Source organism: Tepidicaulis sp. (assembly GCF_965222285.1).
Taxonomy (GTDB): Bacteria; Pseudomonadota; Alphaproteobacteria; order Parvibaculales; family Parvibaculaceae; genus Tepidicaulis.
The window spans coordinates 3010344-3065154 of sequence record NZ_OZ244942.1; the positions used below are offsets into that span (position 1 = coordinate 3010344).

Annotated in this window: 56 protein-coding genes and 1 tRNA gene (2 of these 57 only partly in view); 34 read left to right on the forward strand and 23 right to left on the reverse strand. The window is 60.8% G+C overall.

Annotation, left to right across the window (positions count from 1 at the left end; genetic code table 11):
* A protein-coding gene (locus tag ACOQOT_RS14310; protein ID WP_420559864.1) for an SDR family oxidoreductase crosses the window boundary here: on the forward strand, positions 1–22 show its final stretch. The gene continues 746 nt to the left of window position 1, outside the view; only the last 22 of its 768 coding nucleotides appear in the window; the start codon falls outside the window, past its left edge; the stop codon is at positions 20–22.
* A 75-nt stretch (positions 23–97) separates the two neighbouring features.
* Here the strand turns inward: ACOQOT_RS14310 and ACOQOT_RS14315 are convergent, their stop codons facing one another.
* Together ACOQOT_RS14315 and ACOQOT_RS14320 are read right to left on the reverse strand one after the other, a co-directional pair.
* Positions 98–1003, reverse strand: a complete 906-nt coding sequence (locus ACOQOT_RS14315; protein WP_420559865.1) for an alpha/beta hydrolase — start codon at positions 1001–1003, stop codon at positions 98–100.
* Between the two features lie 5 nt (positions 1004–1008).
* On the reverse strand, positions 1009–1917 hold the full coding sequence (locus ACOQOT_RS14320; protein WP_420559866.1) for an alpha/beta fold hydrolase: 909 nt from the start codon (positions 1915–1917) through the stop codon (positions 1009–1011).
* A 147-nt stretch (positions 1918–2064) separates the two neighbouring features.
* Here ACOQOT_RS14320 and ACOQOT_RS14325 point away from each other — a divergent pair, with 147 nt between their 5' ends.
* From ACOQOT_RS14325 to ACOQOT_RS14340, 4 genes are all read left to right on the forward strand, one after another.
* Complete coding sequence (locus tag ACOQOT_RS14325) at positions 2065–2715, forward strand: 2-hydroxychromene-2-carboxylate isomerase (protein WP_420559867.1); 651 nt, start codon at positions 2065–2067, stop codon at positions 2713–2715.
* Positions 2716–2808: 93 nt separating this feature from the next.
* Positions 2809–4455, forward strand: a complete 1647-nt coding sequence (locus tag ACOQOT_RS14330) for an FAD-dependent oxidoreductase (RefSeq protein ID WP_420559868.1) — start codon at positions 2809–2811, stop codon at positions 4453–4455.
* Positions 4452–5405 carry a diacylglycerol/lipid kinase family protein gene (locus ACOQOT_RS14335; protein WP_420559869.1) on the forward strand — a complete coding sequence of 318 codons (954 nt, stop codon included), beginning with the start codon at positions 4452–4454 and terminating at the stop codon, positions 5403–5405. The genes ACOQOT_RS14330 and ACOQOT_RS14335 overlap by 4 nt, the downstream gene beginning before the upstream one ends.
* A gap of 32 nt (positions 5406–5437) precedes the next feature.
* Positions 5438–7105 (forward strand): FAD-binding oxidoreductase, encoded by a 1668-nt coding sequence (locus tag ACOQOT_RS14340; RefSeq protein WP_420559870.1) that lies wholly within the window; start codon positions 5438–5440, stop codon positions 7103–7105.
* Between the two features lie 8 nt (positions 7106–7113).
* Here ACOQOT_RS14340 and ACOQOT_RS14345 read toward each other — a convergent pair whose 3' ends face one another.
* From ACOQOT_RS14345 to ACOQOT_RS14355, 3 genes are all read right to left on the reverse strand, one after another.
* Positions 7114–8703, reverse strand: a complete 1590-nt coding sequence (locus ACOQOT_RS14345) for an AMP-binding protein (protein WP_420559871.1) — start codon at positions 8701–8703, stop codon at positions 7114–7116.
* A gap of 49 nt (positions 8704–8752) precedes the next feature.
* On the reverse strand, positions 8753–9688 hold the full coding sequence (locus tag ACOQOT_RS14350; protein ID WP_420559872.1) for an alpha/beta hydrolase: 936 nt from the start codon (positions 9686–9688) through the stop codon (positions 8753–8755).
* A 115-nt stretch (positions 9689–9803) separates the two neighbouring features.
* Positions 9804–10010, reverse strand: a complete 207-nt coding sequence (locus ACOQOT_RS14355; protein WP_420559873.1) for a hypothetical protein — start codon at positions 10008–10010, stop codon at positions 9804–9806.
* Positions 10011–10277: 267 nt separating this feature from the next.
* Between ACOQOT_RS14355 and ACOQOT_RS14360 the strand changes: the two genes are divergently transcribed.
* Together ACOQOT_RS14360 and ACOQOT_RS14365 are read left to right on the forward strand one after the other, a co-directional pair.
* Positions 10278–12422 (forward strand): methyl-accepting chemotaxis protein, encoded by a 2145-nt coding sequence (locus ACOQOT_RS14360; protein ID WP_420559874.1) that lies wholly within the window; start codon positions 10278–10280, stop codon positions 12420–12422.
* A 204-nt stretch (positions 12423–12626) separates the two neighbouring features.
* On the forward strand, positions 12627–14846 hold the full coding sequence (locus ACOQOT_RS14365; protein WP_420559875.1) for a methyl-accepting chemotaxis protein: 2220 nt from the start codon (positions 12627–12629) through the stop codon (positions 14844–14846).
* A gap of 39 nt (positions 14847–14885) precedes the next feature.
* On the opposite strand, the gene ACOQOT_RS14370 is transcribed toward ACOQOT_RS14365, so the two are convergent.
* From ACOQOT_RS14370 to ACOQOT_RS14380, 3 genes are all read right to left on the reverse strand, one after another.
* Positions 14886–15428: a DUF924 family protein gene (locus ACOQOT_RS14370; protein ID WP_420559876.1), complete on the reverse strand. Its 543-nt coding sequence runs from the start codon at positions 15426–15428 to the stop codon at positions 14886–14888.
* An 11-nt stretch (positions 15429–15439) separates the two neighbouring features.
* Positions 15440–17305 carry an AMP-binding protein gene (locus tag ACOQOT_RS14375; RefSeq protein ID WP_420559877.1) on the reverse strand — a complete coding sequence of 622 codons (1866 nt, stop codon included), beginning with the start codon at positions 17303–17305 and terminating at the stop codon, positions 15440–15442.
* A 129-nt stretch (positions 17306–17434) separates the two neighbouring features.
* Positions 17435–19006: a fatty acid--CoA ligase gene (locus ACOQOT_RS14380; RefSeq protein WP_420559878.1), complete on the reverse strand. Its 1572-nt coding sequence runs from the start codon at positions 19004–19006 to the stop codon at positions 17435–17437.
* 202 nt (positions 19007–19208) lie between these two features.
* On the opposite strand from ACOQOT_RS14380, the gene ACOQOT_RS14385 reads away from it, so the two are divergent.
* The 4 genes from ACOQOT_RS14385 to ACOQOT_RS14400 all read left to right on the forward strand — a co-directional run bounded on the left by ACOQOT_RS14385 (position 19209) and on the right by ACOQOT_RS14400 (position 22628).
* Positions 19209–19787: a carboxymuconolactone decarboxylase family protein gene (locus ACOQOT_RS14385; protein ID WP_420559879.1), complete on the forward strand. Its 579-nt coding sequence runs from the start codon at positions 19209–19211 to the stop codon at positions 19785–19787.
* A gap of 32 nt (positions 19788–19819) precedes the next feature.
* Positions 19820–20791, forward strand: coding sequence for an MBL fold metallo-hydrolase (locus ACOQOT_RS14390; protein WP_420559880.1), 972 nt, complete (start codon positions 19820–19822; stop codon positions 20789–20791).
* Between the two features lie 92 nt (positions 20792–20883).
* Entirely contained in the window at positions 20884–21696 is an 813-nt protein-coding gene (locus ACOQOT_RS14395; protein WP_420559881.1) for a glutathione S-transferase family protein, read from the forward strand.
* Complete coding sequence (locus tag ACOQOT_RS14400) at positions 21696–22628, forward strand: glutathione S-transferase family protein (RefSeq protein ID WP_420559882.1); 933 nt, start codon at positions 21696–21698, stop codon at positions 22626–22628. The genes ACOQOT_RS14395 and ACOQOT_RS14400 overlap by 1 nt, the downstream gene beginning before the upstream one ends.
* Before the next feature lie 22 nt (positions 22629–22650).
* On the opposite strand, the gene ACOQOT_RS14405 is transcribed toward ACOQOT_RS14400, so the two are convergent.
* Together ACOQOT_RS14405 and ACOQOT_RS14410 are read right to left on the reverse strand one after the other, a co-directional pair.
* Positions 22651–23301, reverse strand: coding sequence for a hypothetical protein (locus tag ACOQOT_RS14405; RefSeq protein WP_420559883.1), 651 nt, complete (start codon positions 23299–23301; stop codon positions 22651–22653).
* Positions 23302–23422: 121 nt separating this feature from the next.
* Complete coding sequence (locus ACOQOT_RS14410; RefSeq protein WP_420559884.1) at positions 23423–24223, reverse strand: glucose 1-dehydrogenase; 801 nt, start codon at positions 24221–24223, stop codon at positions 23423–23425.
* A gap of 153 nt (positions 24224–24376) precedes the next feature.
* On the opposite strand from ACOQOT_RS14410, the gene ACOQOT_RS14415 reads away from it, so the two are divergent.
* Both ACOQOT_RS14415 and ACOQOT_RS14420 read left to right on the forward strand, forming a co-directional pair.
* On the forward strand, positions 24377–24997 hold the full coding sequence (locus ACOQOT_RS14415; RefSeq protein WP_420559885.1) for a TetR/AcrR family transcriptional regulator: 621 nt from the start codon (positions 24377–24379) through the stop codon (positions 24995–24997).
* A gap of 60 nt (positions 24998–25057) precedes the next feature.
* Positions 25058–26275 carry an LLM class flavin-dependent oxidoreductase gene (locus tag ACOQOT_RS14420; RefSeq protein WP_420559886.1) on the forward strand — a complete coding sequence of 406 codons (1218 nt, stop codon included), beginning with the start codon at positions 25058–25060 and terminating at the stop codon, positions 26273–26275.
* A gap of 78 nt (positions 26276–26353) precedes the next feature.
* Here ACOQOT_RS14420 and ACOQOT_RS14425 read toward each other — a convergent pair whose 3' ends face one another.
* Positions 26354–28150: a long-chain-acyl-CoA synthetase gene (locus ACOQOT_RS14425; protein WP_420559887.1), complete on the reverse strand. Its 1797-nt coding sequence runs from the start codon at positions 28148–28150 to the stop codon at positions 26354–26356.
* Positions 28151–28326: 176 nt separating this feature from the next.
* Between ACOQOT_RS14425 and ACOQOT_RS14430 the strand changes: the two genes are divergently transcribed.
* Positions 28327–28632 (forward strand): sulfurtransferase TusA family protein, encoded by a 306-nt coding sequence (locus ACOQOT_RS14430; protein WP_420559888.1) that lies wholly within the window; start codon positions 28327–28329, stop codon positions 28630–28632.
* Here ACOQOT_RS14430 and ACOQOT_RS14435 read toward each other — a convergent pair.
* Positions 28622–28963, reverse strand: a complete 342-nt coding sequence (locus ACOQOT_RS14435) for an arsenate reductase (RefSeq protein WP_420559889.1) — start codon at positions 28961–28963, stop codon at positions 28622–28624. The genes ACOQOT_RS14430 and ACOQOT_RS14435 overlap by 11 nt on opposite strands.
* Positions 28964–29137: 174 nt before the next feature.
* On the opposite strand from ACOQOT_RS14435, the gene ACOQOT_RS14440 reads away from it, so the two are divergent.
* A complete protein-coding gene (locus ACOQOT_RS14440) occupies positions 29138–29860 on the forward strand; it encodes a TetR/AcrR family transcriptional regulator (RefSeq protein WP_420559890.1) in 723 nt (240 codons plus the stop codon).
* A 67-nt stretch (positions 29861–29927) separates the two neighbouring features.
* Here the strand turns inward: ACOQOT_RS14440 and ACOQOT_RS14445 are convergent.
* Positions 29928–30014 (reverse strand) — tRNA-Leu (locus ACOQOT_RS14445).
* 162 nt (positions 30015–30176) lie between these two features.
* Between ACOQOT_RS14445 and ACOQOT_RS14450 the strand changes: the two genes are divergently transcribed.
* From ACOQOT_RS14450 to ACOQOT_RS14465, 4 genes are all read left to right on the forward strand, one after another.
* Positions 30177–30758: a YqaA family protein gene (locus tag ACOQOT_RS14450; RefSeq protein ID WP_420559891.1), complete on the forward strand. Its 582-nt coding sequence runs from the start codon at positions 30177–30179 to the stop codon at positions 30756–30758.
* 18 nt (positions 30759–30776) lie between these two features.
* On the forward strand, positions 30777–31304 hold the full coding sequence (locus tag ACOQOT_RS14455) for a disulfide bond formation protein B (RefSeq protein WP_420559892.1): 528 nt from the start codon (positions 30777–30779) through the stop codon (positions 31302–31304).
* On the forward strand, positions 31301–31894 hold the full coding sequence (locus ACOQOT_RS14460) for a demethoxyubiquinone hydroxylase family protein (protein ID WP_420559893.1): 594 nt from the start codon (positions 31301–31303) through the stop codon (positions 31892–31894). The genes ACOQOT_RS14455 and ACOQOT_RS14460 overlap by 4 nt, the downstream gene beginning before the upstream one ends.
* 111 nt (positions 31895–32005) lie before the next feature.
* Positions 32006–32590, forward strand: coding sequence for a PAS domain-containing protein (locus ACOQOT_RS14465; RefSeq protein ID WP_420559894.1), 585 nt, complete (start codon positions 32006–32008; stop codon positions 32588–32590).
* On the opposite strand, the gene ACOQOT_RS14470 is transcribed toward ACOQOT_RS14465, so the two are convergent.
* Complete coding sequence (locus tag ACOQOT_RS14470; RefSeq protein WP_420559895.1) at positions 32563–33126, reverse strand: HNH endonuclease; 564 nt, start codon at positions 33124–33126, stop codon at positions 32563–32565. The two genes, ACOQOT_RS14465 and ACOQOT_RS14470, sit on opposite strands and share 28 nt — an antisense overlap.
* A 107-nt stretch (positions 33127–33233) precedes the next feature.
* Between ACOQOT_RS14470 and gluQRS the strand changes: the two genes are divergently transcribed.
* Entirely contained in the window at positions 33234–34151 is a 918-nt protein-coding gene (gene gluQRS / locus ACOQOT_RS14475) for a tRNA glutamyl-Q(34) synthetase GluQRS (protein ID WP_420559896.1), read from the forward strand.
* Here the strand turns inward: gluQRS and ACOQOT_RS14480 are convergent.
* The 5 genes from ACOQOT_RS14480 to ACOQOT_RS14500 all read right to left on the reverse strand — a co-directional run bounded on the left by ACOQOT_RS14480 (position 34148) and on the right by ACOQOT_RS14500 (position 38637).
* The gene (locus ACOQOT_RS14480; RefSeq protein WP_420559897.1) at positions 34148–35089 is read right to left on the reverse strand and encodes an AEC family transporter; all 942 of its coding nucleotides are present in this window, start codon (positions 35087–35089) and stop codon (positions 34148–34150) included. The two genes, gluQRS and ACOQOT_RS14480, sit on opposite strands and share 4 nt — an antisense overlap.
* A gap of 88 nt (positions 35090–35177) precedes the next feature.
* Complete coding sequence (locus tag ACOQOT_RS14485; protein ID WP_420559898.1) at positions 35178–35876, reverse strand: hypothetical protein; 699 nt, start codon at positions 35874–35876, stop codon at positions 35178–35180.
* A gap of 4 nt (positions 35877–35880) precedes the next feature.
* Entirely contained in the window at positions 35881–36990 is a 1110-nt protein-coding gene (locus ACOQOT_RS14490; RefSeq protein WP_420559899.1) for a hypothetical protein, read from the reverse strand.
* A 10-nt stretch (positions 36991–37000) separates the two neighbouring features.
* Positions 37001–37309, reverse strand: a complete 309-nt coding sequence (locus ACOQOT_RS14495; protein WP_420559900.1) for a hypothetical protein — start codon at positions 37307–37309, stop codon at positions 37001–37003.
* A gap of 389 nt (positions 37310–37698) precedes the next feature.
* Entirely contained in the window at positions 37699–38637 is a 939-nt protein-coding gene (locus tag ACOQOT_RS14500) for an MBL fold metallo-hydrolase (RefSeq protein ID WP_420559901.1), read from the reverse strand.
* 175 nt (positions 38638–38812) lie between these two features.
* On the opposite strand from ACOQOT_RS14500, the gene ACOQOT_RS14505 reads away from it, so the two are divergent.
* Complete coding sequence (locus ACOQOT_RS14505; protein ID WP_420559902.1) at positions 38813–40294, forward strand: hypothetical protein; 1482 nt, start codon at positions 38813–38815, stop codon at positions 40292–40294.
* 17 nt (positions 40295–40311) lie between these two features.
* Here the strand turns inward: ACOQOT_RS14505 and ACOQOT_RS14510 are convergent, their stop codons facing one another.
* A complete protein-coding gene (locus ACOQOT_RS14510) occupies positions 40312–42300 on the reverse strand; it encodes a methylmalonyl-CoA mutase family protein (protein ID WP_420559903.1) in 1989 nt (662 codons plus the stop codon).
* 114 nt (positions 42301–42414) lie between these two features.
* Positions 42415–42900, reverse strand: a complete 486-nt coding sequence (locus ACOQOT_RS14515) for an anti-virulence regulator CigR family protein (RefSeq protein ID WP_420559904.1) — start codon at positions 42898–42900, stop codon at positions 42415–42417.
* 194 nt (positions 42901–43094) lie between these two features.
* On the opposite strand from ACOQOT_RS14515, the gene ACOQOT_RS14520 reads away from it, so the two are divergent.
* Positions 43095–44231: an endonuclease/exonuclease/phosphatase family protein gene (locus ACOQOT_RS14520; protein WP_420559905.1), complete on the forward strand. Its 1137-nt coding sequence runs from the start codon at positions 43095–43097 to the stop codon at positions 44229–44231.
* A gap of 34 nt (positions 44232–44265) precedes the next feature.
* On the opposite strand, the gene ACOQOT_RS14525 is transcribed toward ACOQOT_RS14520, so the two are convergent.
* Positions 44266–44688 (reverse strand): hypothetical protein, encoded by a 423-nt coding sequence (locus tag ACOQOT_RS14525; protein WP_420559906.1) that lies wholly within the window; start codon positions 44686–44688, stop codon positions 44266–44268.
* A gap of 213 nt (positions 44689–44901) precedes the next feature.
* On the opposite strand from ACOQOT_RS14525, the gene ACOQOT_RS14530 reads away from it, so the two are divergent.
* The 10 genes from ACOQOT_RS14530 to ACOQOT_RS14575 all read left to right on the forward strand — a co-directional run bounded on the left by ACOQOT_RS14530 (position 44902) and on the right by ACOQOT_RS14575 (position 52191).
* Entirely contained in the window at positions 44902–46566 is a 1665-nt protein-coding gene (locus tag ACOQOT_RS14530) for an acyl-CoA dehydrogenase family protein (RefSeq protein WP_420559907.1), read from the forward strand.
* 112 nt (positions 46567–46678) lie between these two features.
* Positions 46679–47728, forward strand: a complete 1050-nt coding sequence (locus ACOQOT_RS14535; RefSeq protein WP_420559908.1) for an alpha/beta hydrolase — start codon at positions 46679–46681, stop codon at positions 47726–47728.
* A gap of 56 nt (positions 47729–47784) precedes the next feature.
* Positions 47785–47976, forward strand: a complete 192-nt coding sequence (locus ACOQOT_RS14540) for a twin transmembrane helix small protein (protein ID WP_420559909.1) — start codon at positions 47785–47787, stop codon at positions 47974–47976.
* 214 nt (positions 47977–48190) lie between these two features.
* The gene (locus ACOQOT_RS14545) at positions 48191–48736 is read left to right on the forward strand and encodes an acyloxyacyl hydrolase (RefSeq protein ID WP_420559910.1); all 546 of its coding nucleotides are present in this window, start codon (positions 48191–48193) and stop codon (positions 48734–48736) included.
* A 142-nt stretch (positions 48737–48878) separates the two neighbouring features.
* On the forward strand, positions 48879–49409 hold the full coding sequence (locus ACOQOT_RS14550; protein ID WP_420559911.1) for a DUF2975 domain-containing protein: 531 nt from the start codon (positions 48879–48881) through the stop codon (positions 49407–49409).
* Between the two features lie 9 nt (positions 49410–49418).
* Positions 49419–49664, forward strand: coding sequence for a helix-turn-helix domain-containing protein (locus ACOQOT_RS14555; protein WP_420559912.1), 246 nt, complete (start codon positions 49419–49421; stop codon positions 49662–49664).
* Positions 49661–49849 (forward strand): hypothetical protein, encoded by a 189-nt coding sequence (locus ACOQOT_RS14560; RefSeq protein ID WP_420559913.1) that lies wholly within the window; start codon positions 49661–49663, stop codon positions 49847–49849. The genes ACOQOT_RS14555 and ACOQOT_RS14560 overlap by 4 nt, the downstream gene beginning before the upstream one ends.
* A 92-nt stretch (positions 49850–49941) precedes the next feature.
* Complete coding sequence (locus ACOQOT_RS14565) at positions 49942–50553, forward strand: TetR/AcrR family transcriptional regulator (protein WP_420559914.1); 612 nt, start codon at positions 49942–49944, stop codon at positions 50551–50553.
* A 61-nt stretch (positions 50554–50614) separates the two neighbouring features.
* Positions 50615–51502, forward strand: coding sequence for a haloalkane dehalogenase (locus ACOQOT_RS14570; protein ID WP_420559915.1), 888 nt, complete (start codon positions 50615–50617; stop codon positions 51500–51502).
* 137 nt (positions 51503–51639) lie between these two features.
* Positions 51640–52191 carry a cytochrome b gene (locus ACOQOT_RS14575; RefSeq protein ID WP_420559916.1) on the forward strand — a complete coding sequence of 184 codons (552 nt, stop codon included), beginning with the start codon at positions 51640–51642 and terminating at the stop codon, positions 52189–52191.
* Here ACOQOT_RS14575 and ACOQOT_RS14580 read toward each other — a convergent pair.
* Positions 52188–53453: a DUF1835 domain-containing protein gene (locus ACOQOT_RS14580; RefSeq protein ID WP_420559917.1), complete on the reverse strand. Its 1266-nt coding sequence runs from the start codon at positions 53451–53453 to the stop codon at positions 52188–52190. The genes ACOQOT_RS14575 and ACOQOT_RS14580 overlap by 4 nt on opposite strands.
* A 266-nt stretch (positions 53454–53719) precedes the next feature.
* Between ACOQOT_RS14580 and ACOQOT_RS14585 the strand changes: the two genes are divergently transcribed.
* Together ACOQOT_RS14585 and ACOQOT_RS14590 are read left to right on the forward strand one after the other, a co-directional pair.
* Positions 53720–54310: a cob(I)yrinic acid a,c-diamide adenosyltransferase gene (locus tag ACOQOT_RS14585; RefSeq protein ID WP_420559918.1), complete on the forward strand. Its 591-nt coding sequence runs from the start codon at positions 53720–53722 to the stop codon at positions 54308–54310.
* Positions 54311–54666: 356 nt separating this feature from the next.
* A protein-coding gene (locus tag ACOQOT_RS14590; protein ID WP_420559919.1) for an electron transfer flavoprotein subunit beta/FixA family protein crosses the window boundary here: on the forward strand, positions 54667–54811 show its beginning. The gene runs 605 nt beyond the window's last position; 145 of the gene's 750 nt are visible here — the first part of the coding sequence; it begins with the start codon at positions 54667–54669; its stop codon lies beyond the right edge, outside the window.

A 54811-nucleotide genomic window follows, 5' to 3' on the forward strand; every position in this document is an offset into this window, starting at 1 on the left:
TGGCGGCTCGGCGGAAGTCTGAGTCTCAAAAGGCCTAAAAAGAAAGCCCCGGCTGCGCTGCCGGGGCTTTTTCATTTGCAGAAGGCCAGTATCTAACTCATTCCGCCGCCTTGGCGGACAGCGCCCGTTTGGCGTGACCTGCGATAAGCTCGACGAAACGCGGGCAAAGCGCCTCGGGCAGATCGTGCCCCATGCCATCGATGAGCTCCAGCGCAGCGCCTGGAATATGCTTGGCAGTATCGATGCCGCCGTCCACCCGCACGAGACTGTCGTCCCGCCCATGAATGACGAGCGCGGGCACCCGCACATTTTTCAGCCGCTCCACCCGGCTGCCATCGGCCAGAATGGCGGCATATTGGCGGGCATAGCCTTCCGGATAATACATCCGGTCATAGGCCTCGCCGATCAGCACTTCATATTCCGCATCGCTTTTACGGTAGGCCGGGCTTTCATACGCCCGCCGCCCTTTGATGGAAGTCGCGATGACATCGGCCCGCGCCGAGCTTGCCGCTTTCTCATTCAGCGCCTTTTGTGCCTCCTCCGTTGCCGGGGGCAAGGCGGGGTTGCCGGTCGAGGACATGATGGAGGTCATGGAATAAAGCCGGTCTGCATGTTCGATCGCCATGAGCTGCACGATCATACCGCCCATGGAAACACCGGCGACATGCGCCTTCTCGATACCCAACGCATCGAGAACGCCGATCCCATCCGCCGCCATGTCCGAAAGCGTGTAAGGCAGCTTCGGCATCGGCCCTTCGCTGCGCCCGGCTTTGAAAGCCTCCTTGATATCGGGCTGGCCGCCCTCCTCGAATTTCTGGGAAAGGCCCACATCGCGGTTGTCATAACGGATGACGCGGAAGCCTTCCGCCACAAGCCCATCGAGAAGCGGCCGCGGCCAATTGATAAGCTGGGACGTATACCCGTTCACAAGCAGAAGGGCGGGCCCGTCTTTCGGGCCCATCTCTTCCACCTCAATGGCAATGCCGTTGGCTTTGATCTGCATCTGCCTTACTCCGCTGCCTGCGCCTGACCTGCCCGGCGGGCGGCTTTCTCGATCGCATCGGCAAATGTGCCGACCAGCGAAAGCGGGAAATCGTGGCCCATGCCTTTGACGGTCACAAGCTCGGCGCCCTTGATGGAGGCTGCCGTGTCCTTGCCGCCTTCGAGCGGAACGAGCGGATCATCTTCCCCGTGCAGAACGACGGTCGGCGCGGTGACGCCCGCGAGCCGCGCCCGCCGGTCGCCATTTGAAAGGATCGCCGCCATCTGCCGCACCATGCCGTCCGGATGGAAGGAGCGGTGAAAGTCCCGCAGGATCCATTCGCGCAGTTGCTCATCGGAGGTCGGGAAGGCCGGGCTGCCGATCGTCTTCCAGGTATGCATGCCCCGCTGCACCACCGCTTCAAGATCGCTCGGGTCCGCGGCAGGGGCCGTGAGAGCCGCCATGGCTTCGGGTTTTGCTTGCGGCAGTTCCGGATTACCCGTCGTCGACATGATGGAGGTAAGGCTGAGCGTGCGCTCAGGATAAAGCGCGGCAACGAGCTGCGCGATCATGCCGCCCATGGAAGCGCCCACGATATGCGCCTTGTCTATGCCGAGCGCATCGAGCACGCCCACGGCATCGGCTGCCATATCATCGAGCGCATATGGGGCATCCGGCGTTGCCCCGCTCATCAGCGCGGTGATGAGCGCCGTCATATCCGGCACGCCCTTATCGTCGAATTTATGGGAAAGGCCGACATCGCGGTTGTCGAACCGCACCACGTGATAGCCGCGTGCCACGAGCTCCTCGCAAAGCTCCGCCGGCCAGAGCGTCATTTGCGCGCCGACACCCATGATCAGCAGCACGCATTCTCGCTCCTCCGGCCCGAAGCGCTCTACCTCGATATCGATCCCGTTCGCTTTGACCTGCGCCATCTCTTTCTCCCTGTTTTGCCTGCACCGCCCTTATTCCGGGCCGGCATCAATTTTTCTTATGGAAGCTTAGCAGGGCTTGTGCCCATGCGCCAAAACAGGGAATCTGAACCTCAATAAACCGCAAAAAACCGGCTGGGAGGCCCTCAAATGACGCTCGAATTCGACCTTTTCTGGTCATTCCGCTCCCCCTATTCCTATCTGGCGACCCCCCGCCTTGCCGCCCTTCAAGAAGAATACGACGTCAAAATCAATGTCCGCCCGGTCTATCCCATTGCCGTGCGCATCAAGGGCTTTTTCAAGCAGGTGAACCCGCTCTGGCCGCCCTATCTCCTGAAAGACACGGTGCGCATCGCCGAAATGGAGGGCCTGCCTTACGCCTGGCCGAGCCCGGACCCCATCGTCATGGACATCAAATCGGGCGAGGTGCCCGAGGATCAGCCCTATATCTCCCGCCTCACGCGCCTTGGCGTGGCGGCGGCGGAAAAAGGCAGGGGCATGCCTTTCCTTTATGAGGTGAGCCAGATCATTTTCGGCGGCGTCAAAGGCTGGAACGAGGGCACGCATCTCCAGGAAGCGGCCGCCCGCGCCGGGCTCGATCTTGCCGAGCTCGATGCCTTGATCGAAAAAGACCCGGATCACTACGAAAAAACCATTGCCGAGAACGAAGCCGCCCAGAAAGAGGGCGGCCATTGGGGCGTCCCGCTCATGGTGTTCGAAGGCGAGCCTTTTTTCGGCCAGGACCGCATCTCCCATCTCATCTGGCGCATGGAACAAAAAGGCCTAAAGAAGCGCAGCTAGGCGCAGCGCCCTTGAAAGCAGGCGGGGGGAGCGGCATTCTCCCGCCTTTGATACTGTCAGACAGAGGAATAGATGAAACGCGATTTGGAGGCCATGAGCAGGACCGCCTACGACCTGGTGATCGTGGGCGGGGGGATATCGGGTGCCTCCATCGCCTGGGATGCGGCGCTCCGGGGGCTGAAAGTCGCCCTCCTGGAAAAGGAAGACTTCGCCCACGGCACGACCTCCGGTTCCTCCAAGCTCATTCATGGGGGCCTGCGCTACTTGCAGAACGGCGAACTTGCGCTGGTGCGCGAGAGCCTGCGCGAGCGGCGCATCTGGGAAATGATCGCCCCGCATATGGTCTTTCCCCTGCCCTTCCTGCTTCCGACTTACGGCCAGGGCATGAGCGGCAAGCTCATCATGTCGGTGGGCCTCACCTTCTATGATCTACTTTCTTATGACCGCAACCGGCTAGAGGACCCTGACAAGAAACTGCCGGGCTATAAAACCGTCTCGCGCGAGGAAGCGCTGGAGATCATGCCGAGCCTCAAGAAAGAAGGGCTGACCGGCGGCAAGATTTACTACGACTGCCAGATGTTCGCGCCCGAGCGGCTCTGCCTCGAATTCATTCTGGGGGCAGCCGAACAGGGTGCCGATGCGGCCAACTATGCCGAGGTGACCGGCTTTCTGGAAAGCACGGGCGGCAATGGCAAGCGCATCGAGGGCGTACGCGTCAAAGACCGGGAAAGCGGCAAGGAACATGAAATCCGCGGTGCGCTCACCGTCAATGCAAGCGGGCCCTGGGCCGACAAGCTGATGGGGCTTGCGGAAGAAAACCCGCCCCGCCAGCTCATCCGCTCCAAAGGCATTCACGTCATCACGCGCCAGCTTTCCGGCGAAACGGCGCTGGCCGTCAAATCCGAAATCGGCGGGCACTTCTTCGTCATTCCCTGGCGCGGCCATACGATCATCGGCACGACGGACACGGTCTTTTCTCATGAGCCCGATGCGATGGGCGTGACGGAAGAAGACATCGAAAAGTTCCTCCTCGTCGTGAATGACGGCTTGCCGGGCCTCGGCCTGACACGCAAAGACGTGCAGCACTTTTACGTGGGCCTGCGCCCGCTCATCGACGAGACGCCGGAAGAAGGCACAAAAGATTCTTATAATGCGAGCCGCGAGGCGGAAGTCTTCGACCATGGCGAAAAGCACGGCATTGACGGGCTCCTCTCGGCGCTCGGCGGCAAGTGGACGACCTCGCGCAATCTCGCCGAAGAAGTCGTCGACAAGGCGGCGAAAAAACTCGGCCGCAAACTGAAGCCTTGCGCCACCGAAAGCACCCCCCTTTATGGCGGCGCCATCAAGCGCTTCCGCCCCTTCCTCGATGAAGCAAAGCAGCGCCATCAGCGCTATGCGCCGGATATCATCGACAATCTTGGCCATTTCCACGGCGCGCGCATGGACGACATTCTGGAGCTTGCGGGAACCGAGCCGAAGCTTGAGGAGAGGCTGGACGATCAAAGCCCGGATATCGGCGCGCAAATCATCAACGCAGTGCGCAATGAAATGGCGCTTCATCTCGATGATGCGCTGATGCGCCGCTCCGGCATCGGCACGCTGGGCCGCCCGAGCCCGCAATTGATCGGCAAGGCCGCGGATCTTATGGCCGAAGAACTTGGCTGGGACGGCGCCCGGCGCGAGGAGGAAATCGCCCGCCTTTCCCGTTATTTCAGCACGAAACCGAACGGCACCGCATGACGCGCAAGATCGCAGCTATCGTCAATCCTTATTCAGGCGGCGGCAAAACGGGCCGCGCCTGGCCGGCGATTGAAAAAAAGCTGACCCGCGCGCTCGGCCCCATCACCACGTACATGACCGAGGGCGCGGCAACACCGCATCATTTGCCCGCCGCCGGCCCCACCGCCAAAGCGCTTAAAGATGGCGCGGATCTTGTCATTGCCGTGGGCGGGGACGGCACGATCAATGAAGTGGTGAACGGGTTTTTCGAAGAAGGAAAACCGATCAACCCCGAGGCCGCCTTTACCTTTCTGAACACCGGCACAGGCGGGGATTTCCGCAAGACATTCGGCTATGACGGCACGCTGGACGAAGCCATCGAAAAACTTGGAAAAGCCGAAGCGTCTCCCATCGATATCGGCAAGCTGACCTTCATTGCCGAAGACGGGCGCGAGACGGCGCGCTATTTCGACAATATCGCAAGCTTCGGCCTTTCCGGCGCCGTCGACCGAGCGGTCAACAAAGCCGGAGTGTCGAAACTCCTCGGCGGCAAGTTCGCATTTTTCTGGGGCACACTGAAAACCGTCCTCACCTACCGTCCGCAAGCGGTGCGCGTAACGACGGATGGCGGTTTTGACGAGATACGAAACATCAGCACGCTTGCCGTTGCCAATGGCCGCTTTTTCGGCGGCGGCATGATGATGGCCCCGCACGCCGTGCCCGATGACGGGCTCTTCGACATCGTCATGATGTGCGACACGACATTCAAAGACATGTTTTCTTCTTCCGGCTCGCTTTATGAGGGCACCCACCTTGCCAATCCGAAAGTAACGAGCCTTCAGGCCAAAGTGCTCGAAGCCCGCCCGGCGGAGGAAAACGAGATCGTTCTGCTCGATATTGACGGGGAGGCGCCGGGACGCCTGCCCGCGCGTTTCGAGATATTGCCCGCTGCGCTCAACCTGTTCCGCTAGACCCGCCACCAGACCTGCCAAAGGACACGCTCATGACCATCGACCGCCAATCATTGCGCTGGAACGGCTGGGGGAAGGCCGATCAGGAAAATCCGCTGCCCGAAGGCGCGGCGCAATGGGAGTTCATCCGCGCGGCCCTCGGCATGCGCGCCCTTCCCTCCACCCCGGCCAAGCGTTTTACCGATGTGGTGCTGCCGAAAAGCCGCCTCAATGCCGATACCATTGCCCGGCTGAAGGAAATCGTCGGCAACAACCAGGTGCGCGACGATGATTATGAACGCGCCTTTCACGCGCGCGGCAAGAGCTATCACGATCTTCTTTACGTGCGCGCGGGTAAGCTGGAAGTCGCGCCCGACGCGGTTGTCTATCCCCGTTCCATCGATGAGGTGGAACTCGTTCTGAAATATTGCCTGAAGAACGACATTGCGCTTGTGCCTTACGGCGGCGGCTCGAGTGTCGTGGGCGGCGTCAATGCGCAAAGCGGGGCGCTGGACCGCGCCGTCATCACGCTCGACATGACGCTGATGAACCGGGTTTTGAAAATCGACAAGAAGTCCATGACCGCCACGTTGCAGGCCGGCATTTACGGGCCGGAGCTTGAAAAAGCGCTGAACGAACATGGTGTGACGCTGAGCCATTTCCCGCAAAGCTTCGAGTTTTCGACGCTGGGCGGCTGGATTGCCGCGCGCGGCGCGGGCCAGCAATCGAACCGCTACGGGAAAGCGGAAAAATGGCTGGTCTCGGCAGTGCTCGTCACACCGAAAGGCATCTGGAAAACCGAAAGCACGCCGGCCTCCGCCGCCGGCCCCAATCTCAACCAGCTTGTCGCAGGCTCCGAAGGCACGCTCGGCATCATTTGCGAGGCAACGGTCAAAATTCACGAAGTGCCGGAAGAAAAAGACTACCGGGGCTATCTCTTCAAGGATTTTGCCAGCGGCGTGAAAGCCGTGCGCGCCATCAATCATGCAGACATTCCCGTCGCCATGGTGCGCCTCTCGGATGCGCCGGAAACCTATTTCTTTCAGGCGGCCAGCGGCGGTTCGGGCAGCGGCCTTAAAGCCAAACTGCAATCGCTTTATCTGAAGTCCAAGGGCCTCACCGCCCCCTGCCTCATGCTGGTAGGTCTTGAGGGAGATAAGGAAAGCGTTTCATACGCGCGCACCCGCACATCCGCCATTGCCGAGCGCTATGGCGCGACGGCCATCGGCACCGGCGCAGGCAAAAAATGGTATCAGGGCCGTTTCCACTCGCCTCATATGCGCGATCCGATGATGGATCACGGGCTCGGCATCGACACGCTCGAAACCTCGACGAATTGGGCGAACATGCTTCCGCTGCATGAAAAAGTGACGAACGCCATCGAAGAAGCCATCGGCGCCAATGCGCCGGAGCCCGGCGAGCGCGGCATCGTCATGGCCCATGTCAGCCATTCCTATCCCGATGGCGCGAGCCTTTATTTCACCTTCCTCTTCCCGCGCAAACTCGATGACGAGGTCGGCCAGTGGCTGGCGATCAAGCGGGCGGCAAGCGATGCCATTCTGGCGGGCGGCGGCACCATCTCGCACCACCACGGTGTCGGCACCGACCACGCGCCCTGGCTTGCCGAGGAAAAAGGCCCGCAAGGCTACCAGCTTCTCAAAACGCTGAAAGCCGAATGCGACCCGGACGGTATTCTCAACCCCGGTAAGCTGCTCACTTAAACGGCCGCTCAGCCATCCGCATCCAGGATCTTACGTAGCTCCGCCTTGGCGATTTTTTCCAGCGTCGAGCGGGGCAGCTCATCCACAATGCGCAGCTCGCGCGGCTGCTTGAAATCGGCCAGGCCCTTCTTGCAGGCCGCCATGACATCGTCTTTGAGGGAAGCGGGCGCTGCCGCTTCGCCGCCCGGTACAAGCAGGAAGGCGACGGGCACCTCGTCCAGCATCCGGTCGGATTTCGCCACCACCGCGCATTCGGCAATGCCGGGCACGCTCATGATGACGCGTTCGATCTCGGAAGCGGCGACATTTTCCCCGCCGACTTTCAGCATGTCCTTGTCCCGGTCGGCAAAGGAAATATAGCCGTCCTCGCGCAGCGTCACGCGGTCGCCGGTGATGAAGAAGCCTTCCTCATCGAAGCTCGCCGCCGTCGCTTCCGGATTGTTGAGATATTCCAGAAAGAGCGAAACGCCTCTTATCCCGCGAATAAGAAGATGCCCCGTCTCGCCGGGCGCCACGGGCGTGCCGTCATCGCGGGTAATGGCGATTTCATAGGCGGGCGAAGGCTTGCCGATCACCATAGAGGGCGCATCGAAATGCGGGTCCGAGACGATGCCATGGGTGATCGTCTCGGTCATCCCCCACCAGCCCATGGTCTTGACGCCGAAATGATCGTCGGTGGGCGGGGCGGCAACGCCGTTCCCCCACAGCCGGTAGGAATGATTGGCAGGCACTTTTTGCTCCACCAGTGCTTTCAGGCAGAACGGCACCATGGACGTCCAGGTACAGCCATGCTTGAGCGAGACCGGCCAAAAACGGGAGGCGGAAAAGCGCGGCTGCACGACGACACTCGCCCCCACCCAGAGCGCGGCTAGCACCGAATAGGATTGCGCATTCGTATGGAAAAGCGGCAAATAGGTCAGATGCACATCTTCGGGGCGCAAATCTTCGTGCATGGCGCAGACCTTGCCGCCCCAGAGCGCATTGGCATGGGTCCAGACCACCCCTTTCGGGCGCGAGGTGGTGCCCGACGTATATTGAATGCCGACAGGGGCCATGGGATCGGGGGCGCGCAGCGGCGCCTCCGCCGCCTCGCCGTAAAGCGCCTCGAAGCTTTCTTCCCGCGCGGGCGCGGTACCGGCTTCGGGCTCCGCGCCATTGTCGCTTTCCGTCACCGCGAGCCATTTGAGATCGGGGCAGGCCTCTTTGACGAGCGCGGCAAAGCGCGGCTGCGTGATCGCGCCGACCGCTTCTGCATGGGAAGCGAAATAGGTCAGGTCATCGGCCACCGAGCGCGCATTGGTCGTCACCGCCACGGCGCCCAGATGCGCGCAGGCATACCAGGCAAGAAGGCTTTCCGGGCAATTGTCGAGATGGATGAGCACGCGCTCGCCCGCTTTCACGCCGCGCTTTTTAAGGCCTGCCGCGATCTGCCGCGCGCTATCTGCAAATTCGGCATAGGTCCATGTCCGCCCCTCCCCTTCGAAAGGTTCCCAGATCAAAAAAGGATGAGCAGCCCAATTGCGCGCATGGGTATCGAGAAGATGCGGCACATCGAAATGGGCGAAGGGATGCACGCCCGGCGTACGCAAGACACTCATGTTTTCTCCCCAGATAGTGACAGTAGTGGCAAGGCAGGACAGCGCGGGGTCAAGCCAGCGCTTTTTCCATCGCCTTTGCCGCGTCTTTGATGGCCGTTCTGGCCGTATCGAGCACGGCCTGCATATTGAAGAAGCCGTGCACCATGCCCTCATAATTGACATGGGTAACTTCGACGCCCGCCTCGCGCAGCGCATCGGCATAGGCCTTGCCTTCATCGCGCAGCACATCATATCCGGCCGTCACCACATAGGCAGGCGGCAGGTTTTTCAGCGTTTTGGCGCGCAGCGGCGAAAGGTACGGCTGCTCCCGGTCGAGACCTTCGGGCGCATATTGATCGAAGAACCAGGCCATGGTCCGCGCTTCAAGCAGATGCCCTTCCCCGAAGGCGCGGTAAGAGCCGGTATCCATGCGCGCGTCGGTGACAGGATAGATAAGGAGCTGAAAGCTGATTTCCGGACCCTTCTCATTGCGCGCTTTGAGCGCCAGAACGGCGGCGAGATTGCCGCCGGCCGAATCCCCGCCCACCGCAATCCGGTTCGCGTCCCCGCCGATCTCGCTGGCATTCTTTTCCGCCCATTCAAGCGCGGCATAACAATCATCCACCGCCGCGGGAAACGGCGCTTCGGGCGCGAGGCGATAATCGACGGAAAGAACGATGCAATGGGCTTCATTGGCCAGCGCCCGGCAAAGCTTGTCATGGGTGGCGATATTGCCGATGACCCAGCCTCCGCCATGGAAATAAACCAGAATGGGAAGCGCCCCGCCCGTGGCGATCGGCGTATAGATGCGCACGGGAATGTCGGAAGCCGGCCCTTTGATCAATTGATCGGAAGTGGAGCCGATGGGAATATCCACCGTGTCGAAGACCTGCGCCATGGCCTCATAGGTCCGGCGCGCCTCGTCCGGCGGCAAATCGTAAAGAGCCGGGCCTTCCGCCGCAGCCAATTGATCAAGAATGGCCTTCGCCTGGGGATCCAGGGTCATTGCGCCTCCCAAAGCCGGTTGTTGTTATTGCTTTCTTTTTACCGGCGGAAGGGGCCTGGAGCCAGCCCGGATTGCGGCGGCGCGTTTTCAATTCCGGCGCGCGCGCCGCTACGCATTAATGAATAGCGTGGCCGTCCCGCGTAATGCGCCCTTCGAGCATGTCCCGCACGACGATACCCACCAGCCGCCAGGCATCGGCCCGGCGCTCTTCTCCCATTAAAAGGAGCTGCGCCATGGCGCTTTCGGCATAATCGATGGCGCGGCTGCCATGCTGGTTGAGCATGAAAGCGGCGAGGCGGTTGAGATCTTCCTGATGCAGCATTTTTACCCCCATTAAGAGCATGCTTAACAGAAAGCAAAAGCGGGGCCAGCCGCACCTGAAACTCAACCCATTGAAAACAAACAAACTTTCTCCATTACCCTAAAAACCCAGCGGCAATTTCTGCCGCCGCCCGCCCGTTTTTGCCGCAATGTGAAAGAAAAACCCCCGACTTAAGTAAATATTAGACGCTTCACCTCACTCTTTGGCGCGTCTGCCGAGCATTTGTGCGCATGGGGAATTCGGCAGCTGAGGAGGAATGAGGCGATTATGAACTGGCTCTCCAACATTCAAATCAGCCGGAAAGTACCGGCGATTATCGTTCTGGCTGCCGCCGTTATGGGGATCGGCATTGGCCTGATGAGCTATATGCAGGCATCATCGGCCGTGCATGAGCAGATCCAGACGAAATTCTTCGCGGTCCTGGAAGCGCGTAAAGCGTCTTTCGAAGCCTATCTCGGCTCGGTGGAAGAGGACATGAACTCCCTCGCCGCCAACCCGCTGGTGATGGAAGCGTCCTATGAATTCAACCGGTCTTCGGAAGAATTCCGCGACGATGTAACCGCAGAGCTGCAGCGCCTCTATATCGACGAGAACCCGGAAGCGAACCGCAAGGATCTCGTGACCATCGACGGCAACGAATATTACGGCGTCGTCCACGAGCAGTATCACCCCTGGTTCCGTACCTTCCTCGACGAACGCGGCTATCACGACATTTTCCTGATCGACCCGAACGGCGTCGTCGTTTACTCGGTTTCCAAGGAAAGCGATTTCGGCACCAACGTTGTGAACGGGCAGTGGAAAGACACCGCGCTGCGCAGCGTCTATGAAGCCGCCATGGCCGCCGAAAAAGGCGACATCGCCTATCAGGACTTCACCCATTACGCACCGTCCGCCGACAGCCCGAACAGCTTCATCGCCACCCCGGTTGTCGACCGTGCGGGCCGCAAGACGGGCGTCCTCGTCTTCCAGCTTCCCGTGGACAAGATCAACCGCCAGATGAATATCGCGCTTGGCCTCGGCGAGACGGGCGAAACCCTGCTGGTCGGCCAGGACTACAAGCTGCGCAACGATTCGCGCTTTTCCAGCGAGCCCACGACGCTGAAAGCTGAACTTGCAGCCGATGCCGTCAAAACGGCGCTGGAAGCGGGCAAGCCCTCCATGAGCACGGATGAAAATCTGCGCGGCATGACGGCCGAAACATTCGCCGTGCCCTTCACCTTCCAGGGCGTGCCTTACGCCATCGTCGCGCAGATCAGCACGGATGAAGCCTATGCCGATCTCGCTTCCATGCGCTGGATCATGCTCGGCACCGCGCTGGTGCTCGTCATTGCCGTGGCCGGCGCCGGGGTATTCGCCTCGCGCGACATTACCGCCCCCATCTCGCGCCTGACCCATGGCATGAGCGAGCTTGCCGAAGGCAATACGAATATCGACATGAGCGGCCTCGACAGAGGCGATGAAATCGGCGACATGTCGAAAGCCGTCGAAATCTTCCGCAATAACGCCATCGAACGCGCGGAGCTGGAAGAAGAGAACAAGCGCGAGGAAGCGGCGAAAGAAGCCAGAGCCAAGAATATCGACAAGCTGATTGCCGATTTCGAAACCTCGACCGCGCAAATGCTAGGCGCCGTCAGCGCTGCGGCAACGGAGATGGAAAACACGGCCCATGCCATGACCTCCACCGCCGATACCGCCAATGCCAAGGCCGGCGCCGTAGCCGCCGCTTCCGAGGAAGCCAGCGCCAACGTGCAGACCGTGGCGAGCGCCGCCGAACAGCTCTCGGCCGCCATCGAGGAAATCCGCCGCCAGGTGCTGCAGTCGAACTCCGTGGGCGAACGCGCGGCCAACACGGCCAACTCCGCCAACACGAAGATCGAAGGCCTTTCGGAAGCGGCACGCCAGATCGGCGAAGTCGTCACGCTTATTCAGGACATTGCCGAGCAGACGAACCTGCTTGCCCTCAACGCCACCATCGAGGCGGCACGCGCGGGCGAAGCAGGCAAGGGCTTTGCCGTGGTTGCCTCCGAGGTGAAGGAGCTGGCCAATCAGACGGCCAAGGCCACCGAGGAAATCAGCCAGCAGATCGGCTCCGTCCAGACCTCGACCAGCGATGCGGTCGATGCCATCCGCGAGGTCACGACCACGGTCAGCGAAATGCGCGAAATCGCTCAGACGATTGCCAGCTCCGTCGAGCAGCAGCAGTCGGCGACGGTTGAAATTTCCCGCAACGTGCAGGAAGCAGCTCACTCCTCCGACGAAGTGGCGCAGAACATTGCGGAAGTCACCGTAGCTGCGAACGAATCTTCGGGCGCAGCAGGCCAGGTTCTGTCGGCGGCGGGCGAGCTTGCCGGTCAGTCCGACAAGCTGAAATCTTCTGTCGACAAGTTCCTGCGCGAAGTGCGCAGCGCCTGATCGCAGAGAAACATAAACACCAGGAAAGGCCCGGCTCGTCCGGGCCTTTTCAGTTCCGGCAAATTGTCACATCCGCGTCATTTTAAGGGAATGTTTAGAGCGTCCGTAAAATGATAGTGGCAGCAAAAGGGGCCTGAAACGGGCCAAAAGCAAAAGTTTTTCGCCAGGCGGGGCGGCCGGCGGCGAAGACGGGGACAGATTTCCATGCGTTTCAATCTATCGTTCTTGCAGAAACTCCCGAAAATTCCGGCAGGTGCACCCTCATCCGCGCTCACCCCTTTCGGCGCACTGAAAGATAAGATGCCGACACTGACGATCGCGCAGAAAATTCCAGCGATCATCGTTTCTGCCGCCTTCCTGCTGGCGCTCGGCATCGGGGTTTCGAGTTATCTGGAAGCGGCCCGCAACGCAGAAGAGTCGACCCAGGCCCGCCTCGAATCCATCCTTCTCGACCGCAAGGTCGCCGTCACCCGCTATCTCGGCGGCATCGAGCAAGATGTCCGCTTCATGGCCGCAACGCCCATGGTCCGCGAGGCAATCTCGCAATTCACCCGCGCCTGGACCTTCATGGGGGACGATGCCCGCGACATTACCCGCGGCGTCTACACCTCGCGCGAATCTGACGGCGAGGGCGAGCGCACTTTTTATGCCCGCACGCACCGCTCCTATCATGCTTCTTTCCGCGACTTTGCCGAAAAGCGCGGTTATAGCGATGTGATGCTGTTCGACATCAACGGCACCATGATCTACTCCGTCGACAAAGCCGGTGATTTCGGCGCGCAGATGATCGGGCTCGACAGTGAGTTCCGCAACACGGACATTGCGACGGTGGTCGACATCGCCCTTGGCGCTATTGACGATTCGGAAATCGCGTTCATGGATTTCGCCTCTTACAAGGCGATTGACGGGGAGCCTGCGTCTTTCGTCGCCGCGCCGGTCTTTTCCAGCCGCGATGAAAAGATCGGTGTCCTCGCCTTCCGCATTCCAACCGACGTGCTCGATCAGATTCTGGGCGAGGAAACGGGCCTCGGTGAGACCGGCGAAGTCTTGCTTATCGGCGAAGATTACCTGATGCGTAATAATTCGCGCCTGACGGAAGAAGCAACGCGCCTGCGCCGGGAAGTGACGGGCGATGCCATCGATGCCGCCATTATCGACGAGCAGCCCTTCAACGGCATGCAGGAAAGCCATCTCGGTTATGACGCCGTGACCATTGCGACACCCGTCTCCTACAGCTATGCGCGCTGGGCGCTTCTGGTGCAGACCTCGCTCGACGAGATCAACGCGCCGGTCGCCGCCATGCGCAACGTCATGGCCGGTGTCGCCGCCATCATGCTGGTGCTTGTCGCCGGGGCCGGTTTCTTCGTCTCGCGCGGCATTACGAAACGCCTCTCCAAGCTCACCTCGGCCATGGGCGATTTGGCCAAAGGCGAAACGAATATCGACCTCAGCGGCCTCGATCAGGCCGACGAGATCGGCGATATGACGGATGCCGTTCAGATCTTCCGCGACAATGCCATCGAGCGCATGGAACTGGAAGAGCGCCAGAAGCAGGAGCAGCAGGAAAAAGAAGCCCGCGCCCGCGCCATCGAACAGATGATCGGCGACTTCGACAAAGCCATGGGCGAGATGCTGGGCGCCGTCGCCGCCGCGGCCACCGAAATGGAGAATACCGCCAACACCATGTCAGAAGTGGCGGATGTTACGACGCAGAAATCTTCCGCCGTTACCAGCGCTTCCCAGCGCGCTGCCTCCAACGTGCAGATGGTGACGGAAGCGGCAAAAGAGCTTTCCGCCTCCATCGACCAGATCCGCGGCCAGGTGAACGAATCGAACACGGTGGGCGAAGAGGCAACGGAAGCGACCAATACCGCGAACGCTAAAATCGAAGGCCTCTCGGAAGCCGCCCGCCAGATCGGTGAAGTGATCACGCTCATCCAGGACATCGCCGCGCAGACGAATCTTTTGGCGCTCAACGCCACGATCGAGGCAGCGCGCGCCGGTGAGGCAGGCCGGGGCTTTGCCGTCGTTGCCGCCGAGGTGAAGGAGCTTGCGACCCAGACCGCAAGCGCCACGGAGCAGATCGGCCAGCAGATCGCAGGTATTCAGAACTCCACCGACGAGGCCGTCGGCGCCATCCGCCGCGTGACGGAAACGAACAGCAAGCGGAACGAAATCTCCCATGTGATTTCCGACTCCGTCACCAGCCAGCAAGACGCAACGACGCGCATCATGGACAGCGTCGAGGAAGCGGCGAAATCCTCCGATGAGGTGAGCACGAATATCGAGGACGTGACCTCCGCCGCACACGAATCCTCCGGTGCCGCGTCTCAGGTGCTCTCCGCTGCAGGCGAACTTGCCGGTCAGGCGGACAAGCTGAAAAAGACCGTGGACAGCTTCCTGCGCGATGTGCGCGCGGCTTAATCCATCAGGAAATCAAAACCGGAAAAGACATGGCGGGCCTCAAAACCCGCCATGTTCTTTTAGGTAGGCCAGTTCCTCGGCGCTGCTTTCCCGGCCGAACAAGGCATTGCGGTGCGGAAAGCGGCCGAATTTCGCAATCACGTCCCGGTGCGCAATCGCATAGGCAAGATTGTTCTCGATCCCCAGCTCTTCGAAGAGTTTCACGCTTTCCTCCTGCACGCCCAAGTTTTCGGCATGCATGAAAGGCATATAGATCCAAACGCGGTCTTGTGTGCTCAGCTGCTTGTCATGCCCCTTGGCGATAGCATCGCGGGCAAGGCGGAGCGCTTTTTCATCGGCCTCGAAGGCGCGCGGCTCGTCCCGGTAGATATTGCGAGAGAACTGATCGAGCAGAATGATAAGCGCCAGCGCTCCTTCTGGCTCATCCGCCCAATCGTCATAAGCCCCGCTCAAGGCCTCACCCCGGGCGGCGGTAAACCGGCGGATGATCTCGGCATCGAAGGCTGCGTCCTTCGCAAACCAGCGCTCGGGTCCCGCTTCACGCCAGAATTCAAGGACTTCCGCCGGGCTGACCGTGCTCATCCGCCGCTCCCTTAACCGATCTCGATCACATCCGAAGGACAGGGGTCCTGATAGAGCTTTTCAGCCAGCTCCGCGCGGCGCGAAAGCGTCGCCTGCTGGTTGACGTAGCCCTTATCCGTAATCTCATGGCCGTCGATGGACGGCGGCTCGAGCATCAGATGGATCCGCCGCACGCGGGTGGACGACCCGCCACCCGCTTTGTTGTGAGCACCGATTTTCTCCTTCAGATAATCCGCCACTGCCGACGCGGAGACGATCTCCTGGGGGCTTGCTTCCGCCCCCAGCCCGGCAATGCGCCGCGCCGCTTCGATATTCGGCCAGGCAAGCACCGCGATATAAGGCTTGTCGAGCCCGGCAATCACCGCATCCTGAACGAGCGGCGAGGTGGCCGCGACAAGATCGGCGCGCAGCGTACCGGTCGACACCCAGGTGCCGGAGGACAGCTTGAAGTCTTCCGTTACGCGGCCATCGAAAACGAGGCCAAGTTCCGGGCGGTTTTCATCGAGGAACTTCGCGGCATCGCCCAGCTTGTAAAACCCGTCTTCATCGAAGGCTTCGGCGGTTTTCTTTTCATCGCGCAAATAACCCGGCGTCACCATTGGTCCTTTGACACGCACTTCCATCTTCGTGCCGTTGGGCACGAGTTTGAGCTGCATGCCCGGCAGCGGCAGGCCGATCAGCCCCACCCGCTCGGTGATCCAGTGGACGACGGTAATGCCCTGCGTCTCCGTTGCCCCATACATGGTCGTGAGCGGCATGCGCTGCCCCGTCTCCTCGATGGCAAGCGCCTGCATACGGTCGTAAAGATCGCTTGAGAGCGTCGCCCCGCCATAGCCCATATATTCGAGGTTCCGGAAAAAGCTTTTGCGCAGCTCCGCATCCTGCTCCATGGCGTCCGCCAGCATCGCAAAAGCAACGGGCGCGGAGCCGAAAACGCGCGGGCTCACTTCCCGCAGATTGCGGATCGTTTCATCGAACATGCCCGGCACCGGCTTGCCATTATCGAGATAGACCGTGCCGCCGCCGTTCAGATTGTTGTTGAAGGAGATATTGCCCGCGGAAATATGGTTCCAGGGCATCCATTCCAGACTGACGGGAATGTCTTCCGGATCGGGGTCTTCCGTGCGAATCGCCTCTTGCGCGGCAAGCTGCGCCATAAGCATGCGCTGCGTCTGGATCACACCTTTGGGCATGCCCGTCGAGCCGGACGTGAACAGATATTTCGCCACCGTGTCATGGGTGATGCCATCCATGCGCGTACGCAGTTCCGCCGAGACCGGCGTGGCACAGAGCGCCTCATAGGTCAGCGGCGACAGATCCGCCGGCGCCCCGTCCATCGTCACGACCGTAACGCCCGAAAGATCGAGCGCCTTCAGCGCCTTTTCGTAAAGCGCGCCGGAATCGGCGAAGATCATTTTCGGCTTGGTCAGCGAGAAGACGTGCTTGAGCTTGGAATGATCCGAACTCATCAGCGAATAAGGCACGCTGATGGGGGCGACTGGTACCTGCGCTTTCATCGCGCCCAGCATCATCATCGCATGTTCGATGGAATTGCTGGAAAGGATCATGAGCGGCGTGTCCTGACCCATGCCTTTACCAATCAATGCCGAAGCGATGCGGTCGGCCAGCTCGTTCGCCTGCCCATACGTGACATGCCGCCAGGGCCCTTCTTGCGTGCGCTGGCAAATGAAGGGGCGATCGGCATGCGCCTCCGCGCGCTCTTCGAGAATATGCGGCACGGCATGCTTGAACTCGCCGAGCGGGTGGGCGGATTCGATGATGACGCTGCCATCGTCCTTCCGCGTGATATTCAGTTTCGGCGGCTTCTGCTTCAGCTCCTTAAAGGGTGGCAGCGGCGCGGCTTCGGCCAGGCTCATGATATTCCTCCTTTTGCAATGGCATAGCGGGAAGCGCTCCTGCCATTGGCAGGGCCTTCTTGTTCTTATTGGAATGTCGCAGGCGGAGACTCTGCCCCCGCCTTAAATCTCAGGGCCGCGGAACAGCGTTCAGTTCACCTGGCGCTCGCGTCCTTCCCAATAGGGTGCGCGCAGCTCCCGCCGCAGGATCTTGCCCGAGGGGTTGCGCGGCAACGCCTCGATGAAATCGATGGATTTGGGCACCTTGTAGCTCGCGATCTGCGTCTTCGCCCAGGCGATGATGTCTTCCGGCTTTGCCTCCTGGCCGGGTTCGAGCACGACAATGGCTTTCACCGCCTCGCCCCATTTATCGTCGGGCACACCCACCACCGCCGCATCGGCAATGGCCGGATGACCGAACAGCGCGTTTTCGACTTCGGCGGGATAAATATTCTCCCCGCCAGAGACGATCATGTCTTTCACCCGGTCATGGATGAAGACGAAACCTTCTGCGTCGAAATAACCCGCATCGCCCGTGCGGAACCAGCCATCCGCATCCACCGCTTCTTTCGTCGCATCGGGGCGGTTCCAATAACCTTTCATGATCGAGCCGCCGCGGATCATGATCTCGCCGACGTCACCCGTCTTCACTTCCTTACCGTCAGCGCCGACGATCTTCACCTCAAGGCCCTTATTGGGTTTGCCGCAGGAGCGCAGCTTGCCTTTCGCCGGATCGTGATCTTCCGGCGCCAGGTTCGTGCCCGCGCCGCCCGTCTCCGTCAGCCCGTAAAGCTGAACGAATTCGCAGCCGAACCGCTCCTGCGCTTTTTTCAGCACTTCTTCGGGGATGGGCGAGGCGCCGTAAAGAACCTGGCGCACGCTCGACGCATCCACATCGCCGATATTGGGCTGCTGCAGCAGGAAAAGAATGACCGCCGGCACCATGAAGGCGATGTTGATCTTGTAGGTCTCGATCAGTCGCAAAATTTCCTGCGGATCGACATCCTTCAAAATCACATTCGTGCAGCCATGGGCATTGCCCAGAAGGCCGACATTGACGCCGGCCACATGAAAAAGCGGCATGCAGACGAGGTTGATCTCACCTTCATGCCAGTTCGCCCAGCCTGCCTCCACGCCCTGGCGCAGAATGGAAATATAATTGGCATCTGTGAGTTGCACGCCTTTGGGGTGGCCGGTCGTGCCGCTCGTATATAGCTGAATGACATCGTCATCCGGCGCGATAGACAGCATGGGATCTTTATTCTCGAACCGGTCGCGCCAATCCGCAAAAGCTTCCCATTCCGGATGCCCGCCATCAAGCGCGATCACCTTGCGCACGCTCGGGCAGTCCTTCAGCACCTTTTCCACGACAGGATAAAAGTCGTCGCTGACGAACAGAATTTCCGTTTTGGAATCGTTGAGCACATAAGTGACTTCCGGCGGAGCAAGACGCCAGTTGACGCCGACGACAACGGCCTTCGCCTTGAAGGCGCCGTGCAGCATTTCGAAATAAACATCCGAGCTCTTGCCCATGAAGCCGATGCGCGCATCCGGCTTGCAACCTTCCGCGATCAGCCCCTGCGCCACTTTGCTCGCGCGCGCATCGAGCTCCTTAAAGCTCGTTTCCTTTCCCTCGAAAATATGCGCGATTTCGTCCGGCCGCGCCTTGGCCTGCGCCCGGCTGATATCGGCAACATTCTTGATTGCCCCAAAGTCGATCATCGTTGCCCTCCCCGGCATCTCTTGTGTGCGGCCGGGCGGCCGGTTCATCGCCGCCGCTCCTGGCTTTTTTCTTACCGGTGAGTTTAGCGGGGCGCGCCGCGCTGACAACAGGCACATGGCGGATTTTCACCGGCCCGCGCCCGCACGCTTTATGGTAAAGGCAAAACCTGGATCACATTTGCTTGGCTTTAAGGAGACCGCCATGGCGCGCCTGCCCTATCCCGACCCCGCTTCCCTTGCGGAAAAAGACCGCGCGCTGCTCGCCAGCCTGCCGCCGCTCAATATTTTCCGGATGCTGGCGGGCGCCGGACCGATTTTCGCGCCCTTCATGAATTTGCTCGATGCCTATCTCAATGAAGGGCTTTTGGAAGGCGAATTGCGGGAATTGGTGATTCTGCGCGCCGGACATAAATGCGGCTCGGCCTATGAGCTGCACCAGCATGAGCGCGTCTCCCGGCTCATGGGCATGAGCGCCGAGCGCATTGCCGCCGCCAGCGCCCCGCTGCCGCAGGAGACTTACTCCGATGCCGAAAACGCGGCCCTGGCGCTTACCGACGAACTTGTCAGTAACGTCAAAGCCTCCAAAAAGGCCCTGGACGCCGCCCGCCGGCACTTAAGCGATGCCCAGGTCCAGGAGCTCTTGATCGTCATCGGGATTTACTTGCTCGTCTGCCGCTATCTCGAAACACTGGAAATCGATCTTGAAGACGAAGAGATTGCCGTCACCGGGCTCGATGAAATCAAGGCCGGGGTCGGCGCGCTGAATGCCCAAAAGGGTTAGCGCGGGTTGAAAGAATTAAGGGGAGGATCATCATGACATCGCTTGGGCTCGGCAAATTCGCCTACACGAAAGGCCTGCACGATCTGGGCAATGGCGCCTATGCCTGGCTGCAGCCCGATGGCGGCTGGGGCTGGTCGAATGCCGGGCTCATCGTCGATGGAGATGAAAGCCTGCTCGTCGACACGCTGTTCGATGTGCCCCATACCCGCGCCATGCTGGAGGCGATGCGCGGCGCGGAACCGAAAGCCGCCGCCGCGATCAAGACGCTGGTCAACACCCACCACAATGGCGACCATTGTTATGGCAATGAATGCTGCGAGGGGGCGGAAATCATCGCCCATAAACTTGCCGCCGAAGCCATGCGCCATGAACCGCCCTCCATGCTGGCGGGCTTTCTCGATATGGCGCCCGAGCTCGGTGAGCTTGGGGATTATCTGACAAAATGTTTCGGCGCCTTCGATTTCAAAAACGTGCGCCAGGTACTGCCCACTCTCACTTTCGAAAAGGAAATGACGCGGCAGGTCGGCGCCAAGACCGTCAAACTCATGCATGTGGGGCCCGCCCACACGCCCGGCGACGTGCTTGCCTTCGTGCCCGAGGACAAGACGGTTTTCACCGGCGACATTCTTTTCATCGAAGGCCACCCCATCATGTGGGAGGGGCCCGTCGGCAACTGGATCGATGCCTGCGACAAAATCATGGCCATGGATGTGGAAACCGTGGTGCCGGGCCACGGCCCCATCACCGACAAGCGCGGCGTCGCGGCTTTGCGTGAGTATCTCGTCTATATCCAGAAAGAAGCGCGCAAACGCTACGATGCAGGCCTCAGCGCATTCGAGGCGGCCAAGGACATCGACATGTCAGACTATGACAGCTGGGGCGACGGCGAGCGCATCGCGGTCAATGTCGCAACGCTTTACCGGGAATTTTCCGGCAGCGATGAGACGCCGGATGCCGCAACGTTATTCGGCCAGATGGCCGAGCTTGCAAAGCGCAAAGCCTGAGCTTTCTCGCCAAGCCGTGATGAGGGCTTCATGGACGAAGCCTCTTCCCCGCCCCATACTCTCCCCATCGACATTCAAAAATGGGGAGAGACATGGCCAAGCTGACGCTTTACGAGCACCCGCTATCGCCATATGCGCAGAAAAACAAAATGGCGCTGCGCGAAAAGGAAATCGATTTCGAGTGCCTGACGCCGGATGCGATCGGCACGGGCGGCGTCGCCGCTTTTCTGGAAATCAATCCGCGCGCCGAAGTCCCGGCCCTCGTGACCGAAGACGGCACGGCGATTTTCGATTCCACCATCATCTTCGACTATATCGAAGAGCGCTGGCCTTCCCCGCCCCTGCAGCCGCAGGACCCGGCGGCCCGCGCCCGGGCGCGCATGATCGAAGACGTCATGGACACCCAATATGAGGCGATCAATTGGGGGCTTGGCGAAATCCATTTCTTCAAACGCGCCGAAGGCAAGCTTGCCGAGACCTTGACCGGGAATGCCCGCCGCCAGACGGAAGGCTTTTTTGCTTACCTGGAAAACGAACTCGGCGGGAGTGAGTGGCTCACGGGGCCGATGTTCGGGCGGGCGGATATGGCAGCGCTGCCGCTCGTCGCTGCCTCCATGAGCTTCGGCTTTCATCCCCAAAAGAGTAGCGCGCTCGAATCCTGGGTGAACCGCGCCATGCAGCGTCCCTCCGCCGCGCAAACAGTCGAAGAAGCGCTTGCCTCGCGCACCGGCATGGAACATGTCGCCGAGGCGGTGAAACAAGGCCTCTTCAAACGGCAATACCGGGATCACCGGCTCGAATGGATGATCAAGTCGGGCGGCATGGAAGTCGTCACGCACGGCATCGAAACCGGGACCATCCGCTTTGCCAATGATTTTTCCAATGATGATCAAGGAGCGCGCTGATGAGCGGCAAGGAAAACGAGATCCTCTTTCACCAATATGACGTCTCGCCCTTTTCAGAGAAAGTGCGCACCGTTTTCGGCATCAAACAGCTTACCTGGCACGCGGTCGAAGAACCCGTGATCATGCCGAAGCCCGAGCTCACCGCGCTGACCGGCGGTTACCGCAAAATCCCGGTCATGCAGATCGGCGCGGATGTTTATTGCGACACGCAGATCATCATTCGCGAGCTGGAACGGCGCTATCCGAAGCCCTCGCTCTTCACCGAAGCGGACAAGGGCCTTGCCTGGGCTGTTTCCATGTGGGCGGACCGGGTGCTGTTTCAAAATGCCGTTGCGGTGATCTTCGGCAATGTCGGCCAGGCCGTCGATGAAAGCTTCATCAAGGACCGCGAAGCGCTGATGGGCCGGCCTTTCGATGTGAATGCGATGAAGGCCGCAGCTCCCCTCATGGCCGAGCAGCTGCGCGCCGGGCTCGGCTGGCTGGAAGATCAATTGGCCGATGGGCGCAAGTTCCTGATGGGCGCGGCGCCCGGCCTTGCCGATGCCGCCTGCCATTACAACCTTGCCTTCATGCGCTGGCTCTTTCCGGACGGGCTGAAAGCACTGGAACATTTACCCAAAACCGCCGCCTGGGAAGAGCGGGTGCGCGCCATCGGTCATGGCGACAGACAGGAGATGAGCCGCGATGAGGCGCTGGCCATTGCCAAAGCCGCCACGAGCACAACGAAAGAACAAGCCGATCCCCATGAACCCAATGAGCTGAAACCCGGCGACAAGGTGAGCGTCATGGCGGATGATTACGGGCGCGATCCCATAACGGGCACGCTCGTCGCCTCGGATGCGCAGTCCGTTGCGATCAAGCGCGACGCGCCGGAAGTCGGCGAAGTGGTGGTGCATTTCCCGCGGGCAGGCTTTTTCATCGTCAAAGCCTGAGGCAACACATAAAAAAGGCGGGTCAGTTGTAGTGCAACTCGCCCGCCTTTTGCTTGCGGGTACGATTGGCAAGGGCAAGGCCTGCAGCCAGAACCCCCGTCGCCAGAAAGAGCACATTGGAAAGATAAAGGATGAGCACGCGCCGCTCCGGCATCTTGCCGAGCGGGCGGATGGCAGCAGCGCGCGGGCTAAGCAGGGTCGATGCCTGCGTCTTGGGCGCGGAGGCCGAGCCGATCCCCGCGGTAAAGCGCGCGCCCTTTTCCGCTTCCCCTGCAAAGGCAAGCTGGGCAAGTTCCGGCGCCTCACGGATCCAGGTACGGCTCATGGAAACGGCAAGGTCCACATGCCCCTCCGCCTCCATCTGGCGGATGGCCAGACTGGCTGCTTGCCCCAAAACAAGCTGGCCGAAAGCCTCGTCCCGGTAAGCAAGGGACAGCTCGGCAAGCCGGCCAGCCGGATCGACGGAAGAGACGATATTGCGGGCAAGGGTAGCGGCGGAGCGTTCGGCGAAATCCGGCGCGGAGGCGATCAGCACATGCTCGCGCGCCTTGGCCGCCGTCTGAATGGCCGAGGCCATGGTGCCGATAAGATTGGCGCCGAGCGCAAGGCCCGAAAGAACGGCAATCCCCCAAAGCACCGTGCGCCGGTTTATGGAAATACGCGCTGCCTTCACAAAGCCCCCAAAGCAAAAGCCGCCCGCCCCGGTTTGGGACGAACGGCGTTTACCTTAATGTGCAGTTCCTAACACTTCCTAAAAAGGCAGGAATTTCAAATCGTTAACGGATTAGGCAGCGTTAACGGGCGCACATGCCCCCATCGATCACAAGTTCCGTGCCCGTTACGTAGCGCGACTCGTCGCTGGCGAGAAAGACGATCCCCGCCGCGATATCCGCCGGCACGCCCGCATGGCCGACAGGCGCCGCCAATTGGCCGAGCGCTTCTGCATCAATGGTATTCGCCCCTTCCGGAATGGCCGGAGAAGAAGGCATGCCCCCCTGCGGGATCTTCGACCAGATGGCGGTGTCGATGATGCCCGGATGGATGGAATTGACGCGGATATTGTTTTTCGCTTCCGCGCATTCCAGTGCCACGGCCTTGGTGAAAAGCCGCACACCGCCTTTCGTGGCGCAGTACCCGGCAAGGCCCGGCGCGCCTTTGAACCCGGCCACGGAGGAAATATTGATGATGGCACCGCCGCCCGCCTCGGCGATGGCGGGAATGCCGTATTTCGTACCGAGGAAGACCCCGTCCATATTGATGGCGATCTGGCGCTTCCAATCGTCCAGCGACATTTCCGTCACCGGCCCGCCAATACCGATCCCGGCATTGTTGACGAGGATATGCAGCTTGCCTTCCTTGGCGGCGATGTCGGCATAGATTTCCTGCCAGCGCGGCTCGGAAACCACGTCCTGGTTGAGATAGCGCGCCTTGCCGCCGGCCTTTTGAATACGCTCAACGGTCTCAGCGCCGCCTTCATCGTCGATATCGGTAATGATGACCTGTGCGCCCTCGGCGGCCAGCGCTTCGGCAGCGCCTCTGCCGATCCCGCTCGATGCGCCGGTGACCAGCGCGACTTTGCCCTCTAAGCGTCCCATCGGATTCTCCCTGTTATTGCACCGGCTTTCGCCCGCCGGCTTATCGCTTTGTTTGACTCGCCTAATGGCCAAAACTAGACTGCGGTCTAGTTAATAGCTCGGACAGGTTTCCGCAAGGGAAGATAACCGAACGGGACCATGAGGAGAGACAGTTTGGACGCGAGCGCCGATATCGACAAGCCGGCTTCCTCCCGCCGTACGCGCAAGAAAGAGCGCACCAGGCGGGATATTTATGAAGCGGCCATGGGTCTCTTCAACGAGAAAGACTATGACGATGTCACGATCGGCGATATTTGCGAGCGCGCCGATGTCGCCAAGGCGACCTTCTTTCTGCATTTCCCGAACAAGGCCGCACTCCTTTCCGAATTCAACGAAAAACTGACGAGCGGCATTAGAGAGCAGCTGGAGGGTTTCAAAGGCAGCGCCACGGACAAATTCTGCTTCGTGATCTCCGAACTTGCCGGCGAATGGCAGCGCAATGCGCCCGTTATGCGCAAGATGACGCGCGAATTCGTCGATGCCCTGCCGACGCTGGAAGCGGGCAAGGCGGCGAATGAAAGCCTGCTGACGCTGACCATGGAGCTCATCCGTGAAGCGCAAAAAGCAGGGGAGTTCCGCAAAATCGCCCCTCCCCACCGCCTGGCCGCCGCTTTCGTCGCCGCCTCTTCCGCCCTCACCATCGAATGGACGGAGATGCCCGGGGTGGACACCAGTGAAACACACAAAGAATTGCTCGACGTCCTTTTGAACGGCCTGAGACAGAAGCCGAAGTGACGTGACAAAAAACGAGAACGCAACTCGAGGAAATCAACAGGAAGGCTAAAGGAGAAAAACATGGCTGGAACCAAAATGCGCTTTGGGGCTTTCATCGCGCCCTTTCACCCGCTTGCCGAGAACCCGACACTCGCCATCGAGCGGGATATCGAGCTTGTGCAGTGGATGGACAAGCTGGGATATGACGAAGCCTGGATCGGTGAGCACCATTCCGCCGGGTATGAGCTGATCGCCAGCCCGGAACTTTTCATCGCAACGCTGGCCGAACGCACGAAAAACATCCGCCTCGGCACGGGTGTCTCCTCGCTGCCCTATCACCAGCCGCTGATGCTGGCCGACCGCATCAATCAGCTCGACCACATCACCCGAGGCCGCGTCATGTTCGGCGTCGGGCCAGGCGCTCTGCCTTCCGATGCCTTCATGATGGGCATCGAGGTCGCCAAGCAGCGCGACATGATGGACGAAGCGCTCGATGTCATCGTTCCGCTTCTGAAAGGCGAAACCGTGACGGCCAAGACCGACTGGTTCACGCTCAACGAAGCGCGTCTGCAGATGACGCCTTACTCGCGCCCGCATGTGGATATCGCGGTTGCCAGCCAGGTCTCGCCAACCGGTGCCACTGCTGCCGGCCGCCACGGCGTCGGCCTTCTGTCCATCGGCGCGACCAATGCCGGCGGCTTCAACGCGCTCGCCTCCAACTGGGCGATCTGCGAAGAAAAAGCCAAGGACAACGGCAAGAGCGTCGACCGCGCCAACTGGCGCCTCGTGGGTCCCGTGCACATCGCCGAGACGGCCGAGAAGGCCCGCGAGAATGTGCGCTTCGGCCTTGAAAAGTGGCTCTATTATTTTCGTGAAGTCGCCGCCCTGCCGCTCGCGCCCGATGACGGTTCGGACCCGGTGGACGCGCTGATCAATTCGGGCATGGCCGTGATCGGCACGCCGGAAGACGCCATTGCACAGATCGAGCGGCTGCAAGAACAGTCCGGCGGCTTCGGCGCTTTCCTGCAGATGGCGCATAACTGGGCCGACTTCGAGCAGACGAAACGTTCCTATGAGCTTTTCGCCCGCTACGTGATGCCGAAATTCCAAGGCCTCAACGAGAACCGCGAAGCCTCGCTCGACTGGGCGCGCAACAACCGCGAAACCTTCATGGGCCAGGCCATGGCCGCTGTCGGCACGCGCGTTGCCAAACATATCGAGGAAAAAGGCACGGACAATATCCGCCCGGAAATCCTCGAAGCCATGGGCATCAAGAAAGACAAAGGCGCCGCCGAATAATCCAGCGTCCCATAGATGAAAAAGCGAAGGGCGGCCCGGTAAACCGGAGCCGCCCTTCTGTTGCCTCACACCATTCTTTTACAGGCGAAAATCGCCGGAGCAAATCTTTTCGTAAAGCGCCTTGTCCACGGGCACGAAAACTTTTGCAATCGGGTCATTGAAGAAGATCGGTTCGGCGATGGCTTCCGGGTCGAAACCTTCCTTCACGAGATCGACCTTGCGGTGCTTGAACGTGCCGGTGATTTCCATTTCCGGCTGCACCCTGAGGAAAAGCGGCTGGGCATATTCGGGCAGCTGCGCTGAAATATGCTTGTGAAGACCTGCCATATCGAGGTTCTTGCCGACGATGGAGGCCATGCCCGCGCGCCCATCCGCACCCGGCACATGCACGCCGTAAACATTCGCCTCTTCGATGCCCGGGAAAACCGAGAGCACTTCGGCTACTTCCGAGGTCGCCACATTCTCGCCCTTCCAGCGGAACGTATCGCCGATCCGGTCGATGAAGTAGAAATAGCCGCGCGCATCCTGCTTCAGAAGGTCGCCCGTGCGGAACCAGGCATCGCCTTCCCGGAAGACATTGCGCAGGATCTTCTTCTCCGTTTCTTCCTTCTTGGCATAGCCTTCGAAACGGGCGGACGGCTTCGTCGGATCATTCAGGATCTCGCCCAAAGCTTCGCCCACTTCTCCAGGCTTGCAGCGGATGCAAAACCCGTCCTTGCCGCGGATAGGCTGCTCGTTCTCGATATCGAAGCGCACGAGCTCGACATTGAATTTCGATTTCGCCCAGCCGGGAATGCGCCCGACCGCGCCCACCGTGCCGTCGAAATTCATCAGCGCGACATTGCCTTCCGTCGCCCCGTAGAACTCCACGATATTCGGGATCTTGAAGCGCTTCTGGAAGGTCGGCCAGATTTCCGGGCGCAACCCGTTGCCGATTGCAACGCGCAGCTTGTGCTTGCGCTCTTTGGGGTGCGGATCGGTGTTGATGAGATAGCGGCACAGCTCGCCGATATATTGGAAGAGCGTCGCTTTATATTTGTGCACATCGTCCCAGAACTCGCGGGCCGAGAATTTGCGCCGGATGATCACCGCGCCGCCGACCGTCAGCGTCGTGCCCACCGCGCAGACACCGCCGGCGGAGTGATAAAGCGGCAGGCAGACATACATGCGGTCTTTTTCCGTCGCCCCCGTTGCAGCCGAGAATGAGCCCATCATGCCGAGGAGGCGCACATGAGGAATGCGCGCCGCCTTCGGGTTGCCCGTCGTACCGCTCGTATAGATGAAAAGCGCCCCGTCCTCGATGCTCAGGTCCTTGCGCACTTCCGGCGCAGGATCGGCAGCGGGCTGCTGCGCCAGCACATCGTCGAGATTATCGACACCTTGCACCGCGCCGCCCGTCGCCCAGACTTTCATGGGCCGCTCGAGCTGGCCGGCAACCGAACTCATCGCTTCGGCGCATTCCGAACCGAGAACGAGATGGCTTGCCCCGGAGATATTAAGACAATGGGCAAGCGGGCCGCCCGTCAGGTTCGTGTTGATCAAGGCCGCCTGACCGCCCGCCTTGATGATACCGAGCCAGGCAACGAGATATTCGGGCCGGTTCTCCATCAAAAGCGCCACGACATCGCCTTTGCCCAGGCCCTGCGCCCGCACCCAGTGCGCATAGCGGTTCGCTTCTTCGTTGAACTGTTTATAGGTGAGGGTGCGGTCCTCGAAATAGATCGCCACATTGTTCGGCTTATCGCGGGCCAGATCCTCGATAATGTCGGCAAAGGTGCGGTCCGGATTGTCGTAAACGGTATTCAGCCGTTTGAGCGTGCGCAGCGCCGAGCGCACATAGGTAATCTCTTTTCCGATACGGCCAAAAACCCCCATTACGTCCTCCAGATTTGTATTTTCCCTTGCAAGTTCTTTATGCGATGCCCCCGGAAAATGGGTCAAGGAAAACCGGCTGAAACCGGTGCGAAAAGCGCCGCGCCCCGCTGACAAATGCGCACAAACGCGTCATGATCCGCCCGCCCGCGCCCCGCACGTTCATGGACCCCTGCAAGATGCCGAGTGACAGCCCTGCTTCCCCGCCTCAAGAAATGCCGCCTGCGGACGTTTTTCTGGATGCGCGGGGCCTTAATTGCCCGCTGCCGGTTCTGAAAGCCCGCAAAAAACTTCTGGGTATGCGGGGAGGTCAAATTCTGGAAGTGGCGGCAACCGACCCTGTGGCCGTCATCGACATGCCGCATTTTTGCGCAGAGGCCGGCCATGATTTTCTGGGCAAGCGCCAGGAAGGCCCCGTCACTTATTTCCGCATTGCGCGGGGCCCCGTCCGGCAGGCGAGAGAAGACGAAGAACTCAACCCTTGAGCGCTGCCTGCTGCTCCTTGCCGAAGCCGACAAGCACCTCAGCCCCCCGCTCGAAGACCGGCCGCTTGATCAGAGCCGGGTGCGCGGCCATCAGCGCGATGGCGCTTTTCTCATTAACGCCGGCTTTTTCGGCTTCCGAAAGCCCGCGCCAGGTCGTGCCCCGCCGGTTGAGCAGCATGTCCCAACCTGCTTTCTTTGCCCATCCGGCAATCTGCGCCTCGCTGACGCCGTCCGCGCGCACATCGTGAAATTCCGCTTCCAGCCCCTCTTCCTTCAGCCATTTCAGCGCTTTTTTGCAGGTATCGCAGTTTTTAAGGCCGTAAACGCGCATGGAAGGCTCCCGGAAGGCTGGAAAAGGGCGAAGGGCCCCGCGAATCGCGGAAAATATAGCAGAAGTCCTGCCCTCTTTCTTTGCTGGGCCTGGCTGCTATCATCACGTTCAGGGGATATACCCTAGGCAGGGCATACCCGCACGAAACCTTGAGTAAATGGGAAGGATTGCAGCTTGAGCACCGAGCAACAGACGGTCGCCGAAAAACCGTCTGCCAAACGCATTCGCCGCACCGCCGAAGAAGCCCAGCGCCTGATCCTGGATGCCGCCGAAAAGCGCCTGGCCGAGCAGGGACCGGAAGGCATCCGCCTCCAGGACATTGCCCGCGATGTCGGCATTTCCCATCCGGCCATTCTCCACCATTTCGAAAGCCGGGACGGGCTGGTCCGCGCGCTTATTTCACGGGCCACCGCCCAGCTGCGCGACAAGCTCTTTTCCACAATCCCCGATATCACGGGCGAGGAACAAGACACTCATAGCCTGGAGCTTATCGAAAGTGCGTTCGAGGCGCTGAGTGACCGGGGTACGGCAAGGCTTCTTTCCTGGCTTTTGCTGACAAATTCGGAGCGCGCCAAGCCGGTCAATCCGTCCGCCGAATTGCTGCAGGACGTTTCCGAGCGGCTGCACACCCAGCGAATGCGCTTTTCCGAGGAAAGGGAAACCCCCGCCCCCGACCATGAGGACACCGTTTTCATGGTCATGCTGACGGCTTACGCGGCTGTCGGCGAAGCGATCATGGGCCGGGATTTCTATCAGGCCGCCGGCCTTGCTGCGGACGCCGAAACCGCCCACCGCTTCCGCGGCTGGCTCGCCGCGCTTTTGGAGCGCCACGCCATCGAGCCTTACAAACAGGCCGGCAAACAGGGCGAGGACCATATGGACGGGGAAAAAGCCTGATACGGCCTCCTCGCCCCGCCTAACTCGCCTTCCCGTGGCTGCGCCACGCGAAGCCGAAGGCGAAGCGTGGTGCGGGTGGTCGGACTCGAACCGACACTCTGTCACCAGAACTGGATTTTGAATCCAGCGCGTCTACCAGTTCCGCCACACCCGCACGAGGCTGAAAGCGCCGATGACGCCTTGGCCGAAGCGGCGCCATGATAGGGACAGGCGTCCGCGCGTCAATGGAAACCGCATGCCCCGCTCCAGATTCTGGCCCTTCCGGCCGGGCACAAGCCCATAGACAGGTCCGCCCGCCCCCTGTAAGCAAATCCACATGCTTAGAAAGCTCTACGACTGGACCCTTTCCATCGCCGCCCATCGCCATGCGCGCTGGTGGCTGGCCGCCATCTCCTTCGCTGAGAGCTCGTTCTTTCCCGTACCGCCCGATGTCGCGCTCATGCCCATGGTGCTGGCCGAGCGCAAGCGCGCCTTCGAATACGCGCTGATCTGCACCATTGCCTCCGTGCTGGGCGGGATCGCCGGTTACGCCATCGGCTATTTTCTCTTCGACACGCTGGGTGCCTGGATCCTCGATGTGTACGGCTATCACGAGAAATTCGCCGCCGTGCAGGAGAGCTACAATGCTTACGGCGCCTGGATCGTTTTCACTGCCGGGCTGACACCGATCCCCTATAAAATCTTCACCATCGCGAGCGGCGTCACCCAGCTCAATCTGGCGGTCTTCTTTGTCGCGAGCTGCGCGGCAAGGGGCCTGCGCTTTTTCGCCGTTGCCGCGCTTTTGTGGTGGTTCGGCCCGCCCATCCGCGCTTTCATCGACAAATATTTCGGTCTTCTATCAATTCTCTTTGTCATCCTCTTGATCGGCGGCTTCCTTGCCGTCAGCTTAGTGCTCTAATCTGCAAGGAGAAAAGCATTGGCTCTTATCCCGATCCCCAGCCGGTCGGTCCCCTGGTGGGTGCTCGCCATCACTGCCTTGACCATCGGCGGGGCGCTTTTCTTCGAACATGTCATCGGCCTTCAGCCCTGTAGCCTTTGCCTTGTGCAGCGCAATCCCTATTACGCCGCTTTGCCGCTCGCCTTCCTTGCAGGCGTTGCCAGCCGCGAGGCGAATATCGGCATCATTCCGCTGGCACTGATGGGCGCGCTGACATTGATCTTCATCGTCAGCGCCGGGCTCGGCGTCCATCATGCCGGCGTCGAATATGGCTGGTGGGAAGGCCCTGCCGGCTGCAGCGGCGGCCTCGCCTTCCCCGGCTCCGTCTCCGACCTGCAGGCGCAATTAGAGGGCGCGCGGCCGGTGCGCTGCGACGAGGTGCCATGGTCCCTCTTCGGCCTTTCTCTGGCAGGCTACAATGTGCTGATCTCACTTGGCCTTGCCGCTTTGAGCGCCCTACCCCTCATCCGGGCCTATACGCAGCAAGGCGTGGAGGATGACGAATGAGCATGACGAAAACCGACGTGCAAAAAAAATCGCAGCGCCCGCAGCCCGGCAATCCGCGCACGCCCGAACGCATAAAGGAAATGCTGCGCGTCGATCATGCCGGTGAATATGGCGCAGTGCGCATCTATGCCGGCCAGCTTGCCGTCTTCAAAACCTTGGCGCACAAAACCGAAACGAGCGAAGCGCTGGCGCGCATGGAAGCGGAGGAGCAGGAACATCTTGCCCGCTTCAACGAATTGCTGAACGAGCGCCATGTGCGCCCCACTGCCTTTTCGCCCTTCTGGCACGTAGCAGGCTATGCGATGGGCGCGGCCACTGCGCTCATGGGCGAGAAAGCCGCTCATGCCTGCACCGTTGCCGTGGAAGAAGTGATCGAGGAACATTACGCCTCTCAGGTGCGCGAGCTTGAAGCGCTGGGCGAGGAAGAAAAACCGCTTTGCGAGACGATCGAGAAATTCCGCCTGGAAGAAGTGGCGCATAGAGACGAAGCGCTGGAGAAAGGCGCAAAAGATACTCCTGGCTATCCTTTGCTCGCGGGCGCCATAAAATCCGCCTGCAGACTGGCGATCCGGCTTTCCGAGAAAGTCTGAAACCTCTCTTTCAGCGCGATAGAATGCCGCACCGCCGGTGTGGTTAACGACTCGGCGCGGAATATTCTGTACGTAGACGGAAATATTCCCGGATAGCTGAGTACACCCCCCATGCCCACTTCCGACAATTCCGCACCGGGCGGGCCGATCACGAACCGGCCTACATCCGAGGCGACGACATCTTCTTTGCTTGAACTTCCCGTCGCGCGTCACGCGCCGGGCCACCCTCTGTTCAGCACGCTCTATGCGCTTTGGACAAGCCTGGAAGGTACGCCGCCTGCCTGGCACAGGTTTGATCCGCAAAGCGCCGCGGGCACCATGGCACACGCCTTCATCTTTCAATTCGAGCCCGAAACCGGCCGCTACTGCATCCCCTTTATGGGCGCGGAGTTGCAGCGGCTGATCGGCGAGGATTTCTCGAACCATTATCTCGACGAAATTTTCCCCGTCGGAAATCTCGCCGGCACGATCATGCGTCTCGAGCAATGCCGCAAGACGGGCGAGGCGTTTCTGATCCAAAAGAAAACGAGCTGGGCGGAAGAACAGCAGATCGTTTTCAACTCGCTCTTTCTTCCCTTCACGGATGAAAAGGGCGCCGTCACCACGGTTCTTGCCGCGGTCGATTTTGGCAATCCCATCGTGCCCTGCGCTTACGAGCCGGCGCCTGCTTACGGTTCGAGCTCGCTGTCCCAGTAAAGATAGTCGCGCCAGCTCGTGTGCAGATAGTTGGGCGGGAAGCGGCGCCCGTTGCGGTGCAGCTCATGCACCGTGGGCTGACAGGGTTTCTGCGCAGGGATCATGCCTGCATCCTTGGGTAGCCTGTTGCCTTTGCGCAAGTTACAGGGCGCGCAGGCGGCCACCACATTTTCCCAAACGGTCTGCCCGCCTTTCGAGCGCGGAATGACATGGTCGAATGTCAGCTCATGCGCATCACCGCAATATTGACACTCGAACTTGTCGCGCAGGAAAACATTGAACCGCGTGAAGGCAGGATACTTCGCAGGCTTCACGTAAGATTTCAGGCAGACGACGGACGGCAGCTGAATTTCGAAGCTCGGGCTGTGCACCGCCGTGTCATAGGTGGAAACGATATTCACCCGGTCGAGAAAGACCGCCTTGATCGCATCCTGCCAGGACCATAAGGACAAAGGATAGTAGCTGAGCGGCCGGTAGTCGGCGTTCAGGACGAGGGCCGGACACGCATCCGGCGAAACAAACGCGGCCTGGCTCACTGACGGACCTCCCTCTGTCATTCTGCCTGCCGAGAAACTACTATATCTTGTGCAACACTCTTGTGAAATAGCGAGAATTGGTCAAAAGCCAAGAAGCCCGAAAAATTATGAGCGATCGCCCCTCACCGCCTGTCTTCCGCTTCGCCCCAAGCCCCAATGGCTACCTGCATTTAGGCCATGCCTATTCGGCGCTGGTCGGGGCACAGGCGGCGGAAAACGCAGGCGGGCGCTTCCTTTTACGGATCGAGGATATCGACCGCGGCCGCTGCCGGCCGGAATATGAAGAGGCGATTTTCGAGGATCTGGCCTGGCTCGGCCTCTCCTGGGAAGAGCCGGTCCTGCGCCAATCCACCCGCTTTGATGCCTATGAGGCGGCATTGAAAAAGCTGCGGGCGCTGGGTGTCGCCTATCCCTGCTTCGCCACCCGGAAAGAAGTCATCGGCGCCATCGAAGAATCGGGCATCGGTCTCGACCGATGGCCGCGCGATCCGGACGGCGCACCGCTTTACCCCGGCCTTTACAAGGACCTGGCGCCGCGCGAGCTCAGCCGGCTGATGTGGGAAGGGGTGAGCTATGCCTGGCGGCTCGACATCGAAAAGGCGAAGGCCCTGGCGGAAGAAAAACAGGGCGGCCCGATCTTTTTCACGGAAGAAGGCGCAGGTCCCCGGGGAGAAACCGGCCGCCTTGCCATCGAGCCAGAGCTTTACGGGGACACGATCATTGCCCGCAAGGACGTGCCGACCTCTTATCATATCGCCGTCTGCGTCGATGACGCCGCCCAGGGCGTCACCCATATCAGCCGGGGCCAGGACCTTTTCTACATGACCCATATCCACCGGCTCTTGCAGGTGCTGCTGGATCTGCCCGAACCTACCTACCGCCATCACCCGCTCATCCGCGATGAAACCGGGCGGCGGCTCTCCAAAACCGCGAAAGACATGGGGATAAGGGAACTGCGGAGCGAAGGGCTCAGCCCCGACGATATTCGCGCCATGGTCGGCCTTGCCGAAGCCGAACGGGCTTAAAGAAAGATATTCAGCATCACCGTCAACGTGACGAGGCTGAGCGCCGTTGCCAGCACGACGGCGGAAGAGGCCGCGCCTGGGGCCGCCTGATAGCGCGAGGCAAGCACGAAAGAGAAAACCCCCGTCGGCATGGCCGCCATGGTCGTTGCGACTTTCACCCAGAGCGGGGAAAGCCCGAAGACATAAAAAGACAAGACGAAGACGATGAGCGGATGCACCGCGAGCTTGAAGAAGGAAATCGTCGCCGCGGTGCCGACCGAGCGCTTGATCTCATAACGCGTCAGTGTCGCCCCGAGCGAGAAAAGCGCGCAAGGGATGCCCGTGCGGGCGAACATTTCGAGCACCGTGTCGGCAGGGCCCGGAATGCCGAGCCCGAGCTGGCCATAGGTAATACCCAAAGCCAGCGCGACGATGACGGGGTTCGTCACCATGCCTTTCAGGCTCTCGCCCAAAATCGCAGGCGGGGTCAGGCGCTTGCCGCCGCGCGGCTTCGTCGTCTCCAGCAAAAACGTCGCGATGGTGAAAATGGTCAGCCCGTGAAAGGCAAGGATGAAGAAAAGCGGCACGCCCGCTTCTTCCCCGTAAGCTGTGAGAATAATAGGAATGCCGAGCATCACGGTGTTGGAAAACCCGCCGCCGAAACCGACGATCACGCTGTCGGCGGGCGAGCGGCGCAAAAACAAAAAGGCCGCCGCCCCGCAAAGCGCCCAGACGATGAGCACGCCGCCATAATAGGAAAGCCAGAGCCCCCAGGGCAGTTCAGCGGGAAGCTCGGTATTGGCGAGCGCGCGGAAGAGCAGCGCAGGCAGCGCGAAGGTGAAGGCATATTTATCGATGCCGTCGATCGCCTTGTCGGAGAGAATACCGAACTTGGCCGCCAGAAGGCCGACGCCGATCACACCGAAGATCGGCAGAACGAGACTGATACCCGCTTCCATTTGATCACCCGCAAAGAAGCGGGAGAGGCCCCGCAACGGCGCGGACCCTAACGGCGCGGGCTCATATGGTCAAATCGGGAAAGAATGCTTACCAGTCATAGAGCCCGGTGAAGTTTTTAAAACCGGCCCCTTCCGCATAAGCCTGCCAGGCAGAGCGGAAACGCGCGGTCGTCTTCGGGCTGTTGAAACCTTGCCCGAGACCGAGGATCACCAGTTCCTCGCAGCCCTCGTAATGGGCCTCTTGCGGGACAGGCAGCTTACCGCCCCATTTCGTCAGCTTGCCATAGTCGGAATCTTCGGCCCCGTCCGTGAGCAGCACCACGGTGGTGGGCATGGCCTTGCAATCGACGACCTGCGCCATCGTGTCGAGAAAAGGCACGATGTTGGTTTTCATCTGCGCCTCAAGCTTGCCCTCTTTGACAAGCGCGGGAAGATTGGCAACGAGCGTTTGAATACCCTCCGCCACATCTTCAGGCCGCGCCCGCGCGGAAATCACCTGATCGATTTTGAGATGATTGGACGAGGCATCATAAACGCCGAACGTGCGCACCATGACGCGCGAGCGCAAAGGCAGAGCATCCAGCTCTTCACCCAGCCGGGCGGCGACACGCGCCGCATAACCTGCATCGGTGATCAAGGGATTGGATTTGGAAAGATCGAGCCCGACCAGGATCTGCCGCGCGCCCTCCGCTTCCGCGCGGCCCGCATCGACGGCAAGCGCTGCGCCCGGCGCGCCCATGAGAGACGCACCGAAGAAAAACGCGCCAAGGAGTGCCAATCCCCGCATCGGCCTATTCCGCTGCACGCTTGTAACCACCCGGAGCCGGAACCTCCCGCGGACCGCGAAAGGGAGGTAGAATGTCACCGGCGGGTTCCCGCAGGCCCTCCTGTGAGACACGCCCGGCCTGCATGGCATGGCGGGAATATTTCTCCCACCAGGCCCGGAAGGCTTCTTCATAGCGGGTGACCGTGTGCGACTGTTCGGCAAGCTGCGGAGCGGGCGCGGGCTGGGCCTCCGCCTTCGCTTTGCGGCCCCAGCGCGGCGCAGGCAGCGCCTTTTGCGCAGAAGCAAGGCGGCGGCGCGATTCCGACAGGCCCTGTTCATAAGCCTGACACTCGCGCATCAATCCGGCCCAAAGCGCATGGCGGCGGTTTTCCGTACCTTCCATTTCAGAAAGACGCTCGCGGCTTTCCGCATATTCTTCTTCCAATTGGGCAAGCCGGGCCATGTCGCGCTTGCGCTGCACGAAATCCCGCGTCAGGAAAAGCCGGCGCAGATTGTTGAGCGCAAAGTGAAGGCACATGGCCGCAACGCCCGTGACCACCAGAAAGATCACGCCGAGCGAGGTCATCCAGAAAATCGGCTGATAGCCGCGCACCGTGGCAACGGAACCGGCGGCGGCTTCCGCCCCGCGCGTTGCATCCGTTTCAAGCCCGAGCTCGGCCAGCGCCCCGCCAAGCGAGCCGCCGGAGCCGCCCGCGCCTACTTCCGCAAGCCCGTTCGGCAGCGACATCATGGCGAGAAGAAAGCCGACGCCGCCCAGCATCAGAAGCGCAAGCAGGAAAACAACGCGCACGAAAATGCCGCGCCCGAAGCCCGACATATGCTCGATAAGAATATGCGCGGCGATCGTGGCGAAGAGTACTTGCAGCGATTTGAACGTAACGGAGGTTGCCAGCGTGCCCGGCAGTTCCAGAAACTCATTGGCAAGAGCGCGCGTCCAAAATTCCGTGACGATGGCGTAATCGACGAACAGCGCACCGCAGGTCACGAGCACCGCCAGCACGACCGCGCCCATATAGAAGGGACGGAAACGCGCCTGGCGCTCGCTGGCAATATAATTGTCCTGGATCTGCGCGCGGGTGCCGTCGGTGATAAGGGAATTCATCTGAAATCTCATCTCGCCCTCCTTACGCCTGTTTCTTCGCGGAAGAGCGGCGGAAGCGGCCCCAGAAGCCGCCCGTCTTCGGATGCTCATCCTCAAGCGGCGCGGCAAGGCGCTTGGCGAGCCCCACGATCTCCTGCTCCAGCACTTCCTGGCGCGCGCGCAGCCCGTGCAGCTCGCTCATATAGGCTTCATCGAGCGCGGTGAGCGAGGCGTAGATGTGAATGTCGGGAAGCGGCTCGCCGTTGCGCCCATACTCATAAGCGGCATCGAGCGTGCGCCCGGCACCTGCGGCTTTTCCGGCGGATGAATAGGATCGGCTTGCCTGCGCCATGTCTCACCTCTTCCTTGCGGCCCGCGCGGGAGGGCGGGCTCGTCTCCGGCGCGAACGCCGGTCTGCATGTGAAGGGCGGGCGGCACATCAGCGTTTCGGCCCCCCGGCCCGCTCTCACGGCGCCCTGTCGATGCGCCTGAAAGCCCTGCTCCCGGTAACGCCGCACAAGACCGGAAGCTCTTTACTTTTGCGCAATCAATATGACGAAACCAGTCCTGAAATGCGGCTGAAATGTGATCTTTTTGCAGATCGCCACGGGCGGGCCGGGGTCCGGATGCGCCCCCGATGCGCCAAATACGCACGAATCTGCCCGCAAAGGCGGCATTTGCCTGCCGCGCGGGCGTTCACGCCGGCGGGAAAGTCCGGCAGTATTTTCGAGAGTACGGCGCCTATTCGCCCTGCTTTTCAATCCCCGCCCAGACCATGCGGGCGAATTGTTCGGCTTTCAAAAACCCGTCGCCCCATTCCGCATCGAGCGCGGCGAAGGGCTTGGAGGCCACCCAGTCGGCATAGGAAAGGCCCTTATCCCGCGCGCCATGCGCGCTGGCGGAGGCGGTTTTCAACATCTCACGGAAGGCAATGAGATCGGCGCGCGTCGCGAGCGGCCCATGGCCCGGCATGAAACGTGTTTCCTCATTCGTTTTGTCCAGCACCTTGCCAAGCGCGGCGATCACCCCGTCAATGCCGCCGCCCGACCAGGCATCGATCACCGGATAAAACCCGTTGAAGAAAAGATCGCCCGTATGCACCACATTCGAGCGCGGCCAGTAGATGAAGGTGTCGCCATCCGTATGCGCGCCGTGCACATGGATAAGCTGCGCTTTTTCCCCGTTCAGATGAATGGCCGAGCGGTCATTATAGGTCAGATGCGGCAGGGCCGCTTTCGGCGCGGGCGGCGCCGGGCGCTCGAAGGCGGTAATCTCCTGTCCCTTTTCCATCCGGGAGCGGACATTCTCATGCGCGAAAATCAGCGCGCCTTCCTTGCCCAGATTCTCGTTTCCGCCCGTATGATCGCCGTGCCAATGGGTGTTGACCACCAGACGGATGGGCCCGGAAGAAATCGCACGCACCGCCTCCAAAATGGCCGGCGTCATCGGCGCGAATTGATCGTCGATCAGATAAACCCCGTCCGGCCCGGCGGAGACACCGATATTTCCGCCCTGCCCGATCAGCATGTAAAGCGTCTCCGTCAGTTTGACGGTCTCGACCTCCGGCAGGTTTTGCGCGTGAGCGGGAAGCGCGCCGCCAACCGCCAGCGCAGCAAGCCCGAACAAAGGCGCGGCAAGCTTTCCACGGCTGATTTCAAACAATTTCCCGGCTGCGCTCATACCATCCTCCTGCAATTTGTGAGGAGGCACCCTGATGCAGCCAAGGCTCACCGGCAATCAACGAAAGCGTGAGGCGCTCACGCACCAATTTGGCCTGAATCAGCACAATGACTATTTACGCTCATCCAAACTCCCCTCTATGATAAAATCATAGTTTCCTTGGAGGGAGGGGAAAATGGAGAAGCCAGATTTTCTTTTATCGGGGGAAGCGGCACGTTTGATTCCAATTCTTCCGGACGGCCAACGTGAATGCCGAACGACGTCCATCATTTTGGCAGGCATGATGGCCGTTCCAGAATTTGGAAGAAAGTTGCTTGCAACTGCTGGTGTCCGCGTCGGCAAGACCACCAGTATCGAATGCTTTACCGAAATAGTTCTGAAGAACGCCTCCAAGCAAACGAAAGATCGCCCCGATGGCCTGATTGTCCTCAAAACAGGTAAGAAAGTTTGGCGTGCCTTGATTGAGGCAAAAGCCGGCACCGCAACATTGGACAAGCATCAGATCGAAACCTATGTCCAACTTGCCAAGCAAAGCAATATCGACGCCATCATCACCATCTCAAATCAGTTCGCTGCCTTGCCGACGCACCATCCAGTCGACATTCCGAAACGCGGCCTCAGCGGCATAGAACTGTTTCATTGGTCGTGGACCTATATTCTGACAGAGGCCACACTGCTTCTAACCAGCTCTGAGCTCAAGAATCCCGACCACAAGTATTTGCTATCCGAAATTATCCGGTATCTCCGATCGGACCGGTCCGGTGTGACGCGCTTCGATCGAATGAATGCTGAGTGGAAAGATCTGATAAGCGCCATCCAAAATCGGGCGCCATTGGATAAGAGATCAGATCTGGTCACGAACAGCGTCGCAAGCTGGTTTCAAGAGCAGCGCGACATTTCTCTCCTGATGAGCCGAAAGCTAGGAAAACGTGTTAGCGTTAAACTCTCCAGAACTCACACGGATTCGCCCGAAGAACGTTTAAATAGCGAGATAGAGCAGCTTGTTGAGAAACATCAACTCAAACTCGATCTCGACATTCCCAACGCTGCATCTCCTGTTGAAATTATAGTCGACCTTCTGAGGCGAAGCGTCATTTGCTCCATGCGCCTGGAGGCCCCCAAAGACAAGAAAAGCCCTTCTGCCCGACTAAACTGGCTCCTCCGGCAACTTCCCCAAGATGCAAATCAAAACATCCATATACGAGCCAACTGGCCGGGACGCACACCACCAAGCCAAGCAACTCTCAAGGACATTAGAGAAAACTCAGACTGCCTAATCGGCAGTCAGGCAAATAGTGATCTCCGCTCGTTCGACGTTATGCTCGTTGTGGATATGGCTGCCGATCTAGCCCGAACCACGAAATTCATCGAGAAGATCGAAAAAATTATACCTGCATATTACGAACAGGTTGGACAGCATCTTCGGGCGTGGGTAGCACCACCACCTAAAATTCGCAGGGACGTTAGTGAAGACCCGGTTCCAGCCGAGACATACGCAACCGAGCACAGTGACGAAGTGAGCAAACTTTCTGCACCTGCGGAGGAGACCGAGTCTCATTCAACAGCCGAAAACTTAAGCAGAAGCGCTGCTTTAAGTCCCGATGACGAAAGCCTGGAGATTCCAGACTTCCTTATTCGAAACACACAGACAGCGTAATGCGCGTAGAATACCGATCACGCCGCCCGCTCGTCCGGGTCCACGAGGGTGACGACATCGGCCATGATCTTGTTGAGGTCAAAATCCTTGGGCGTATAGACGGCGGCGACGCCCGCTTCGCGCAGGCGCGCTTCGTCTTCCGCCGGAATGATGCCGCCGACGATGACCGGGATATGATCGAGGCCCGCCGCGCGCATCCGCGTCATGACATCGGCAACAAGCGGCACATGGGAGCCTGAAAGGATCGAGAGCCCCACCACATGCACATCGCCTTCCTGCGCGGAGGCAACGATCTGCTCCGGCGTCAGGCGGATGCCTTCATAAACGATATCCATGCCTGCATCGCGCGCGCGCACCGCAATCTGCTCGGCGCCGTTGGAATGCCCGTCGAGACCGGGCTTGCCGACGAGAAACTTGAGCCGCCGCCCGAGCTTCGCCGAAACCGCATCTACAGCCGCTCGCAGCCCGTCAAGCCCGCCCGCATCGTTGCGCGCGGCTTTGGAAACGCCGGTCGGGGCGCGGTATTCACCAAAGACCGAGCGCAGCACATCGCCCCACTCGCCCGTCGTCACGCCCGCTTTCGCGCAGGCAATGGAGGGTTCCATGATATTGCGGCCTTGGCTCGCCGCGGCGCGCAGTTCGTCCAGCGCGGCTTGCACCGCGCCTGCATCGCGCGCCTCGCGCCAGGCTTTGAGCGCGGCGACCTGCTCGGCCTCCACACCCTCTTCCACCGTCAAGATCGCGCCTTCACCAGCCGTGAGCGGCGAGATGGCGGTTTCCACATATTTGTTGACGCCGACAACGGAGAGCGAGCCTTCTTCGATGGCTTCAAGCCGCGCCGCATTCGACTGCACGAGACGCTCTTTCATGAAGGCGCTTTCGACGGCGGCCACGGCCCCACCCATTTCCTCGATCTGGCGCAGCTCTTCAAGCGCCGCCTCTTTCAGCTCACGGACTTTCTTCTCCATGACCGTGGAGCCTTCGAAAATATCTTCATATTCCAGAAGGTCGGTTTCGAAGGCGAGGATCTGCTGGGCGCGCAGCGACCATTGCTGATCCCAGGGGCGCGGCAGGCCGAGCGCCTCGTTCCAGGCGGGAAGCTGCACGGCGCGGGCCCGCGCGCCCTTCGAGAGCGTCACCGCCAGCATCTCGATGAGAATGCGGTAGACGTTGTTTTCCGGCTGCTGCTCGGTCAGCCCCAATGAGTTCACCTGCACCCCGTAGCGGAAGCGGCGCAGCTTTTCATCTTCAACGCCGTAACGCTCCCGGCAAATCTCGTCCCAAAGCTCGGTAAAGGCGCGCATCTTCGCGATCTCGGTGACGAAGCGCACACCCGCATTGACGAAGAAACTGATACGCCCGACGACACGGGCGAAATCGGCCTCCGGCACCTGCCCGCCCGCTTTCACCTGATCGAGCACGGCAATGGCGGTCGCCAGCGCATAGGCGAGCTCCTGCGTGGGCGTCGCGCCTGCCTCCTGCAAATGATAGGAGCAGACATTGGTGGGGTTCCATTTCGGCACTTCGCGGTAGGTATAGGAAATCACATCCGCAATGAGCCGCATGGAAGGTTTCGGCGCAAAGACATAGGTGCCGCGCGAGAGATATTCCTTGATGATGTCGTTCTGCACCGTGCCGGTGAGCTTTGCCCGGTCCGCCCCCTGCTCATCCGCCACCGCGATATAAAGCGCCAGCAGCCAGGCGGCCGTCGCATTGATCGTCATGGAGGTGTTCATCTGCTCGAGCGGGATCCGGTCGAAAAGCGCGCGCATATCCCCGATATGGCAGACGGGCACCCCCACCTTGCCGACCTCGCCTTTCGCCAGCACATGGTCGCTGTCATAGCCGGTCTGCGTGGGCAGATCGAAGGCGACGGAAAGGCCCGTTTGCCCTCGCGCCAGATTTTCCCGGTAAAGCGCGTTCGAGGCCTTGGCCGTGGAATGGCCCGCATAGGTGCGGAAAATCCAGGGGCGGTCTTTGTCGTGCTGAAAGGGCGTCTCGGCCATCTGCCATCTCCGGGTGGGCATGTTTCCGGAGCCAATAGCACAGCGCGCCCGCGCCGCCAAACCCTGACGGCCCGCGCGACGCTGCGTTTTCCGGGCTCTTACGGCGAAGTGGCCCTAGAGCACGTCGGAGAGAATGTCGACGATGATGCCCGTCGCCGCCGCCACAAGCAGCACGTCATCCCCGACGATCAGCCGCTCATAACCCTCATAGACGGGCAGGCGCAGAGACAGATCCTGCGGCAGATAGCGCTTGGCGATGCCGGGCGGCAGCGGTTTGCCGCGGGCGAGGTTCTTGGCGATGCCCGGCGGCAAGGGCTTGCTGGTCATGCCGTGGCGGCCGAAATAGTCGCGGATGATCTCGGTTTCATTGACCCCGAAACGGATTTCGGCGTGAAGGCCGAGATCGACATCACCGCCGCCCTCAGCCCCTTGCTTGGCATGGCCGGGCGGTCCTGCATGGCCCGGCGCCTTATCGCTCTTGGCCATTGCCGGCCCGGCTGAAAAACCAAGCGCGATGGCGAGCAAAAGCCGGGGGCCGAAAAAGGCGCGCAGGAAAGAGGCGTATTTGCCTGACCGGCTAGAGTGGGCGGTGATGGTCATGGGAAACTCCCCTGCTGAATTCTGCAACTTGCCCCATAAACGCCCCCGCCTGTGCTTTGTGCCCGCACCGGCCCTCGCCTCTTTAAAGAAATTGCAGGGCGGGAACCGTGCCCCCGCCGCTTCGTTCTATCAAATCCTTAGGTCCTGCCGGGCCGCCCTGTACCGCTCTGCCGGTTTAAAGAGTCTCGCACCTCATGGACCTGCTTTTAAGCATACTCACGCTTTTGACCGTCCTTGCCGCTGCCCTGCAGCTCACGCGGTCATCCGCCTGGTGGATCAGGGCGCTGGATTTTCCGCTCGCCCAGTTCGCGGCCTGGACGGGACTGTTGCTGCTTGCCCGCTGTCTCGTGCTGCCGGAAACGGCCTGGCGCTTTGCGCTGGAAACAAGCCTGCTGATCCTCATTCTTGCGGCGCTTCTGCGGCGCATCTGGCCTTATACGCCGCTTCATGCCCGCGAGACCCGCCGTGCCGAGGACCCGCCTGCCAATACGCGTCTGCGTCTTCTCATCTCCAATGTGCTGATGACGAATAGAAATGCCGCCCCTCTTATAGAGGCCGTAAAAAGAGAAGCGCCGGACGTGCTCATCGCGCTTGAAACGGATACCTGGTGGCAAAGCCAGCTCGATACGCTGGACCCCTCCTACCCCCATACGCTGAAATGCCCGCTCGATAATCTTTACGGCATGCATATCTATTCGCGCCTGCCGCTGGGCGAAGCGCATATCGATTACCTCATCGAAGAAGACATTCCCTCGATGCATGTCTGCCTGCGTCTGGGCAATGGCCGGGGCGTGCGCCTTCATGCGCTGCACCCAAGACCGCCGGGCCCGGAAGGCAATGACACATCGGGCGAGCGGGACGCGGAGCTGATCGTCGTCGCCAAAGCCGTGCGCGGCCATAAAGAACCCGTCATCGTGGCCGGCGATCTCAATGATGTGGCCTGGTCGCCCACCACGCGGCTTTTCCGCAAAATCAGCCAGTTGCTCGACCCGCGCATCGGGCGGGGTCCGGCACCGACGTTTCCGGCGGCCTATCCGTTCTTACGCTGGCCGCTCGATCATCTGTTCCACTCGGCCGACTTCAGCCTTGTAGAACTGAAGCGCCTCGGCCCCATCGGCTCCGACCATCTGCCCATTCTTGTCGATCTTGCTCTGAACGAGGAGACCCGCCCAGACCAGACCCGCACCGCCATCGCCGAAGAAGAAGACCGTGCCTGGGCCCGGCAGATCGTGCGGCAGGAAGATGTGTCCGCCGCCGACGTTCCCGAACCGGATACGGCGCCCGGAAACACGAAAAAGCCGGACCCCGTTTCAGGGCCCGGCTCCGGATAGGCTGCCAACTCAGTTGGTTGTCAGCCCGGCTCGTTTAAGCTGATTTGAACAGCTTCACATCGAGCGCCCACTTATCCTCGTCCTTGAAGGCCATCAGCGCCACGGTCGCCGAGACGACGCAGAGCGAGGGGAAGAAGAGGATATTCACCGCCTCACGCCCGAAAATCAGGCCGAGCGGATCGACCAGCGAAGGCCAGATCGCCGCCGCGCCGAGCGCCAGCGAGATGAACTGAGCGGGATAAGCGATGGAGCGCAAAAGGCCCAGAATCACGCAGAGCGCCAGCAGCGTCTGGCCGGTGCCGAGCACATATTGCAGCGTCTCGTTGCTCAACAGCCCGCCATAATATTTGTCCGAAACGCCGATCGCCTCCTTGGTCGCGCCGAGCCGCACGATCGCCCAGATCAACAGCAAAAGCCCCGTCGACAGACGCAGCAGCAACAAAGATAGTGGTTTCATTCTATGCCCCTCATGGAATCGGGCGCCGCAGCGCCCTTGAACCGAAGGGGATAAAGTGGGCACGGCCCCGCCTTGCCGCCAGCCACGTTTTTGTGAGGCCCATTTGCGAGACCAGCCGAATATCGGCCCTGCCGCCGATTTGCCGCAAGGGAGCTGGCGGGATATATACCCGGCAATCTGTCCTTCTCTTCAGCAAATGGGGCCTGCCCAGCCATGACCGCATCCGTGATTTTGCCCGACCTGACCCGCCTTCTTGCAGCGGGCAGCCAAGAAGCCGAAAAAATGCTGGCGGCGGCGCGGCGCGGCGTGTTCGACCTCGTGGCCGTGGACGGCAAACCGGACCGGGCAAAACTCGATGAAGAACAATTTGCCTGCCACGGCCTTGCCTGGCTCGCGACTTATGTGGAAGCGCTGCGCCAGCTTCACGCCTATGCCGCGCGCATGGAAGAAGAAGGCCGCTTCGGCGAGATCGAGCAGCTTCTTGTGCAGATCGGGGCCGGGGAATATCTCAACCAGATCTCCGGCGGCATCCAGATGAACCAGACGGAGATCGTGCGCCCGCACGATCTTCACATTCCAGATGACGTGCATGCCGCCTTCCATACGAAAGACGTGCGCGCACTTTGCGTGGAAGGCAATACGCCTGCCGTGCGCGCGCGCCTTGCCCAACTCATGGCCGAACAGGCGGGCACGGCGAGCTTCGGCGATAGCGGCCTCGATGAAACGCTGAGCCAGATCCGCGAGCAGATGCGCCGCTTTGCCGACGAAAAAGTGCTGCCCCATGCCCATCAATGGCATCTCGACAATGCCTATATCCCGCTCGATGTGATTGCGGAAATGTCCGAGCTTGGCGTGTTCGGCCTCACCATCCCGGAAGAATTCGGCGGGCTGGGCCTCGGCAAGGAAAGCATGTGCGTCGTCTCCGAAGAACTTTCGCGCGGCTATATCGGGGTGGGCTCGCTCGGCACGCGTTCGGAAATCGCCGCCGAGCTCATTCTGGGCGGCGGCACGGACGAGCAGAAAAACCACTGGCTGCCGAAAATCGCCTCCGGCGAGATTCTGCCCACCGCCGTTTTCACAGAGCCTAATACCGGCTCCGACCTTGCCTCGCTGCGCACGCGCGGCAAGAAAGACGGTGATGTTTACAAGATCACCGGCAACAAGACCTGGATCACCCATGCCGCCCGCGCCGATGTCATGACGCTGCTGGCGCGCACCAATGACGCGCCGGGCTATAAGGGCCTGTCCATGCTGCTGGCGGAAAAGCCGCGCGGCGATGACGATGAACCCTTCCCCGCCAAAGGCATGAGCGGCGGCGAGATCGAAGTGCTGGGCTACCGCGGCATGAAGGAATTCGAGATCGGCTTCGATGATTTCGAGGTGAAGGCGGAAAATCTCTTAGGCGGGGCGGAAGGCCAGGGCTTCAAACAGCTCATGGTGACGTTCGAAAGCGCGCGCATTCAAACCGCCGCCCGCGCCATCGGCGTGGCTCAAAGTGCGCTGGAAATCGGCCTGCAATATGCGCAGGAGCGCCAGCAGTTCGGCAAGGCGATCTTCTCCTTCCCGCGCGTCTTCACGAAACTTGCGCTGATGGCGGCGGAAATTCTGATCGCCCGCCAGCTCACTTATTTTGCCGCGCGCGAAAAGGATGAGGGCCGGCGCTGCGATCTGGAAGCGGGCATGGCAAAGCTGCTCGGCGCGCGCGTTGCCTGGGCGGCAGCGGACAATGCGCTGCAAATCCATGGCGGCAACGGCTTCGCGCTCGAATACCCGATCAGCCGCGTCCTCTGCGATGCCCGCATCCTCAATATCTTCGAAGGGGCCGCGGAAATTCAGGCCCAAGTCATCGCCCGCCGCCTTCTCGACGGGGTGAACTGAGCACGGCGCTGAAATCGGTCCTGTTCGAAAGCTGCCCGCCGGGATAGGCTCGCGCCAAAACAGGTCTGGCGGATAGGGCGGGTCTGGCGGATAGCAGCGGGCGGAACATTTCATGCGGAAAACAATCTGGGCGTTGGGCGGCACGGCCCTTTTTCTCGGCCTTCTCTGGACCGGGATCTTTCTTGTCTATATGCCCTCCCAGCTTGCGGTCGTTGCCCGCCAGCCCATCACCGAAACCCCGCGCGCCGTCGGCCTCGACTTCGAAGAAGCCGTGGTGGAACCGGAAGATGCCCCGCTCAAGCTGCGCGGCTGGTGGATGCCTGCAGGTGCTCCACAAGCCGGGCTTCTGGCCATTCACGGTGCCGGCGGCACGCGCGAGATGCGCGCCACCAAAGGCCTTGGCATTTACAAGGACATGAACGCGCGTGGCTTTTCCATTCTTGCCATCGATCTGCGCAATCACGGCCAGTCGGATGGGGACGGCACGGGCCGCTTCGAGCTCGGACTGAAAGAACGCCATGATGTGCGCGCGGGCCTTGCTGCCCTCAAAGCGCGCCTGCCCGGCAAGCCGCTTTATGCCTTCGGTCTTTCCATGGGCGGGGCCTCGCTCATTCATGCGCTGACCGATGAGGAGATGGGAGGCGCGCTGACCGAAGATTTGGAAGGGCTGATCCTGCTCGACCCGCTGCTCGATTATGAAAGCGCGACGCGCGCCGGCACCTATGCGGTGACGGGCATTCCAGGGGCAATGGCAGGGCCCGCCATCTGGACGGCGGAACGGTTCTACGATTTTCCCGGAAAAGCCGACCGCCCGCTGGAGCGCGCCTCACACGTAAACCTGCCGATCCTGATCCTTCAGGATGCGGGCGATCCCGTGACCCAGCGCCCCTTCGCCGAAGAATTCACCCGCCTCAACAAACAAACGAAGCTCTGGCTCGCGCCGGACGTGCCGGCCGACCACCCGGCCATGGGCCCCGCCGGGCGCTGGGGCACCCATGGGCGCGCTTATCTGCTGCACCCGGAAGCCACGATGCATCAGATCGATCTCTTTCTGGCGGCAACCGGTCACGGCGACCGGCAAACGGCAGAACAAGCAGCTGGTCAGGCGGCCAATCAGGCCGCCAATCAGGCTGCAGGGGCGCCTGCCACAGCCGCGCCATAAAGCCCTGCCATGAGAGCAGGTCTCGACACGCTTCCTCACGCAACTAGATCAAATCCATGACAGACATTTTCGACTATCTCATTCCTCTTTCTCTCGCCGCCGTGCTGGTCGTTCTTCTGGCCGGGCTTTGGAACATGATGCGCGGCGGCTCCGCCTCGCGCTCCCAGACCCTGATGCGCTGGCGAGTCGGGCTGCAATTCGCAGCCATTTGCGTACTGATGGCGGCATTTTACTTCACAGCAGCGTGAGATACCGCCCGCCGCTGCGCCCCCGCCGTTCCGATCTGATGCAGATAAGCAACGCCCCCCGGGAAACCGACCGTTCCCCCTCGCACTTGCTTTGGACAAGCCCCTCCCGTAACCATTATTAACTCCTCAATTCCCTTCCTTCAGATAGGATGGGCTTAGGAATTGATGCGCTTTACTGGGGAAGCGCAGTCATGATTTTACGAAGGGGGCTCCCGTGATCCTTAGAAAGACCCTTGCTTGCGCCATGCTCTTTGCGACCCTTGGCGCTGTCCCAGCATTTGCCGCAGAAGACTCGATCGTCGACGAAGTGCGCCTCGGCGTGATGGACCATGAACTGTCCTTGTTCCGTGACGACACGGACGAAGACGGCGTCGACATCAACGGCGAAGTGCTGTTCACCTCGCCGGACTGGCTGGAATGGGCCGGTTCTCCGCGCCCCCATCTCGGCGCGACGATCGCCACCCATAACGACACCACGAGCTTCATCTATACGGGCCTTGCCTGGGACTGGAACTTCTGGGGTCCGCTTTTCGTGGAAGGCGCGTTCGGCGCGGCTCTGCATGACGGCGAAACGGGCACCTCCACGCAGCAGAACGAACTCGGCTGCGCCTGGGCGTTCCATGAAAGCGCTTCGCTGGGTTACAACCTGACCGACAATCACCGCCTGATGCTGACGCTGGAGCACATCTCCAACGCAAGCCTGTGCGATGACAATGAAGGCCTGACGAATATCGGCGTCCGCTACGGCTACCGCTTCTAAGCCGGACGGAAATAGATTTCGAGAAACGGGGCTTCGGCCCCGTTTTTTATTGCCTAAAGCCCGGGCTGGACCTTTTTAAATTATCGTTTTACAGAAATTTATTTCTGTATTATGGATTCCCTTGAACCCAAGGGAGAGATCCATGACCGACCGCACCCGCCGCATTACCGTCCTCAGCGCCGTCACCAAACATCTCTGCAGTTTCCTTTTGATCGCCCTGCCTCTCGGCCTTGCCGCCTTCTGGCTGGTCTTCGCCGAGCCCGATCCCGCCCGTTTCGGCCCGGGCTTTGCCATGGGTCCCGATACGCCACTGGAACGAGGCCTCGGCCTTGGCCTCTCGCTGATCCCGCTTGCCATCGCTCTTTTCGCGCTCATCAATCTGCGCCGGCTTTTCAGCTTCTATGCGGCAGGGGTCTATTTCACGCCCGCCACCGTGCGCTGCTTCACGAACATGGCCTGGGCGCTTGTCGCGGCAACGCCGGCGGGCATCCTGACGGGCGCGGCGCTTTCCGTCGCCCTTTCCTATGACAATCCGGCCGGCCAGCGGGAGCTGGCCATCTCTCTTTCCTCCGCCCAGCTCACCATGCTTCTGACCGGCATCGTGCTCCTGGTCATTTCCTGGGTCATGGCCGATGCCGTGCGCCTTCAGGAAGAAAACGCCGCCTTCGTCTAAGGACCTTCCATGCCCATCACCGTTACGCTGGACGTCATGCTGGCCCGCCGGAAAATGCGCTCCAAAGAACTTGCTCAAGAGATCGGCATTACCGAGGCCAATCTCTCGCTTCTGAAATCGGGCAAGGTGAAAGGTGTGCGCTTTGAAACACTGGAGGCGATTTGCCGGGCGCTCGCCTGCCAGCCTGGCGACCTTCTCGTCTACGAGCCCTCGAACGGCCCGCCTTCACCTCTTGGCAGGGAGGCGGCGGAATGAGACAGGCGCTCTTCATTCTCCTTGCCGCCGCTCTGCTCACCGCCTGCAGCCAGGCCGCGCGGGAGAGATTCGCCCGCGATCTTTGCCAGAATGCGCCCAATTGCACCGCTTATGACAAGGACGGCAAGCCGGTGAGCAACAAGGATTTTTGCGTCGGACGGCAGGTTTGCCGGGGCGTGCCTTAAGCGCCCCCCAAAAACTCGCATGATGATCATCATGCGAATGTTGACGCGGCAGGCGCCGCCCATTAGCGTCTCTTCTCTCAAAGGGGGGAGAGATGAACGCAAAACAGCACAAGCCGTCCGGCAAACGGGCCGAAAGCAAGGATGAGAGCCGGCAGCGGATTCTCGCAGCCGCCGCCGACATGCTGCGCGAGGAAGGGGGCGGCAGCTTTTCCGTCGCCGATGTCATGGCCCGCGCAGGCCTGACCCACGGCGCCTTCTATTCTCACTTCCCCGACAAAGACGCGCTGATCGAAGCGGCCTTCCGCGCCGCCTTCAATTACCGGGAAAGCTGGCTTGCCGCTGCCGAAGGCGCGCCCGCGCATGAACGCGTGCCGCGCCTCCTTGAAGGCTACCTCAACGCCAAGCACCGCGACCGCCCGGCGGCCGGCTGCGCCTTTGCTGCTTGTGCCCAGGAATTTGCCCATGGCACCGCCGCCCAGCGCGGCGCTTTTGCCGATGAGATCGAAACCACGCTCAGCCGGCTCACCGCCTTGCTCGCAGGTAAAGACGGCAACACCGATACAGCTGCCTGCGAGAGCGAAGTGATCGGCCTTCTCAGCTTGTGCGTCGGGGCCATGAGCCTTGCCCGCGCCGTGGAGGATCCCGCCCTTTCAAACCGCATTCTGGAAGCGGCCTTGAATTACGGCCGCAGGCAGGCCGCCTGAACACATCTTTCGACGACAACTAAAAACAAAAAGACACCGGCAAGAAAAGACAGGAAAAAGAATGAGCGATATTTCAACCGCCGAGCATCCGAAAAACACCGTCACCGTCAAAGGCAAGTCCATGGCCTATGTGGACCTTGGCCCGGCAAGTGGCGAGCCCGTTCTCTTTCTGCATGGCAACCCGACCTCCTCTTACCTCTGGCGCAATGTCATGCCGCATCTCACCGGTCAGGCACGCTGCATCGCGCCGGACCTGATCGGCATGGGCGATTCGCAGAAATTGGAGAACCCGGGCCCGGACCGCTATACGTTCAAGGAGCACCGCGAGTATCTCGACGGCTTCATCGAGGCGCTCGGTATCGGCAACAATCTCACCCTCGTCATTCACGACTGGGGCTCGGCGCTCGGTTTCGATTGGGCAAACCGCCACCGCGAGGCGGTAAAAGCCATCGCCTATATGGAAGGGATCGTGCGGCCCATGGCATGGGACGAATGGAACCCGGATGCGCGCCCGGTTTTCGAAGGCTTCCGCTCGCCCGCCGGTGAGGAAATGGTGCTGGAGAAAAACGTCTTCGTGGAACGCGTGCTGCCGGGCTCCGTGCTGCGCGGGCTGACCGAAGAAGAGATGGGCGTTTACCGCCGCCCCTTTGCAAAAGCGGGCGAGGACCGCCGCCCGACGCTGACCTGGCCGCGGCAGATCCCGCTGGCGGGCGAGCCGGCGGAGGTCGTGGAAATCGTTCAATCCTACGCGAACTGGATGGTCTCGAACGATCTGCCCAAGCTCTTCATCAATGCCGATCCCGGCGCAATCTTGATCGGCGCGCAGCGCGAGTTCTGCCGCAGCTGGAAGAACCAGACGGAGGTTACCGTCAAAGGCTCGCACTTCATACAGGAAGACAGCCCGCACGAAATCGGCAAAGCCATTGCCCAGTGGCGCAGCCACCTTTAAGGCCCTGAGCCCACCGCACCAATCAGCGCCGCCCTTTCATGGAGAGGGCGGCGTTTGCTTGCCCGCCTCAACATCCCTTGATCCTGCCCGCCGCCCGGCGCATCCTCTTCAAACATAAGACTGGGAGGGGATGCACCATGTCACAAGATATTCAAGCCGGAACCGTCCGTGCCTATACGGGCACGGCCAAAGCACTGCACTGGCTAATCGCGCTTTTCGTACTCGTCATGCTGATCTTCGGCTGGACGCTCGGCGATCTGCCAGAAAAAGAACACATCGAAACGCTGGTCATCCATTCCTCGCTCGGCGCCTCCGTGCTCATTCTCATGACGGCCCGCCTCATCTGGCGGCTCACGCATCCGGCACCCGCCCTGCCCGCCGATCTGCCGCGCTGGCAGGTAGTGCTTTCAAAGGCCGTACATCACAGCCTTTATCTCTTTCTCTTCCTGCAGCCCATCTGGGGCATCGGCCAATCGCTCTTTGCCGGTTTTCCGGTAAGCCCCTTCGGTCTCGGCCCGCTGCAGATCGAAGAGAACGAACAGCTGTTCGGGATTTTCCACACCGCCCATGCGGTGAACGCGATGATCTTGATCGCGCTGCTGGTTCTGCACATTCCCGCCGCGCTCTATCATCACTTCATCCGCAAAGATGTGGTACTGAGAAGGATGCTGCCTTTCGCCAAGGTCTAAGGGACAACCAGCCTCTCCCGCGCTCTGTCCCAGCGCCAGCTTGCAGCGGGTGGGGCGATGCTGACACCGCCGGCCCACCGGGCAGGCGGGGCAAAATCGAGATAGTCCCGCGTGCCCGCAAGCACGGCCTCACCTGCCGGGGTGAGAGCCGCGCGGGCCTGCGGCCAATCTTCCTCATTCTCATAAGAAAGCGTGAGCGGCGGAGTGCCCGCTGCCGCCATCTCTTTCAAGATCACCCAGAACATGAGATCGCCGAGCCAGGGCAAGGGCTCACGTTCCAGCATCAGCGCGCGGAAGATGCGGCCTGCGCTGCGTTCTTCTTCGGCAAGGATGTCGAGAATAAATCGCTGGGTCAGCGACAACCCGTCGCCCGCGCCGGGCAGTTCGGCCAAGTGGCGCCGCAAAGCGCGCGCAAGAAAGGGAAGCGGCAAATCCTCCCGTGCTGCCAAGCGGGCAAGCGCTTCCGGCGAAGGCGCTCTGAGCGCGGCGAAAGCCTCCTGCGCGCAGGAAAGCTGCGCAGGTGTCACGGTCTGACGCCGTTCCCAAAGAAGACGCAAGGCTTCAGGCGGCAATTGCCCGAGCCCCCAAAAAGGCTGCATGCCGGGAAAGCTGCCCGCCGTGGCAAGCTCCAGGCGCAGCGGCGCGCGCGCCTCCGCCAAAATGCTGAGCACATAAATCAGAATGAGCTGATCGAAACTGTCATGCTCAAACCAGAGAACGGCGCGCTGATAGGACTCACCCGCGCGTTCCAGCTTTTCCTGCGCCTCGTAAAGGAGGTTTGAGCCCGGCACATCGAAAGCGCCGAACGCGCCGTCCAGAAAGCGCACGCGGGCGGCAAGCCAGTCCGCCCCTTCCCTGACCGGCCCTATGGCAAGCGGGTTGGAGACTTCCAGAAAGTCACCGCTAAAGCCCGCGAGCGGCAGCACCTTTTCGATATCGTTCCCGCAGCGGATATGCAGCGTCGGCATATCGCTATCGAGCGGCGCTTGGACTGTGCCGGTCATGCCTGCCCTCGCGGCAGTCATTTCTTCGATATGGGCTTTCAGTTTCGGCCAGCTGGCAAGGCCAAGCTCACGGGCAATGACGAATTGCGCATCGGCAAGCTTGAACGGCGCCCGGGGACCTCCCTCCTTTTGCGCGGCAACGCGCGCCAGCGCGGCGCTGTCGCCCGCAAGGGTGAGCCGCTGCAGCTCCTTGGCGCGTTTCTTCTGCTGGTCGAGATTGAGGCGGAAAGGGTTCTCCGCCAAAGCGGGATCGGTCATGGCCGGTTCCTCTTCATCAGGTCCGTGTCCGCCTGTCAGACTGAAAAGGAAACCGTGAAACGGTATCTGTTCGTCTGGTCGCGGGCGCAGCCCTTTCCGCGGACAATGGAGGCATCGACCAAGCCGCGCTCAGTTTTGCCCGCGCGTCCCGCCCCGTCAAGCTACCCGGCATTTTGCATTTGCCGCCAAGACGGTATCATCCCGGAAAGAAACCGGCGCTTCATAAACGCGCCGAGGCCCCTCCTGCCTGAACGAAAGAAACCGCCATGGTCGTTTTGAACAAAATTTATACCCGCACGGGCGATGAAGGCACGACCGCGCTCGGCACCGGCCAGCGCCTGCCCAAGCACGATCTGCGCATCGAGACCTATGGCACGACAGATGAGTTGAATGCGGTAGTGGGCCTTGCCCGCCTTCATGCAGGCGCCGTTCCCGGCATGGACGAGATGCTGGGCCGCATTCAGAACGACCTTTTCGACCTCGGAGCGGATCTGTGCATTCCGCCCAACGAGCCCCTGCCCGAGATGATGGAAGGTTATGAACCGCTGCGCATCGGCGAGGAGCAGGTGGCCCGCCTCGAGCGGGAGATCGACGCCATGAACCAGGAGATGGCGCCGCTGAACTCTTTCATCCTGCCGGGCGGCAGTCCCCTTTCAGCGCATTTGCACTTGGCCCGCACCGTCTCGCGCCGTGCCGAGCGCATCATGACGGCGCTGAAGGAGCGCGATCCGGAAGGGGTGGGCGCCCCGGCCTTGAAATATGTAAACCGGCTCTCCGATTTCTTTTTTGTCGCAGCGCGCCATGCCAACCGGGACGGCAAGGACGATATTCTCTGGGTCCCGGGGGCCAACCGTTAAGCCGGACAAAGCGAAGGGGTAAAGCGGCGCCAAGGCGCGTCAAATCGCCCCAGAAGCAGCGCCCGCCGCGCCCAGGCGCCTTGCCGTAGCGCTTTCGGCGGGCTCTTCGGGGGCGGAACGGAAAGATCGCCCCTCCGCCTATCCCGCTTCATTGACAGGGCCTTGCACCCGGACTAGGTTGCCGCACCGCAACAGCGGAGCGCCGGACAAACCCTTGTCTTTGCTCCGTATAGTCGCAGTTTCCCTCGATTGATGGCAGGGCCTGAGCCGCTTGAAAGAGCTTCAGCCTCGCGCCGCTGATCGGGAAAACGGCAACCCCGAGACCAGCGTCTGGCAACGCGCAGGAGTTCAGCTCAATGAAAGTCCTCGTTCCCGTCAAGCGGGTGGTCGACTATAACGTGAAGATCCGGGTGAAATCGGATCAGAGCGGTGTCGAGCTCGCTAACGTCAAAATGTCCATGAACCCCTTCGACGAAATTTCCGTCGAAGAGGCCGTCCGCC

Excerpts from the sequence above, each read along its gene's own strand:
- ACOQOT_RS14315 (WP_420559865.1), bottom strand. The coding sequence starts at position 1,003 with ATGCAGATCAAAGCCAACGGCATTGCCATTGAGGTGGAAGAGATGGGC.
- ACOQOT_RS14320 (WP_420559866.1), bottom strand. The coding sequence starts at position 1,917 with ATGGCGCAGGTCAAAGCGAACGGGATCGATATCGAGGTAGAGCGCTTC.
- ACOQOT_RS14325 (WP_420559867.1), top strand. The coding sequence starts at position 2,065 with ATGACGCTCGAATTCGACCTTTTCTGGTCATTCCGCTCCCCCTATTCC.
- ACOQOT_RS14330 (WP_420559868.1), top strand. The coding sequence starts at position 2,809 with ATGAGCAGGACCGCCTACGACCTGGTGATCGTGGGCGGGGGGATATCG.
- ACOQOT_RS14335 (WP_420559869.1), top strand. The coding sequence starts at position 4,452 with ATGACGCGCAAGATCGCAGCTATCGTCAATCCTTATTCAGGCGGCGGC.
- ACOQOT_RS14340 (WP_420559870.1), top strand. The coding sequence starts at position 5,438 with ATGACCATCGACCGCCAATCATTGCGCTGGAACGGCTGGGGGAAGGCC.
- ACOQOT_RS14345 (WP_420559871.1), bottom strand. The coding sequence starts at position 8,703 with ATGAGTGTCTTGCGTACGCCGGGCGTGCATCCCTTCGCCCATTTCGAT.
- ACOQOT_RS14350 (WP_420559872.1), bottom strand. The coding sequence starts at position 9,688 with ATGACCCTGGATCCCCAGGCGAAGGCCATTCTTGATCAATTGGCTGCG.
- ACOQOT_RS14355 (WP_420559873.1), bottom strand. The coding sequence starts at position 10,010 with ATGCTGCATCAGGAAGATCTCAACCGCCTCGCCGCTTTCATGCTCAAC.
- ACOQOT_RS14360 (WP_420559874.1), top strand. The coding sequence starts at position 10,278 with ATGAACTGGCTCTCCAACATTCAAATCAGCCGGAAAGTACCGGCGATT.
- ACOQOT_RS14365 (WP_420559875.1), top strand. The coding sequence starts at position 12,627 with ATGCGTTTCAATCTATCGTTCTTGCAGAAACTCCCGAAAATTCCGGCA.
- ACOQOT_RS14370 (WP_420559876.1), bottom strand. The coding sequence starts at position 15,428 with ATGAGCACGGTCAGCCCGGCGGAAGTCCTTGAATTCTGGCGTGAAGCG.
- ACOQOT_RS14375 (WP_420559877.1), bottom strand. The coding sequence starts at position 17,305 with ATGAGCCTGGCCGAAGCCGCGCCGCTGCCACCCTTTAAGGAGCTGAAG.
- ACOQOT_RS14380 (WP_420559878.1), bottom strand. The coding sequence starts at position 19,006 with ATGATCGACTTTGGGGCAATCAAGAATGTTGCCGATATCAGCCGGGCG.
- ACOQOT_RS14385 (WP_420559879.1), top strand. The coding sequence starts at position 19,209 with ATGGCGCGCCTGCCCTATCCCGACCCCGCTTCCCTTGCGGAAAAAGAC.
- ACOQOT_RS14390 (WP_420559880.1), top strand. The coding sequence starts at position 19,820 with ATGACATCGCTTGGGCTCGGCAAATTCGCCTACACGAAAGGCCTGCAC.
- ACOQOT_RS14395 (WP_420559881.1), top strand. The coding sequence starts at position 20,884 with ATGGCCAAGCTGACGCTTTACGAGCACCCGCTATCGCCATATGCGCAG.
- ACOQOT_RS14400 (WP_420559882.1), top strand. The coding sequence starts at position 21,696 with ATGAGCGGCAAGGAAAACGAGATCCTCTTTCACCAATATGACGTCTCG.
- ACOQOT_RS14410 (WP_420559884.1), bottom strand. The coding sequence starts at position 24,223 with ATGGGACGCTTAGAGGGCAAAGTCGCGCTGGTCACCGGCGCATCGAGC.
- ACOQOT_RS14420 (WP_420559886.1), top strand. The coding sequence starts at position 25,058 with ATGGCTGGAACCAAAATGCGCTTTGGGGCTTTCATCGCGCCCTTTCAC.
- ACOQOT_RS14425 (WP_420559887.1), bottom strand. The coding sequence starts at position 28,150 with ATGGGGGTTTTTGGCCGTATCGGAAAAGAGATTACCTATGTGCGCTCG.
- ACOQOT_RS14430 (WP_420559888.1), top strand. The coding sequence starts at position 28,327 with ATGCCGAGTGACAGCCCTGCTTCCCCGCCTCAAGAAATGCCGCCTGCG.
- ACOQOT_RS14435 (WP_420559889.1), bottom strand. The coding sequence starts at position 28,963 with ATGCGCGTTTACGGCCTTAAAAACTGCGATACCTGCAAAAAAGCGCTG.
- ACOQOT_RS14450 (WP_420559891.1), top strand. The coding sequence starts at position 30,177 with ATGCTTAGAAAGCTCTACGACTGGACCCTTTCCATCGCCGCCCATCGC.
- ACOQOT_RS14460 (WP_420559893.1), top strand. The coding sequence starts at position 31,301 with ATGAGCATGACGAAAACCGACGTGCAAAAAAAATCGCAGCGCCCGCAG.
- ACOQOT_RS14465 (WP_420559894.1), top strand. The coding sequence starts at position 32,006 with ATGCCCACTTCCGACAATTCCGCACCGGGCGGGCCGATCACGAACCGG.
- gluQRS (WP_420559896.1), top strand. The coding sequence starts at position 33,234 with ATGAGCGATCGCCCCTCACCGCCTGTCTTCCGCTTCGCCCCAAGCCCC.
- ACOQOT_RS14480 (WP_420559897.1), bottom strand. The coding sequence starts at position 35,089 with ATGGAAGCGGGTATCAGTCTCGTTCTGCCGATCTTCGGTGTGATCGGC.
- ACOQOT_RS14485 (WP_420559898.1), bottom strand. The coding sequence starts at position 35,876 with ATGCGGGGATTGGCACTCCTTGGCGCGTTTTTCTTCGGTGCGTCTCTC.
- ACOQOT_RS14490 (WP_420559899.1), bottom strand. The coding sequence starts at position 36,990 with ATGAGATTTCAGATGAATTCCCTTATCACCGACGGCACCCGCGCGCAG.
- ACOQOT_RS14495 (WP_420559900.1), bottom strand. The coding sequence starts at position 37,309 with ATGGCGCAGGCAAGCCGATCCTATTCATCCGCCGGAAAAGCCGCAGGT.
- ACOQOT_RS14500 (WP_420559901.1), bottom strand. The coding sequence starts at position 38,637 with ATGAGCGCAGCCGGGAAATTGTTTGAAATCAGCCGTGGAAAGCTTGCC.
- ACOQOT_RS14505 (WP_420559902.1), top strand. The coding sequence starts at position 38,813 with ATGGAGAAGCCAGATTTTCTTTTATCGGGGGAAGCGGCACGTTTGATT.
- ACOQOT_RS14510 (WP_420559903.1), bottom strand. The coding sequence starts at position 42,300 with ATGGCCGAGACGCCCTTTCAGCACGACAAAGACCGCCCCTGGATTTTC.
- ACOQOT_RS14515 (WP_420559904.1), bottom strand. The coding sequence starts at position 42,900 with ATGACCATCACCGCCCACTCTAGCCGGTCAGGCAAATACGCCTCTTTC.
- ACOQOT_RS14520 (WP_420559905.1), top strand. The coding sequence starts at position 43,095 with ATGGACCTGCTTTTAAGCATACTCACGCTTTTGACCGTCCTTGCCGCT.
- ACOQOT_RS14525 (WP_420559906.1), bottom strand. The coding sequence starts at position 44,688 with ATGAAACCACTATCTTTGTTGCTGCTGCGTCTGTCGACGGGGCTTTTG.
- ACOQOT_RS14530 (WP_420559907.1), top strand. The coding sequence starts at position 44,902 with ATGACCGCATCCGTGATTTTGCCCGACCTGACCCGCCTTCTTGCAGCG.
- ACOQOT_RS14535 (WP_420559908.1), top strand. The coding sequence starts at position 46,679 with ATGCGGAAAACAATCTGGGCGTTGGGCGGCACGGCCCTTTTTCTCGGC.
- ACOQOT_RS14540 (WP_420559909.1), top strand. The coding sequence starts at position 47,785 with ATGACAGACATTTTCGACTATCTCATTCCTCTTTCTCTCGCCGCCGTG.
- ACOQOT_RS14550 (WP_420559911.1), top strand. The coding sequence starts at position 48,879 with ATGACCGACCGCACCCGCCGCATTACCGTCCTCAGCGCCGTCACCAAA.
- ACOQOT_RS14555 (WP_420559912.1), top strand. The coding sequence starts at position 49,419 with ATGCCCATCACCGTTACGCTGGACGTCATGCTGGCCCGCCGGAAAATG.
- ACOQOT_RS14560 (WP_420559913.1), top strand. The coding sequence starts at position 49,661 with ATGAGACAGGCGCTCTTCATTCTCCTTGCCGCCGCTCTGCTCACCGCC.
- ACOQOT_RS14565 (WP_420559914.1), top strand. The coding sequence starts at position 49,942 with ATGAACGCAAAACAGCACAAGCCGTCCGGCAAACGGGCCGAAAGCAAG.
- ACOQOT_RS14570 (WP_420559915.1), top strand. The coding sequence starts at position 50,615 with ATGAGCGATATTTCAACCGCCGAGCATCCGAAAAACACCGTCACCGTC.
- ACOQOT_RS14575 (WP_420559916.1), top strand. The coding sequence starts at position 51,640 with ATGTCACAAGATATTCAAGCCGGAACCGTCCGTGCCTATACGGGCACG.
- ACOQOT_RS14580 (WP_420559917.1), bottom strand. The coding sequence starts at position 53,453 with ATGACCGATCCCGCTTTGGCGGAGAACCCTTTCCGCCTCAATCTCGAC.
- ACOQOT_RS14585 (WP_420559918.1), top strand. The coding sequence starts at position 53,720 with ATGGTCGTTTTGAACAAAATTTATACCCGCACGGGCGATGAAGGCACG.